The following is a 55,868-nucleotide window of genomic DNA, read 5'->3' on the forward strand; positions in this document are numbered from 1 at the left end:
CGGTCCGGTCTCATCACGCGGGTGGGCGACGAACATATGGGCCGCTTCATCCGCGAACAGCTTGTGCGCGAGGGCGTGGACGTGCGGGGCGTCAGGACCGATCCCGACCGGCTGACGGCCCTGGTGATCCTGGGGATCCGCGACCAGGAACAGTTTCCGCTGATCTTCTATCGCAGCGACTGCGCCGACATGGCGCTGTGCGAGGACGATATCGACGAAGCCCTGATCGCGGACGCCCGCGCGGTGCTGGCGACCGGCACGCATCTGTCGCATCCGCGCACGGAAGCCGCCGTCGTCAAGGCGCTGCGGCTGGCCCGCAAGCATGGGGCGCGGACGGCACTGGACATCGACTATCGCCCGAACCTCTGGGGCTTGGCGGGGCACGACGCGGGCGAAAGCCGCTTCGTGGAAAGCGCGGCGGTGACGGCCCGGCTTCAAGCCACGCTGCCCCTGTTCGACCTGATCGTGGGCACCGAGGAGGAGTTTCATATCGCTGGCGGCACCACCGACACGGTGGCCGCGCTGCGGGCGGTGCGCGGCGTCACCGATGCGACCCTGGTCTGCAAGCGCGGGGCTGCGGGCGCGGTGGCCTTTACCGGCGCCATCCCCGACAGCCTGGATCAGGGCGAAGCCGGTCCGGGCTTCCCGATCGAGGTCTTCAATGTGCTGGGCGCGGGCGACGGCTTCTTTTCCGGGCTGATGAAGGGCTGGCTGGATGGCGAGCCTTGGCCCAAGGCCCTGGAATACGCCAATGCCTGCGGCGCGCTTGCGGTCAGCCGGCACGGCTGCACGCCCGCCTATCCATCGCTGGCCGAGTTGGAGTTCTTCCTGAAACGCGGCGTGATCCGGCCCGACCTGCGCAACGACCCCGAACTGGAACAGGTCCACTGGGCCACCAACCGCCACCGGCGCACGGGGGGCGATTGGTCCACCATGCGGGTCTTTGCCTTCGACCACCGGATGCAGCTGGAACAGATGCCCGGATACACGCCCGAAAAGGGCGGCGCCTTCAAGGAACTGTGCCTGCGGGCCGCGTTGCAGGTCCAGGGCGGCAAGCCGGGATACGGGATCCTGTGCGACAACCGCATCGGGCGCGACGCGCTGCACGCCGCGTCGGGCACGGGCCTGTGGATCGGGCGGCCCACCGAATGGCCGGGATCGCGCCCGCTGGAACTGGAACCCGACCTGGGCCTCGACTGCGGCGGGCTGGAGGCTTGGGCGCGCGAGAACGTGGTCAAGGTCCTGTGCTTCTGCCATCCCAAGGACGATCCCGCGACCCGCGCCGCGCAAGAGGAAACCGTCAGGCGCCTGTTCCAGGCCGCGCGCCGCAACGACCTGGAATTCCTGCTGGAGATCATCCCGTCCAAGGTCGGACCCATGGACAACGAAACGACGGCAACGCTGATCCGGCAATTCTATGCGGCGGGCGTCTATCCCGACTGGTGGAAGCTGGAGCCGATGACAGAAGGGGTGGCCTGGCGCAAGGCCATCGCCGCGATCGAGGATAACGACTCCAACACCCGCGGCATCGTGGTCCTTGGTCTCGACGCGCCCGAGGCGGCACTGGCCGACAGCTTTGCCGTCGCCGCAAGCTTCCCGTTGGTCAAGGGCTTCGCGGTGGGACGCACGATCTTCGGCGCGGTGGCGCGGGCCTGGCTGGACGGCGACCTGACCGACGGCGAGGCGGTCGAGGAGATGGCCCGGCGATACAGTCGGCTTTGCGGCATCTGGGACAAGGCGCGGGCAAGCGCGAAGGTGGCGGCATGAACCGGCATCTGGACAAGGGGGACGGACGGCCTGTCCCGGCAGATCACGCAAGAGGAGCCAAGATGAGCGGAACGATCAGGCTGACGGCCGCGCAGGCCATGGTCCGCTGGCTGTCGGTGCAGATGACCGAAGACGGCGAACGCTTCGTCGAAGGCTGCTGGGCGATCTTCGGCCATGGCAATGTCGCGGGCATCGGAGAGGCGCTGCAGGGCATCGGCGATGCCTTCCCCACCTGGCGCGGCCAGAACGAACAGACCATGGCCCATGCCGCCATCGCCTATGCCAAGGCCAAGGCGCGCCGGCGCGCCCATGCGGTGACCAGTTCCATCGGTCCGGGGGCCACCAACATGGTCACGGCCGCCGCGCTTGCGCATGTGAACCGCCTGCCGGTCCTGCTGATCGCGGGGGATGTCTTCGCCAGCCGGCGCCCCGACCCGGTGCTGCAGCAGGTCGAGGATTTCGACGACGGCACCGTATCGGCCAATGACTGCTTCCGTCCGGTGGTGCGATACTTCGACCGCATCCAACGGCCCGAGCAGTTGCTGACCGCCCTGCCCCGCGCGCTGCGGGTGATGACCGATCCGGCCAATTGCGGCCCGGTCTGCCTGGCCTTCTGCCAGGACACACAGGCGGAAGCCCATGACTGGCCCGAGGCCTTCTTCGAACCCCGCGTCTGGCGCATCCGCCGCCCGGAACCCGACAGGCAGGAACTGGAGGAGGTGGCGAGCCTGATCCGCGCCGCGAAACGCCCCGCCATCGTCGCGGGCGGGGGCGTGATCTATTCCGGGGCCGAAGCGGCGCTGTCGGATTTTGCCGCCCGCCACGGCATCCCTGTGGCGGAAACGCAGGCGGGCAAGTCGGCCCTTGCCCAAGCGGATCCGATGAACTTCGGCGCGGCGGGCGTGGACGGATCGGCCGCAGCCAACGCGGTGCTGCGGGACGCGGATCTGGTGATCGGCGTCGGCACGCGGTTGCAGGATTTCACGACCGGATCGCGGACCATGTTCGCGCCGGATGCGACGCTGGTGTCGATCAATGTCCACGGCTACGACGCCGCCAAGCACGGAGCGGTGCCGCTGGTGGCCGACGCGCGCGTTGCTTTGGAAAGGCTGACGGCGGCCCTGGGCGATCATCGCGCCGCCTTCGACGGCAGCGCGCGCACCGACTGGCTGGCCGCCGTCGATGCCCATTGCGCGGCCCCCGCGCCCGGCAACGACCTGCCCACCGACGCGCAGGTGATTGGTGCGGTCCAACGCGCCGCGCCCGACGCCATCGCCATGTGCGCCGCCGGCACCATGCCCGGCGCGCTGAAGCTTTTGTGGCAGCCCGCGCAGGGCGGATACCACATGGAATACGGCTATTCCTGCATGGGCTACGAGATCGCGGGCGCGATGGGCATCAAGCTGGCGCAGCCTGACCGAGAGGTGATCTGCTTCGTGGGCGACGGCAGCTACATGATGGCCAACAGCGAACTGGCCACGGCGGTGATGCGGCGGGTGCCCTTCACGGTCGTGCTGACCGACAACCGGGGATACGGCTGCATCAACCGGTTGCAACAGGTCTCGGGCGGCGTTCCGTTCAACAACATGTATGTGGACTGCAACGTCGAGGACCAGCCCCGCATCGACTATGTCGCCCATGCCGGGTCCATGGGCGCGCATGCGGTCAAGGCCGGCGGCATCGCCGAGCTGGAAGCGCAGATCGCCGCCGCGCGGGGGCGCGACATCCCCACCGTGATCGTGATCGACACCACCGCCAAGGATGGCCCCGCCCAGGGCCTGACGGTTGATGCCGGTCACTGGTGGGACGTGGCCGTTCCCGAAGTGGGCGCGACGGACAGGCTGCGCGACGCCTATCAAACCTATCTGGAAAATGCCGCCCGCGCGCGGCTGGTGAACTGAGGAAAGCACCCATGATCCGCTATGGCACCAATCCCATCGCCTGGGCCAATGACGACGACCAGACCATCGGCGCCCATATCCCGACCGAGCAGATCCTGAACGAGGCAGGCCGTATCATCGGCTTCGACGGGATCGAGAACGGCCACCGCTGGCCGGACGATCCGCAGGCGCTGAAGGATCTGCTGGGGCGTCATGGGTTGAAGTTCATCTCGGGCTGGTATTCGACCAACCTGCTGGTGAACTCGGTCGAGGACGAGATCGCGGCGGTCCAGCCGCATCTGGCCAAGCTGAAGGCGAACGACTGCCGCGTCTGCATCGTCTGCGAATGTTCCAACACCGTGCATGGCAATCCCCGCGTCGCGGTGAACGACCGGCCCCGCCTGACGGCCGCCGAGATGACCGATTTCGGCCGCAAGATCGAGGAATTCGCCGCCTATCTGGCATCGCAGGGGATCACGCTGGCCTATCACCACCACATGGGCACGGTGGTCGAATCGCCCGAGGAGATCGACGCCTTCATGGCCGCGACCGGACCCGCCACGCACCTGCTGTTCGACGCGGGCCATTGCACCTTCGGCGGCGGCGACCCCCAGGCGGTGCTGCGCAAGCACGCCCCCCGCGTGGCCCATTTCCACGCCAAGAACATCCGCCGGGACGTGACCCAGCGGGTGCGGGCGGAAAACCTGCCCTTCATCCAGGGCGTGCTGGCCGGGGCCTTCACCGTGCCGGGCGACCCCGAGGGGGCGATCGACTTCGTGCCGCTGCTGCGCATCCTGGCCGAGGCGGGCTATGACGGCTGGCTGGTGATCGAGGCCGAGCAGGACCCGGAAAAGCGCAATCCGCTGGAGTATCAGTCCCTGGGGCTGAAGTCGCTGAAGGCGGCGGCAGCCGAGGCGGGACTGGACCGCGCGGCGGCGGCGTGAGCGCGGTGGGGGCTGTCTGCCCCCACACCCCCGAGGATATTTCCACACAGAAGACAAGGCCCGTCATGAGCACCCTTCTTCGCAGACCCTTCGGCACCCATGGCGAAGTGCATCGCATCACGCCCCAGTCGGCCGGCTGGCGCTATGTGGGATTTTCGCTGCACCGCCTGCGCGCGGGCGAAAGCGTGACGGAAGCCACCGGCACAACCGAGGCGATCCTGGTCCTGGTCGAGGGTAAGGCCCAGTTCCGCGCGGCGGGCCAAGACTGGGGTGTTCTGGGCGATCGCATGGATGTCTTCGAAAAAACCCCGCCCCATTGCCTGTATGTGCCACCCGGCCAGGACTGGCAGGCGCAGGCCACGACCGATTGCACGCTGGCCGTTTGCACGGCGCCGGGCCAGGGCAACCATCCTGCCCGCCGCATCGGCCCGGACGGGATCACGCTGACCCGGCGCGGCCAGGGCACCAACACCCGCTGGATCAACAACATCGCCATGGAGGACCAGGATTTCTGCGACAGCCTGCTGGTCACCGAGGTCTTCACCCCCGCAGGCCACTGGTCATCCTATCCCAGCCACCGCCATGACGAGGACGACTTTCCCCGGATCACCTATCTCGAGGAAACCTATTACCACCGTCTGAACCCCAGGGACGGCTGGGCCGTTCAGCGGGTCTATACGGACGACGGCGGCCTGGACGAATGCATGGCGGTGCGCGACGGCGATGTGGTCCTGGTCCCCCGTGGCCACCATCCCTGCGCGGCGCCGCACGGGTTCGAGCTTTACTACCTCAACGTCATGGCGGGTCCGCGCCGGAACTGGCGCTTCGTCGCCGCCCCCGAGGTCATGGGCGTCATCGAGAAGGATGCGCGCCAGGCTCAGGCGAGTTGATAAAGTATTAACGGCACAATCACCGGGGAACATCTGGACGGTCGATCTGTTGGTGGTCGGTCGTCCGCCCAGTGCGGGCGTGTGATTCGCGGTCCGAATGCGGACCTTCAATCCACGATCAGCCAAGGCTCTCCGATGTTCTACACCGACAACAAGCTGCAATACCCCGTTCGCGTCGATTCCCCAAACCCCGTCTTCGCCCGCGCCCTCCAGCAGGCCATCGGCGGGGTCGAGGGCGAGATCCGCGTGGCCATGCAGTACTTCTTCCAGGCCTGCGGCGCGCGTGGCAATCCCAAGTTCCGCGACCTTCTGATGAACACCGCCGCCGAGGAACTGGGCCATATCGAGATGCTGGCCACGGCCGTCGCCATGAACCTTGAAGGCGCGCCCTTGTCGATGAAAGAGGAAATGGCTTCCACCGATCGCGCCGTGGGCGCGATCATGGGGGGCATGAACCTCAAGAACCTGCTGTCCTCGGGGCTGTCGGCCATGCCGGTGGACAGCGACGGCGTGCCCTTCGACATGTCCCACATCTATGCCAGCGGCAACATCGCCGCCGACATGACCGCCAATGTCGCCGCCGAAACGACCGGCCGCACGCTGGCCGTCCGGCTTTACAACATGACCGACGACACCGGCATGAAGGACATGCTGTCCTATCTGATCGCGCGCGACACGATGCACCAGAACCAGTGGCTTGCCGCGCTCGAGGAACTGGGCGGCATGACCGGCGCCTTCCCGATCCCCAACAGCTTCCCGCAGTCCCAGGAAAAGACCGAGTTCAGCTATACCTATCTGGGATTCCAGGCCGATGGCAGCGCACCGGTTCCGGGCCGCTGGGGCGAAGGGCCGTCCATCGACGGCAAGGGCACCTTCACCACCGGCAAGCTGCACCCGTCCGACCAGAAGCCCGACCTGGGCATGGCCCGGCCGGGCAGCGGCGCGCAGGCCGAACAGATCGGGTGATCCCGCAGCCCGCCGGCCGGTGCCGGCGGGCTTTTCATTGTGGATGGAACGATCATGACCCCAAGGCCCTGGATCCGCTGGACGATCGCGCTGGGTTTCGCCCTGGGCGGCTTTTTCGACGGCATCCTGCTGCACCAGATCCTGCAATGGCATCACCTGCTGAGCCTGGTGCCGGGGATGGAGGATCTGCGGCTGCAAATCCTGTGGGATGGCTGGTTCCATGCCCTGATGTACGGGCTGGCAGCCTTGTCCCTGATCGGGCTTTGGCGGGCGCGGGGCGCCGCCGCGGGGTTGAACGGCACGCTGGGGGCTCTGCTGGTGGGTTTCGGGGCCTGGCATGTTCTGGACGGGATCCTGTCGCATTGGCTGCTGGGCATCCACCGCATCAAGCTGGACAGCGCCTTTCCGCTGGCCTGGGATCTGGGATGGTTCCTGGGGCTGGGTGTGCTGCCCATCCTGCTGGGGCGTGCCATCACGCGCAGGCCCACCGACCGCGGCGGCCCTCCGCCCGGCCTGACGGTGTCCGTCCTGGCGGCCGTCAGCCTGGGGGCGGGGACCTGGGCGGCGCTGCCTCCGGCGGATCAGCCCTTTTCCACCATCGTCTTCGCGCCGGGCGTCGATCCAGGAACCGCCCTGTCGCGCGCGGGTTTCGGGGAAGGCGACGTGATCTGGTCCGACCCCCTGTCCCAGGTCACGGTCGCGCGGCTGGAAGGCGGCGACCCCTGGCGGCTTTACCTGTCGGGCGCGCTGCTGGTCAGCGGAACAGGGGTGCCCGCCGGATGTTTCAACTGGGCGCGCGTGTGATGCGGCCCGAACAGGAGAAGACCATGACCCTTGCCATCGTCACCGGCGCCTCGACCGGGATCGGGCTAGAACTGGCCCGGATCGCCCGCGCCGACGGCCACCAGACCATCATGATCGCGAACGAACCCGCCATCCACGAAGCGGCCGCCGCCTTGGGCGGCGAGGCGGTGGAAGCCGACCTGGCCACGCCCGACGGGATTGTCGCCGTTCTGAACACGGTGGCCGGGCGCGATGTGGATCTTCTGATGCTGAATGCGGGCACGGGGATGGGACATGCCTTCCTGGATCAGGACCCTGCCGGGATCGACCATGTGGTGATGACGAACGTGCTGGGCGTGCTGCGGCTGGCCCATCCCCTGGGACGGCGCATGCGCGACAGGGGCGAAGGGCGGATCCTGATCACCGGGTCCATCGCGGGCTTCATGCCGGGAACGTTCCAGGCGATCTACAACGCCTCGAAGGCGTTTCTGAACAACTTCGCCCTGGGCTGGAACGAGGAACTGAAGGACACCGGCCTGACCGTGACCTGCCTAATGCCGGGGATCACCGAGACGGCCTTCTTCGAACGCGCGGGGCTTTTGGACACGAACCTGGGCCAGATGAAGAAGGACGACCCCGCCATGGTCGCCCGCGCCGGCTATGACGCGATGCTGGCGGGCCAGACGCAGATGACGCCGGGGTTGAAGAACAAGATCCAGGCCACGGCTGCCGAAATCCTGCCCGCGGGCGTGGTGGCCAAGATGCACCGGCAGATGGCCAAGCCCAAGGGCGAATGATTTTTCCCGCCCGGCCGACAGGCCCGGCGAACCACCAGTCCGGCACGCCGGGCCACCTTCCCACCGACAGGAGAACCACGATGAAACGCAGAACCCTTTTCGCCGCAGGCGCCGCAGCCGCCGTCATGCCGGTCGCCCGGATGGCCTTTGCCCAGGCCGCCGCCCCCGATGCGCGCATGCAGGAAATCCTGCTGGGCGGCAATTTCGCGTTGCTCAGCAGCCGGCTTGCCGCCGAGAAGGCGACCGACCCCGCCGTCCAGGCCTTCGCCGCGCTGGAAATATCCGAGCAGGAGGCCGTGGCCCGCGCCTTTGGCGCCGCCCCGTCCGACCAGGTCGCGCCCGAACATGCGTCCATGCTGGAACAGATGAACGCCATGGAGGCAGGCGCGGAATTCGACCGGCAGTATCTGACGGCGCAGATGCAGGGGCACGAGCAGCTGCGCGTGCTGCACGCGGCCTATGCCGAGAATGGCGAAAACCCGATGGCGCGCGGCGCGTCCATTGTCGGTGTCCCCAGCATCGATACCCACATGTCCATGCTGCGGGCGATCAGCAACCGTCTGGGCTGACGCATGGAGGCCTGGCTTTGCTTTGCCGGCGGGAACGCGCTTGGCGCGTTCCATGTCGGCGCCTGGCAGGCGGTCGAGGCATCCGGCCTGCGCGTCACGCGCGCGTCGGGCGCCTCGATCGGGGCGGTGGTGGCTGCGGTGATCGCAGGCAATCCGCCCGACCGGCGGACCGAGGCGCTGCACGCATTCCTGGACAAGGTCGCGCAGCATCGTTCGGTCAGCGGACGCCGGGCATCCATCACCGCCATGCTGCTGCGCGGCCATCCGCCACTGTTCGTGCCATCCTGGCCGGGCCTGTGGGAGATCGTGCCGGGAATGCCCGCCGATCGTTCCCAATTCCGGCGCGGGCCGATGCGGCGGCTTCTGGAACGCAGCATCGACTTCGACCGCCTGAACGATTCCGATATCGAGGTCACGATCACCGCGCTGGATGCCGAAACCGGCCAGATCGTGGATTTCCGCAATCGCGGCACGACCCTGACGGTGGACCACCTGATGGCCAGCACCGCCCTGCCCATCCTGTTCCGGCCCGTCCATATCGACGGCCGCGCCTTCCTGGATCCGGGCCTGTGCGAGAACCTGCCCCTGCGCCCCCTGCTGGACCGGCCGGGCGATGCGGCGATCATCGCGCTTGACCTGTTCACGCAGCAGGGAACGATGCTGGAAACCATGGACGGCATCGGCACCCGCGCGCAGGAACTGTTCTTTGCCGGGCAATCGGCCCGCATCATCCAATGCGCCGACCTGAAGGGGCGCGATTTCCATCATGTCGTGCTGACCGATCCCGACGATGTCTTCGTGGGCAAGGCCTTCGATTTCGGCAGATCCAACCTGGCGCGGCGGGTCGAACTGGGCGCGGCCCTGACGGCCCGGGCGCTTGGCGACCTTCGCGCGTCCTTGCCCCCCGCTGCACCGGCACCCGCCCCCTTGGAGAATGTGTCCGATGATTCCGATCCGTCTTCACGCCCGGCTTGACGCCGCATCCGCCGCCGCGCTGCTGTTGGTGCCCCGCGCCTTGGGATGGCCCGGCCGCCTGACGCGCCCGCTGGCCCTGGCCGGGCTGGGGGTCGCGGCCTATTCCCTGGCCACCCGGTATCGCGACGGCCCGGGCGGCGGGATCGGCCTGGACCAGCACCGGATGCTGGACGCGGCCCAAGGGGCGGCCTGCCTGGCGGCGGGCCTGGGCGAACGCGCGCCCGGACCGCGCGCCCTTCTGACAGGCTACGGCGTTTTTTCCCTGGCCGCCGCCGCCCTGACCCAGCCGCCGGGGCCGGACGGGGTGCCGCTTCCCCGGGAAGCAGTGATCGGGGACGAGATTGGCCCGGATCTGCTCCGGCTGCGCTGCGGCATCGTCAACGTGGCCTTCATCGGCAGGCCGGATGCGGGGGACCGGGGTTGGTTCCTGGTCGATGCCGGTCTGGCCGGGTCCGGCCCCGCCATTCGCGCGGCGGCGCGGGGGCGGTTCGGCGATGCCCGGCCCGCCGCGATCCTCATGACCCACGGGCATTTCGATCATGTCGGCGCCTTGGCCGAACTGGCGCGCGACTGGGACGCGCCGATCCTGGCCCACCCTGTGGAACGTCCCTATCTGGACGGCACGCGGTCCTATCCACCCCCCGCCCCCGAGGTCGGCGGCGGTTCCATGGCCGAACTGTCCCCGCTGTTCTCGCGCGGGCCGATCGATGTGTCCGACCGGTTGCAGGACCTGCCCCGCGACGGCACGATCCCGGGCCTGGACGGTTGGCAATGGATCCATACGCCGGGCCATGCGCCGGGGCATGTGTCCTTCTGGAACGCGGCCACGGGCGACCTGATCGCAGGCGACGCTATCAGCGCCACGCGCCAGGAATCGCTTGGCAGCGCGGTGTTGCAGATCCCGCATCTGCAAGGTCCGCCCGCCTATTTCACGCCTGACTGGGACGCCGCCGGAAAGTCCCTGCGCAGGCTTGCGGCGCTGCGTCCCGAACGGATGATCCCGGGCCACGGCCCTGCCGTGGCGGGACCGGATTTCCTGGCCGCGCTTGATCGGCTTGGCCGGGATTTCGACAGTCGCGGGCTGCCCGCCCACAGCCGCTATCTGCCCCGGTCGCCCGACCGGCCCTGACATGGACGGGGGCCGATGCCCCCACCAGCAACTGGCGCTTCATGAAGGCCGGAATGATGCCGACCGCCATCCGCGCAAGATCCGCCGGTTGGAACCGCCGGCTCAGGACGCGGCCTGGTCCATCAGGTGCCGCGCCCACAGCCCCGATGCCCAGGCGGCGGGAATGCCCAGGGGGATCGACACCAGCACCGTCGTCACCGGCGACAGCGCGGGCAGCCCGACGGCCTGGCCCAGCAGCCCCAGCATGAACAGGTTGATCGCCACCGCCCCTGCCGCGAAGACATAAAGCATCAGCGCCAGTTTCCAGACCGGCCAGCGATCGTCCATGAGCTTTCCCCTTTTCTGCCCCATCCCTGCATTCTGCACGAATTTAATGCGGCTTCTTTGACTTTGGACAAGGATCGCCCCCGGCCGTCCGGCGATGGTGCAACCCATCGCAACTGTATCGGGAGATCCTCGCCATGCGCGAAGTCCTGACAAAGAGCATGGCCCGGAACATCTTCTATGGCGGGTCGCTGTTCTTTATCCTCATCTTCATCGGCCTGTCGGTGCACAGCCACTGGTATATCGTGAACGTGTCCACGAATGACGCCCCGCTGACCGCCAGCGTGGCAAGCGGCAAGCACGTCTGGGAAAAGCACGCCTGCGTCAACTGCCACTCGATCCTGGGCGAAGGCGCTTATTTCGCGCCCGAACTGGGCAACGTGATGACCCGCTGGGGCGTCCAGGACGACCCCGAGGCCGCCTTCGAGGTCATGAAGGCCTGGATGGAGGCGCAGCCTTCCGGGATCGAGGGGCGGCGCCAGATGCCGCAGTTCAACCTGTCCGACGACGAAATCCGCGAAGTCACCGACTTCCTGCTGTGGACCAACAAGATCCGCACCCAGGACTGGCCCCCTAACGACGCCGGTTGATTGGAAAACACCATGAAATATCAATCACAAAAGATCGCCCTGGCCTATATCGCCGTGGCCCTGGCCCTGTTCGCCACGCAGGTGACGATGGGGCTGATCATCGGCTATATCTATGTCCAGCCGAATTTCCTGTCCGAGATCCTGCCCTTCAGCGTGGGCCGGATGGTCCATACCAACGCCCTGGTGGTCTGGCTGCTGTGCGGATTCTTCGGCGCCGCCTATTTCCTGATCCCCGAGGAAGCGGAACGCGAGATCCATTCGCCCTTTTTGGCCTATCTGCAGCTGTTCATCCTGGTGGTGGGCACGGCGGGGGCGGTGCTGACCTATCTGTGGAATCCCTGGGCGGGCAATTACTTCGTGGGCACGCAGGGGCGCGAGTTCCTGGAACAGCCCACCTGGGTCAAGGTCGGCATCGTCGTGGCCGCGCTGATCTTTCTGTACAACGTGTCGATGACGGTGCTGAAGGGCCGCAAGACCACGATCAGCACCATCCTTCTGATCGGGCTGTGGGGACTGGCGCTGCTGTTCCTGTTCGCCTTCTACAACCCCGCCAACCTGGGCCTGGACAAGCAATACTGGTGGTATGTGATCCACCTGTGGGTCGAAGGCGTCTGGGAACTGATCATGGCCTCGATCCTGGGCTTCCTGATGCTGAAGCTGACCGGCGTGGACCGCGAGGTCGTCGAGAAATGGCTTTATGTCATCGTCGCCACCGCGCTGTTTTCGGGCATCCTGGGGACCGGGCACCATTACTTCTGGATCGGGATGCCCGCATACTGGCAGTGGATCGGCTCGATCTTCTCCTCCTTCGAGGTGGTGCCGTTCTTCGCGATGATGGCCTTCGCCTTTGTGATGGTCTGGAAGGGCCGGCGCGACCACCCCAACAAGGCCGCCCTGCTGTGGTCGCTGGGCTGCGCCGTGCTGGCCTTCTTCGGCGCGGGGATCTGGGGCTTCCTGCATACGCTGCACGGGGTGAACTATTACACCCACGGCACGCAGGTCACCGCCGCCCACGGGCACCTGGCCTTCTATGGCGCTTATGTCTGCCTTAACCTGGCGCTGTTCTCCTATGCCATGCCGATCCTGCGCAGGCGCGACCCCTATAACCAGGTGCTGAACATGGCGTCCTTCTGGCTGATGTCGGGGGGCATGCTGTTCATGACCTTCGCCCTGACCTTCGCGGGCACGGTGCAGACCCATCTGCAGCGCGTCCTGGGCATGGGCTACATGGAGGTGCAGGACCAGATGGCACTGTTCTACTGGATGCGCTTCGGGTCGGGCGTCGCCGTGGTGCTGGGTGCGATCCTGTTCATCTATGCCCTGTCCTTCCCGCGCCGGGAAGTGGTCCGCCCCGGCCCGGTCGAGCGTGAGCGCCTGGCCAACAACCCCGACTACATCGCTGCGGAGTGACGACGATGGATGGAACCTTCAACATCGGGGGGCTTGATGCCCCCTTCTACCTGCCCCAGGCCGACGAATGCGACATCTTCGCGGCGGCCTTTGCGAAGAACCTGCCCCTGCTGCTGAAAGGCCCCACGGGCTGCGGCAAGACCCGCTTCGTGGCCCATATGGCGGCGCGTCTGGGGCGGCCGCTCTACACGGTGGCCTGCCATGACGACCTGTCGGCGGCCGACCTGATCGGGCGATACCTGCTGAAGGGGGGCGAAACCGTCTGGGTGGACGGCCCCCTGACGCGGGCCGTGCGCGAAGGCGCGATCTGCTATCTGGACGAGGTGGTCGAGGCCCGCAAGGACGTGGCCGTAGTCCTGCACCCCCTGACCGACGACCGCCGCATCCTGCCCATCGACCGCACCGGAGAGGAGTTGCAGGCGGCCCCCGGCTTCATGCTGGTGGCATCCTACAACCCCGGCTACCAGAACATCATGAAGACGCTGAAACCCTCGACCCGGCAGCGCTTCCTGTCGGTCGAATTCACCTTTCCCAAGCCCGAACACGAAATCCCGGTGGTGGTGCGCGAAAGCGGGCTGGATGCCGACCGCGTGTCCCTGCTGGTGCGGCTGGCGAACAAGCTGCGCGGGCTGAAGGGCCAGGATCTGGAGGAAGGCGTGTCCACCCGCCTGGTCGTCTATGCCGCCACCCTGATCGCGGGCGGCATGTCGATGGACCGCGCCATCCGCGCCGCCATGATCGAACCCCTGACCGACGATGCCGACATCCGCGCGGGATTGATGGACCTGGTTGTCGCGGTGATGGGCTGACGCCATGGGCCATATCGAGATCGCCCCCTGGGAGCCCGAGGAAAGCGTCGGCAAGATCTGGCACTTCCTGGCCTCGCGCATGGATCCGCCGCGCCGCTATCCCGATGCGGCGGTGCGCTTCGACGACATGCGCGGCCGCATCGCCGTGCTGTTCCGCGGGCTTGGCGGGGCGGCCGATGTGGAACTGAAGCCGGTGGCCGACCAGGCCAGCCGGCACCGCATATCCCTGCGCCGCAAGCTGGCGTTCGAGACCGAACACCTGGCCCGCGCCAGCTTCGACGGCGGATCGCTGCGCCTGCCGGTGGAACTGGCGGTCTTTCCCGCCAAGGCCGACAACGAGGCGCTGTTCCTGTGGCTGGCCGCCGCATCGGCCCATGCGCCGGATTTCGTGGCCCAGAACGATCCCTTCCTGGCCGACTTGGCCGCGATCCGCGCGGGCCGGGCCATGACCCGCGCCACGCTGCAATCCGCCCCCGGCCTGCGCGCCACATGGGCGCGGCTTTGCGCAGCCCATCTGGCCGATCGCATCCGCCCGAACCTGTCGGGGGCCGAGGCCGGCGTGGAATCCTTGATCCGGCACCTGCTGGGCGATCCGACCCGGGTCCATGCCGAGCTGCTGGCGGGCCTGGACAGCCCCCCCGTCCATTGGCGCGCCCCGCGCGGATACCGGCCCATGCTGCCCATGCCGATGTGGCCCGACCTGCGCGGGTTGACCAGCGGCATCGCCTCCGACGTGGCAAGCCTGCCCACCGACGGCACGCCCGAGGAATCCGGCGACGGCACCGCCCGCAAGACGCGGCGGATCAAGGCCGACCAGGCCGAACGCAAGGACAGCCTGATCCTTTACAAGTTCGAGGCCATGCTGACCTGGGCCGAGATGCTGAACATCAACCGCCGGGTGGAAGACGACGACCTGGACAATGCCAAGAAGGCCGCCGACGACCACGAGGAGATCGTGCTGGGCCAGATCAGCAAGGCGCCTGCAACCAAGCTGAAGCTGCACCTGGATCTTGCGCCCGAGGATGTGGACCGCGAACGCGTGGCGGGCCGCTTCACCTATCCCGAATGGGACGCGCGGGCGGGCGTCTGGATGCCCGATCATTGCCGCGTGCTGGCAGCCCCCGTCGAACCCGCGCCCGATTACGCGGGCATCGCCGACGCCGCCGCCCGCCGCCGGATCGAGGCGGTGCGCCGCCAGTTCCAGGCCCTGCGCCCGGCCCGGCTGATCCGTCATGCCCAGCCCGACGGCGACGACCTGGATCTGGACGCCACGCTGCGGTCGGTCACCGACCTGCGCGCATCGGGTCGCGGCAGCGACCGCATCTGGCGCCAGGCCCGGCCGGAAAACCGCGACCTCGCCGTGTCGATCCTGCTGGACGTGTCGCGTTCGACCGAAAGCGCCGTGACCGGCCGTCCCGTCATCGACATCGAACGAGAGGCGCTGACCGCGCTTGCCTGGGGCCTGGACGCCTGCGGCGACCGCTTCGCGATCCAGGGGTTCTCCTCGCTCAAGCGCGACCGGGTCTGGATCCACGACTGCAAGTCCTTTGACGAGCCCATGGCCCAGCGGATCGAGGCGCGCATCCATGCCCTGCGCCCCGGCTTCTATACAAGGCTGGGCGCGGCGATCCGCCATGCCTCGGCAGGTCTTGCCAGGGAAGGCCGGTCGCGGCGGCTGATGATCGTCATCACCGACGGCAAGCCCAACGACCTGGACCATTACGAAGGCCGCCACGGGATCGAGGACAGCGCCATGGCCGTGCGCGAGGCGCGGCGGGCGGGCCATTCGGTCTTCGGCATCACCATCGACAAGGGCGCGCAAAGCTGGTTCCCGCGCATCTTCGGCCAGGGCGGCTTTTCCGTGATCCGCGACCCCGACCGGCTGATCGGCACCCTGCCCCAGATCTATCGCCAACTGGTGATGTGATGGACCTGGAGGACCTGCCGGGCGAGCTGATCATGTGGATCCTGATCGGATCCGAGATCCTGGTCTTCGCGGCGGGCATCACAGCGATGGCGGCCATGCGCCTGACCGATCCGGCGGGCTTTGCGGATGCGCAGGCCATGCTGGACGGGCGGATGGCGGCGCTGAACACGGTCGTGCTGGTCACGTCCGGGCTGTTCGCCGCCCGCGCCGAACGCGCGGCGGCAGGGGGCGACGGGCGCGGGGCGCGTCGGGGGCTGATGCTGGCGGCGCTTGGCGGTGCGGTCTTTCTGGCCGTGAAGGGCGCGGAATACGCCCATGACCTGTCGGCAGGGATCGGCATCGACACCCATCCCTTCTTCACCTTCTATTTCCTGCTGACGGGCTTTCACGCGGCCCATGTAGCGGCGGGCGTGGTCTTGCTGGCGATGGTCGCCATCCGCGCCAGGCCCGATGCGGTGCAGGCGGGCGCGATGTTCTGGCACATGGTCGATCTGGTCTGGGTGCTGATCCTGCCGCCCATCTATCTGCTGGGGTGACGATGATGGACCGGCTGACCCGCAACTGGCTGGTGCTGATCGCGCTGATCCTGGCGACCACCGGGCTTGCGGCCCTTGACGGGCGCATCGCCGCAGCCGGGCTGCTGGTCTTGGCTTGGGCCAAGTCGCGCGCGATCCTGGGCGGGTTCCTGCACCTGGACCGCGTGCCGGGATGGCTGTCGGCCTTCCTGGTGCCGCTGGGATTGTGGCTGTGCCTGATCTGGGCGCTGGCTGCGGTCAGATGACCTTGCTCATGGCCCCGAACGCGTCGGCCTGGGCCAAGTCCTGAAGGCGCGACACGGACGAGATCGCCGCGCTCGACTGGTTCACCTTGACACCCAGTTCGCGCAGCTTGGCAAAGGCGCGGGACAGGCTTTCGGGCTTCATGCCCAGGCGGCCCGCGATCAGCGCCTTGTCATAGGGCAGGACCACCGTGGCGCTTTCCGCGCCCTCGGGGCAGAGTTCCAGCAGGAATTCCGCCACCCGCTGCGCGCCGGACCGGGCCTTCAGCTGCTCGATCTGCTCGACCAGACCCTGCAGGTGCATGAAGGTCGCCGACAGGATGGAAATCGCCGCCTCGGGGCGGGTCTGCAGCATGTCGAGGAAGGCCCGCGCAGGCACCGCGACCAGGTCGCAGGCCGTCGTCGCCTCGGCCGATACCGGATAGGCGGCGCGGCGCAGTGCGATCGGCTCGCCAAAGCTTTGCCCGCGCGTCATCACGCCCACCACCGCCTCGGCACCATTGGGGGCGATGCGGTAAAGCTTCATCCAGCCATCCGCGACGATATGGATCGCCTGGGCATCGTCGCCATGCTGGAACAGGACCTGCCCGCGCCGCAACTGCACCAGATGGGCCGCGTCCAGCAGCCCGTCGCGCAGTTCCGGCGGCAGGGTTGCGAAAAGCCGCGACTGGCAGGCGATCTGGCGCTGTGCGGCGGACAGTTTCAGGCTCATCGGAACGGTCCTTCCTGAAAAAGGGAAACCGGGGTGCGGTGGCAGCCGCCGCCCCGGATCGGCCATGGGGCGACAAGCGCCGCCCCATCGGGATAAACGGTCACTGGACCTGGGCGATTTCCGCGTCCATGCGCTCGCGCGCCTTTTTCGACATCTTGGCGGTCTTGGCGGCGTCCAGGTTCGCGGGCGCATCGCCCACCTGGATCAGTCCCACCATGCCCATCGCGTAATGCGGGGTGCATTTGACGCCGTAAAGGCCGGGCTCGGTCACGGTCAGCGCATATTCCTCGTTGATCTTGCTTTTGAAGGTCTCGACGCCCTCGGGCAGGATCTCCTTGATCGCTTCGACGTTGTGGCTCTTGTCGGTGGGCACGAAGCGGATCACGTCGCCCGGCTCGGCCTTCACATAGGCGGGTTCGAACACCATCATTCCGGCCTCGCCCTTGTTCAGCATGTGGACCTCGTGTTCGGCCGCGAAGGCGGTGCCTGCGAGGGTCAGGACAAGGGCGGGGGCTGCAAGGAAGAATGCGCGTTTCATCTGTTATCTCCTGAGTCTGCGGATCGATTGTTGAACCCGCTGGTCAGGAATTAGCCCCCCGGCCCCCTTTCTACTTTGACATAACGCAAAGAGCAGGGCGTTTAATCCGAAGGATCGGCGATGCGCGCCAAACCCTCGGCATCGACGACGGTCAGCTTCTGTCGCCCCCCCTCCACCAGGCCCTGCGCCTCCCATGAGGACAGCAGGCGCGACACGGTGTGCAGCGTTGTGCCCGTCATCTCGGCGATGTCCTGACGGGTGATGGGAAAGTCGATGCGGGTGCCCGCGGCCTCGATCCGGCCGGCCTTTTCGGCCAGGCGCAGGACGGCATGCGCCACGCGGCGCTCGACCTCCTGGGTGGACATCTCGCGCAGGCGGGTATGGGCCTCGTCCAGGCGCTGCCCGATGGTCTGCATGGCGTTGATGGCCAGGCGGGGGTTGTTTTCCACCACCGCGTCCCAGTCGGCCATGGGCCAGCCGACCACGATGGATTCGACGGCGGCGCGCGCGGTGCCCGGATAGTCGGGCCGGGCCAGGGCGCGGGCAAAGCCGAACAGGTCGCCCGGATGGACGACGCGGACCATGACCTGCTGGCCGTCGGGCGTGACCTGCGTCACCTTCAGTCGCCCGTGCAGCAGCAGATAGAAGGCCACCGCCTGCGCGCCCTGTTCGAAGACAAGGCCGCCCGGCAGAACCCGGCGCGGCGTGGCGCGGGCCATCAGCCGCGACAGGGCGGCGGGCTCCATCTGCCGGAACAAGGGCAGGTTGCGGACCTGGGATATGTCAACGGCCACGTCTTGCGCCTTCACCATGGGTTTCTCCGTGTGTGCCGCAAAACGACAAGGGACGCAAAGCTTTCGGGAATATCGGTCAGCCTGCCACCTCTCGGACAAGGCGGAAGCCCAGGTTGGCGGGCGGCACGCCCACGGAACAGCCGCCCGATTTCGGATCGCGGACGAAATCGGCCACGGCGGCGCGGTGCAGCCCCTCGACGATGAAGATGCCGCAGGTCTCGTCCTGCCGCTGGATCCGGCCTTCGGCGTCCAGATCGACCCGGCGCAGGCAGGTCGAGGTCCATTCCCAGACCGCGCCCCCGATGTCGCGGATGCCGCGCGAATTGACGTTCAGGCTGCCCACCTGACGGATTTCGCCATCCAGGTCGCGGCTGCGGGCCGCGTCGGCGGCATATTCCGCCAGCCACAGGACGGCCGGGTTGTCGGGATCGGCTTCCACGCCAAGCGCGTCGTCGCGAAACATCTCGGCCGCGGCAAAGGCCCATTCGGCGTCGGAAGGCAGCCGCCAGGTCTGCCCGGTCCGTTCAGACAGCCATCCGGCAAAGGCCACCGCGTCCAGCCAGCTGATCCCCGTCACCGGCAGGTCGGGCCGACCGGTGGGACCGCCGGGGGGCAGGCAGGCGCCTGCCGCAACGCAATCCAGCCACTGCCCGGTGCTGACGGGGGTTTCCATGATCTCGACAGGGGCGGGAAGCTGCGTGGTTTGGACGGGGGCGTCGGTGGAACGGCCCGCCCGCCGCCAGTCGCCGTCCAGGCGGTGTTCGAAAGGCTGGGGATCAAGGCGCACCACCCGGGGCAGGTCGGGCAGGTCGCGACGGTCCTGCGGCCACAGGGTCAGGCCCAAGGCGCCGGCAACGGCCCCGGCCAGCATGAAGGCGGTCGCGTGCATGGTCTTCGCCCTGCGTCAGGAAAAGGTGCCGCCTGCGCGGGATGCGCGGGCGGCGGTGTCGCGGTCAGGCGCCGGCGGCGGTGGGGGCCACGACCTGCTTCATCAGGTCGTCGTTCCAGTCGCCTTTGACGACCACATGGGCGGCCGCGCCAAGCTCGAAGGCCTCGATCAGGTTGTGGTTCACATAGGCGTAAACGCCCGGCTGTTCGAAGGTATAGACCATCAGGCCCGCCGTGCCGCCCGGGATGAACCAGGTTTCAAGGCCGGTTTCGGGCGGGTTGTTGAACTTGCCGGTGGCCCAGACGTAGTCGCCATGCCCGCCGATCAGGTGGGGCCGGGTGTCGCGATTGGCCTGGCTGTGGACGAAGGCCACCGTTTCCCCGACATTCGCTGTCATCGCATTGTCGCCGGTCAGCGCGCCCACGCCGCCGTTGAAGACCACATGGGTCGGCGTCAGGGTCTTCATGACGGTCACGACATCCTCGTAGCTTTCGCCGGGGCTGTCATAGGTCTTCCAGTTGCCCGCCTCGTCGCGCGGCACATAGAAGTCCTGCTCGCCGATGTAATAGACCTTGTCATAGCTGACCAGCTTGCCGTCGCGGTCCTTCAGCCCGTCGCGCGGCAGCACCATGATGGCGCCGTTCATGCCCGACACGACGTGCCAGGCCACCATGCCCGGAGGAGCGCAGTGATAGACGAAGACGCCCGGCTTGGTGGCCTTGAAGCGCAGCACGCAGCGTTCGCCGGGGTTCACCTGGGTCAGCGCGCCCCCGCCCAGGGCGCCGGTCGCGCTGTGGAAGTCGATGTTGTGCATCAGCTCGTTCGAGGGCGGGTTGATCAGGGTCAGTTCGACATAATCGCCTTCGTGGACCACCATCAGCGGGCCGGGAACGGTACCGTTGAAGGTGGATGCCCAGTATTCGGCGCCATTGTCGTCCAGGGCGATCTTCTTCTCGATGATGTTCATCGTGAACTCGACCACCTTCGGGCCGCCGGTCGCGACCTGGTCATGGGCGTGGACAAAGGGCGGATCGACCAGGTCCACCTTGACGCGCGGCAGGCTGTCCACGTCCAGGGCGGTGGCGGGGGTCAGCACCTTGGCGGCCTCGGCGGTTTCGGCGGCGGCGACGCGCACCTGGCTCAGCGCGCCAGCGATGGCGGCGCCTGCAAGGATCGTGCGGCGGCTGACGGACAGGTTGGTCATGGCTGGTTTCCCTTGTACTCGATGACTGATCGAACCCGGTTCATCCCGGTTGAGTGAAGATTGCCACGCCACGTCCCGCCAAACGTTGTGCTGGATCAACCAAGTGCCGCCCATTCGTCCCGATGCTTGCGGCAACGCAAAGATCGGGCGTTTTTCCGGCCTATCGGTCAGGTGAGAGCGACGAAAGGAATGCGCCATGACCGATGCTAAACGTCCCCGAATCCCCCGCGGCCTGCGGCCCGACGGCGCCGCGCTGTGGTCATACGGGTTCCGGCCCTTCTTCCTGGGCGGCGCCGTCTGGGCGGTCGTCGCCATGGTGCTGTGGATCGCGGCCCTGATCCACGGCTTGCCCCTGGGCGGGGATTACGGCGCCCCCCTGTGGCACGCGCATGAGATGGTCTTCGGCTTTGCCCCCGCGGTGCTGGCGGGCTTCCTGCTGACCGCGATCCCGAACTGGACCGGCAGCCTGCCGGTGTCGGGCCGGGCGCTGATCGGGCTGTTCTCGGTCTGGGCGGCGGGCCGCGTGGCGATGGCTGCGGCGGCGCTGACCGGGACTTGGGTCGCGGCGCTGATCGACGCCGCCTTCCTGCCCCTGCTGCTGGCCATCGCCGCCCGAGAGATCGTCGCGGGCCGCAAGTGGAACGACCTCAAGGTCCTGGGCGGTGTCGCGGCGATCATGGCGGGCAACCTGGGCTTTCACGCGGCGGCGCTTCTGGGCGGCGATCCGGCGCTGTGGATGCGCGCGGCGGTGGCGGGATATGTGATGCTGGTGCTGATCATCGGCGGACGCATCATCCCCAGCTTCACCCGCAACTGGCTGAACCGGCAGGGGGCCAAGGCGATGCCCGTGCCCCATGACCGCTTCGACATGGGGGTGATCATCGCATCCGCCCTGGCGCTTGGCACCTGGACGGTTGCCCCCGAATCCTCGCCCGCTGCCCTGGGCTGCGCCCTGGCCGCCGGGCTGAACGCCGCCCGGCTGGCCCGGTGGCGGGGGCTTGCCACCCGCCCGGAGCCGCTGCTGTGGGTGCTGCACCTGTCCTATGGCTTCGTGCCGCTGGGCTTCCTGGCCGTCACGGCGGCGGCCCTGGGGACCGTGCAAGCGGCATCGGCGCTGCATGTGCTGACGGTGGGGGTGATCGGCACGATGATGCTGGCGGTGATGACGCGCGCCACGCGCGGGCATACCGGGCGCGACCTGACCGCCTCGCGCGTGACCACGCTGTCCTATCTGTGCCTGTTCGCGGCCGCCTTGGCCCGCCCCCTGGCCGACCTGACCGGATCGGCCGGGCTGATGGAGGCTGCGGGCCTGTTGTGGATCCTGTCCTTCGGGCTGTTCGTCGCGGAACATGGCGCGATGCTGGTCCTGCAACGCCGCCAGGCCGGACGGTTGCAGGCGGCGCGGGCCTGACGGGGCCTCAGGCCCCTGCCCGGACCGGCTCCATCCGGTCCGGCGTCCAGGCCGGTTCCCAGACCAGCCGCACATCCACGGATGCCACGCCTTCCAGCGATTGCAACGCCGTCTCGACCCCCAGGCGCAGGAAATCCGCCAGGGGGCAGCCGCGCGTGGTGGTCGTCATCTGCACCCGGACATGGCCCTCATCCGCGTCGATGGCATAGATCATTCCCATGGCCACCAGATCGCGGCCGGTTTCCGGGTCCAGCACGGTCCGCAGCCTGTCGCGGACACGATCATGCAAGTCGGCCATGTCCGTCCCCCCTTTCAGATCCCGCGCCGCACCAGCAGCCGATAGGTCGCGCCGTCCGTCGCGAAGTTTCCCGCCCATTCGTGGTGGCGCATCGCCAGTTCCGGGAACAGGAACATCGGTTCGCGGTCAAGCGTGGCGAACAGCACCTCGCCCGGCGCCATGCGGTCGATGGTTTCCAGGATGCGCACCATCGGCTCGGGCGGCATCAGGCCCGACAGGTCCAGCGTCCGGGCCGGATCGGGCCACAGCGCCGCGCCCGGCGCCGATCCGGGGGCCAGACCTTCCTCGACCGTCTCGCCCGCGACGGGGGTGAATTCCACCTGCCAGCCGCCATCGGGCAATTGCCGGTCGCGCGCCGAAAAGCCCCGGTTGGCCATCACGTTGAACAAGGGCACCGGCCGGAAGGGCGCGATCAGCAGCAGGGGCTGGCCCGGCTGAAGGCCGTCCACGGCCTGCATGATCAGCGCAAAGGGATCCTGGCCCTGGGCCAGCGAGGGGCGCACGTCAAGCCGATGCGGGGCGGGGGATGTCATGGTGGGATCTCCGGTCGGACGGGGGAAGGATCATCGGCGGCAATCCTGCGGGACGCGCCGTTTCGGAAAGGTGACGCAGGCGGCGGATAGCGATCAGTTCGCGCCCATGCAGCAGCGCCGCAAGCAAAAGCGCAAGGGCCGCCATGTCGAACAGCGCCGGAACCTGCAGGGCCAGGGCCAGCGTGCCGGCAAGGACGCCCGCGACCCACAGCGCCAGGCTGCGCCCGGCGGCGCGGGGGTCGGTCAGGTCATGGACCATCGGCACCTTCGCGCGCCCGATCATGGGGGCGAAGACCTGGATCCAGGTCAGGAAGCTGGTGATCTTGACCATCTGGGCCAGCGTCAGCGTGGACAGCCACCCCGCAAGGGCCAAGAAGATCGCCGCCTCGGCCCAAGGCCCGCCCAGGATCAGCCCGGGGGCGGTCAGCAGGGCGGCCAGGGCCAGGAAGCCCAGGGCCGCCCGGCTCCATTGCATGTTCGTCTCGGGCGCGGGGACGCGGCGGCTTTGCCAGATGCGGCGGATTTCGGCCAGATACAGCCCCGTCGCAAGCGTGCAGGCCAGGCCGCAACCCGCGGTCAAAGGCAAGGGATCGCCGCCCGCCAGCAGCACGCCAAGCGCGCCAAGCAACAGCACCAGGGCAAGAACGGCCGCAATCAGCGCCGCGCGGCGCAGGGGACCGCTTCTGTCCGGGGCGATCAGGAACATCGGAAACAGGCGATAGCTGACCCCCATACCCGCCAGCGTCAGCCATAAGCCCGCGCCCAGCAGCACATGCAGGGACAGCCCGTCGGGCAGCAGGGCCGCGCCCCAGGCAATGCCGCCGAAGGCCCAGCCCATGCCCGCACCCGTCGCCCACAGCAGCGGCAGCGCCAGAAGCGCAAGCAGCACCGTGGATCCGTCCCCCGTGCGCCAGGCCCGCGCGGCGATCAGCGTGCCCCCCAGCATCAGCATCGCCAGCCCGAAGGCCAGCCCCAGCAGCACCGGCCCCATCGCCAGCAGCGCGCCCGTGGGCCAGCCATTCAGCGCCAGAAAGCCCCCTGCCAGCGACAGCGTGCCCGCGCCGCACAGAACCAGCGCGGGCAGCGCCAGCCGGGGCAGGATCAGGGGCCGGGCGGTCAGGACCGGAACGAACTGGATCAGCGATCCCAGCATCATATGGCACAGCCAGCCCAGGGCGAACAGATGGACCGCCGCCAGGGCCCAACCCCCGGACCAGCGGCCCGGTCCGGCAAGACCGAACGCAGCCATCGCCAGGGCCGCCAGCAGAAACGCCAGGCCCGAGGCGAACCAGGCCAATGTCCATCGTGAAAGCGCCTTGCCCAGCATGTCGGACCCCCGAAACCGTGACGGACAGCATCCTGCACCCTGGGCACGACGTCGTTGATCGAACGCAAAGAGGCCACGCATTTGCGATCCGCCGCGTGGACGCCGTTGCCCGGATCGTGTGGGAACCTTGGCCCGCCCCGCCTGTTGTCTGAACAGCCGGCCCATGCCGGACACCGAAAATGCAAACAAGAACCGGAGATTGACCATGACCAAGCTGCTTGCCTCGACCGCCCTTGTCGCCATGCTTGCCGCACCCGCCATGGCGCAAACGGCAACCGATGCCACGACCGCACCCGCGACCGATGCCACCACCGCGCCCGCCACGACGGATGCGCCGATGACGACCGAGGACACCGCCGCCGCACCTGCCGACGCAACCGCGACCACCACGATGCCGGCCGGCGGCGCCGCGGGCGAGATGGGCTTTGGCTATACCGCGATGGCGGGCGACATGTCGGCCGAAACCTTCATCGGCAAGCGTCTTTATGCGTCGGAAGCCGATGTGGACACCAACGCCACCATCAACGAGGCGGACGAGAACTGGGACGACATCGGCGAAATCAGCGACCTGGTGCTGAGCCAGGACGGCCAGGTCAAGGCGGTGCTGACCGATATCGGCGGCTTCCTGGGCCTGGGCGAACGGACCGTGGCCGTGTCGATGGACCAGTTGCAGGTCATCCGCGACGGGGATTCGGAAGACGAATACTTCATCGTCTTCACCGCCAACCAGGAAGCGTTGGAAAACGCGCCGGAATTCGAATGGATGGACGAATAAGACCCGATCCCGTTCCGGCAAGGGGCGCGCGACAGCGCGCCCTTTTTCGTGTCAGCCGCCCAGGGCGATCCCTTCCCGCCGCGGGTCGGCGCCGCCCGTCAGCCCGTCAGGCCCGATCACGATGCCCTGCAGGCCCGATGTCAGGTCCGTTTCGTTCAACTCGAACCCCATTTCCGCCAGGCCCTGCGTCAGGGCCGCAGGCAGCCCGGCCTCGACATCCATGGGGCCGAAGCGGTTCACGATGTTGGGCGCGGCCAGGGCGGCTTGGATGTCCATGCCCCAGTCCAGATGGGCGATGATGGCGCGGGCGACATAGCCGATGATCCGGCTGCCGCCCGGCGATCCGATCACCATGACCGGCGACCCCTCCTTCAGCACGATGGTGGGCGCCATCGAGGACCGGGGCCGCTTGCCCGGCGCCACCGCATTGGCGATGGGCCAGCCATCCGCGTCATAAGTCTCGAAGCTGAAATCGGTCAATTCGTTGTTCAGAAGGAAGCCCCCGGTCATGACGCGGGATCCGAAGCCGTTCTCGATCGTGGTGGTCATCGACAAGGCGTTGCCATAGCTGTCCACGATCGAGATATGCGTGGTCGAGGGCAGTTCCGGCGATGCGTCCTGTCCCCACAGCATGGCATGGGACCAGCCGGGCTGGCCTGCGCTGACCTCGGGCAGGCTGTCGTCGCCCGCCAGCAGCTTGCCCCGTTCCGCCAGATAGGCCGGGTCGATCAGGCCCTGCGTGGGCATCGGCACATGGTCGCTGTCGGCCATGAACCGGCCACGGTCGGCAAAGGCCAGGCGAGACGCATCGCCGATCAGCCGCCAGCTTTCGGGGCTTTCCGCCCCCAGCGCGGCCAGGTCGTATCCGCCCAGCATCCCCAGGATCTGCCCCACGGTCAGCCCGCCCGATGACGGCGGCCCCATGCCGCAGACATCATGGCTGCGATATTCGACGCAGACGGCCGGACGTTCGACCACCCGGTAACCCGCCAGATCCTGCATGGACAGCAGGCCGGGATTGTCGGCATCGCGCACGGCCGCGACGATGCCTTCCGCGATGCCGCCTTGGTAAAAGCCCGCCGCGCCCTCGGATGCCAGGCGGCGCAGGGTTTCGGCATAGGCCGGGTTGGTCAGCCTTGCCCCCGCCGCGACCGGCTGGCCATCTGGAAAGAAATAGGCCGTCGTCGCGGGATCGCCCTGCAACGCCTCGCCTTCCTCGGCCACCAGCGTCGCCAGGCGCGGAGAGACGGTGAAGCCTTCCTCGGCCAGGCCTATGCCGTCGTCGAACAGGCCCGCCCAATTCGCGCGGCCCCATTTGCGATGCGCGGCCTCCAGCAGGGCGGGCGTGCCGGGGGTGCCGACCGACAGGCCGCCCACCACCGCCTCCATGAAGTCCAGCGGCTGGCCTTCCCCGTCCAGAAACAGCCTGGGCGTGGCCGCCATGGGGGCGGTCTCGCGGCCGTCCAGCGTGGTCAGCTCGCCCGTTTCGGCGTCGTGCCAGACCAGAAAGGCACCGCCCCCCAGGCCCGAGCTTTGCGGCTCGACTAGGCCCAGCACCACCTGCACCGCGACCATGGCGTCGGCCGCGCTGCCGCCGGCGGCCAGGACCTTGGCCCCCGCCTGGGACGCCAGGGGATGGGCCGCGCTGATCATCCAGTCCTGCCCGGCAACGGATTCGCCCCGCGCCTTGGCGTCAAGCGCATCGCGCGAGGCCTGGGTCAGCGGGCCGAAACCGTCGGCCTGGACGTCGGAACCCGACGCCCCCTCGGGCGCCACCGCGTCGGTGGCCTGCTGGGCAAAGGCCATGGCGGACCCGCCCAGGAACAGCGCGACCGCAACTGCCGATTGTTTCATACCCGCCTCCCTGTGTTTCGATGACCCACTGTGCGCCCCTGGGGCGAATGGCGCAAGCCGCGGGGTTTTCCCGCTGGACGCTCGCCCCCGACGCCGCTAGGGTTCCCCCGACACTATCCGTTGGGGCGTCCCGTCGCGGGGCTGAGAGGTGCAATGCGCACCGACCCATCGAACCTGATCCGGGTCATGCCGGCGGAGGGAACGGATAGGCAGACATGCGTCGTCCGCCGGACCGATCCGCCTGTCTGCCGCCCCCTCCCCCCTCGCATGTCCCGGATGCGACAGAAAAGGGGAAGGGACATGACCAGGACCGTTCTGACCATTGCCGGATCCGACAGCGGCGGCGGCGCGGGATTGCAGGCGGATATCAAGACCCTGTCGGCGCTTGGCGTTTATTCCGCCAGCGTGGTCACGGCCGTGACCGCCCAGAACACCCGGCGCGTGACGGCGATCCATCCCGTCCCCCCGGCCTTGATCCGTGCCCAGATCGACGCGGTCCTGGACGATATCGCCGTTCATGCCATCAAGATCGGCATGATCGGGTCGCCGGAGGCAGTCGCCGCGGTCGCGGCATCGTTGCGCGATTGCGCCATCCCCGTCGTGCTGGACCCGGTGATGATCGCGAAGTCGGGCGATGTCCTGGCATCGGACGACGCCGTGGCCGCGCTGATCCACGATTTGCTGCCCCTCGCCCATGTGCTGACCCCCAACCTGCCCGAGGCCGCGCGCCTGCTGGGCCAGGCCCCTGCCGGTTCCGACGCCCAGGCGATCGCGCAGGGCCGTGCGCTTTGCGCGCTTGGCCCGCGCCATGTGCTGATGAAGGGCGGTCATGCAGGGGGAAGCCACTGCACCGATCTTCTGGTCGGGCCGGACGAGGTGGCGCGCTTCGCATCGGCGCGGATCGACACCCGGCACACGCATGGCACGGGATGTTCGCTGGCCTCGGCCATCGCGGCGGGACTGGCGCAGGGGCTTTCGGTCGCGGATGCGGCGGGCCGGGCGCATGACTGGCTGCACCGCGCGATCCAGGCGGCGGACGATCTGTCCATCGGCGGTGGGCATGGGCCGGTGCATCACTTCCACGCGCTGTGGCCGCAACCCGTCGAGGCCGCCCTGTGAGCGTGACCGTGATCGGCGGGGGCGTGATGGGCCTGTGCGTCGCCACGGAACTGACCCGGCGCGGCATCCCGGCGGCTGTCCGCGACGGCGCCCCCGGCCCGCAGGCCTGTTCCTGGTGGGCAGGCGGGATGCTGGCCCCCCATTGTGAAGGCGAAAGCGCCGAGGAAGCGGTGACCCGGCACGGCCTTGCCTCGGCCGACTGGTGGCAGGGCCAGGGCGTGCCGGTGTCCCGGAACGGCACCTTGGTCGTCAGCGCCGCACGGGACGCGGCGTCGCTGGACCGCTTCGCGCGGCGCAGCACTGGGCACCGGATGCTGGACGCCCAGGGCCTGGCCGCCCTGGAGCCGGATCTGGCCGGGCGGTTCGGGCGCGCCCTGTTCTTCGCGGACGAGGCGCATCTGGATCCCCGGCAGGCGCTGTCCATCCTGTCGGCCCGCCTGCCCCGGACCGAGGTCCTGTCGGGCAGGATCATCGACTGCCGGGGCCTTGCCGCCCGCGACGTCTTGCCAGACCTGCGCGGCGTGCGCGGAGAGATGGTGGTGATCCGCTGCCGCGAAGTCACGCTGTCGCGTCCCGTGCGGCTGCTGCATCCGCGCATTCCGCTTTACCTCGTACCGCGCGGGGACGGGGTCTTCATGCTGGGCGCGACGATGCTGGAAAGCGACCGGCGCGGCCCGCCGACCGTGCGCGCGGTCCTGGAACTGCTGGGCGCGGCCTTCGCGCTGCATCCCGCCTTGGCCGAGGCCGAGGTTCTGGAACTGGGCGCGGATGCCCGCCCAGCATTCCCCGACAACCTGCCCCGCATCCGCCGGATCGGCGGCACGCTTCATGCGAACGGGCTTTACCGCCACGGCTTCCTGCTGGCCCCCGCCGTCGCCCGCATGGTCGCCGATCACCTTCAACACGGAACCAGACCGGAGTTCATGGATGCAGATCATTCTTAACGGCAGTCCCTGCCACACCAATGCCGCCACCCTGGCCGATGCCCTGGCCCAGGCAGGCGTCACGGGCCATATCGCCACCGCCCTGAACGGCAGCTTCGTCCCCGCCGCGCTGCGCGACCAGACCCCGATCCGCGACGGCGACCGGATCGAGGCCCTGGCACCCATGCAGGGGGGCTGAGATGCCGGTCCTTTACGGCACCCATGTCGAAAGCGCCCTGATGCTGGGCACCGCCGGCTATCCCTCGCCCCGGATCCTGGCGGATGCCTTTGCCCGGTCGGGCGCGGGCATCGCCACCGTGTCCCTGCGGCGGGAAACCGGTGGCGGGCAGGATTTCTGGGCCTTGGTCCAGTCCCTGGGCGCGCGCCTGCTGCCCAACACCGCCGGTTGCCACAGCGCGCGGGAAGCCGTCACCACCGCCCATATGGCGCGCGAGGTCTTCGCCACCGACTGGATCAAGCTGGAGGTGATCGGCCACGCCGACACGCTGCAACCCGATGCCTTCGAACTGGTCCAGGCGGCGCGCATCCTGGCGGCCGAGGGGTTCAAGGTCTTTCCCTATTGCACCGAGGATCTGACCGTCTGCGAACGCCTGCTGGACACGGGCTGCCAGGTGCTGATGCCCTGGGGCGCGCCCATCGGGTCGGGGCTGGGGCTGAACAACCCCCACGGCCTGCGGGCGTTGCGGGCGGCCTTTCCCGATGTGCCGCTGATCGTGGATGCGGGCATCGGCCTGCCCAGCCATGCAGTCGCCGCGATGGAAATGGGCTATGACGCGGTTCTGCTGAACAGCGCCGTGGCCCGCGCGGGCGACCCGGCCCAGATGGCCGGGGCGATGGCGGATGCGGTCCGGGCCGGACGCGCCGCCTATCTGGCCGACCCGATGGAACGGACGGACATGGCCGTGCCCTCGACCCCGGTTCTGGGAAAGGCGTTCCTGTGATCTGGCCACGCTTTTATCCGATCCTGGACAGTGCCGACTGGATCGCGCGCGTCCTGCCGCTGGGGGTGCGTCTGGTGCAGTTGCGCATCAAGGACCGTCCCCCCGCCGAACTGCGCGGACAGGTCACCCGCGCCCGCGACCTGTGCCGCCGCCACGGCGCCATCCTTGTCGTCAACGACCACTGGCAACTGGCGATCGAGGAAGGCTGCGGGGCGGTGCATCTGGGCCAGGAAGACCTGGACGGGGCCGACCTGGCGGCGATCCGCAGGGCGGGCCTGTGCCTGGGCATTTCCACCCATGACGGGGCCGAACTGGACCGCGCCCTGGCCTGCGACCCCGACTATGTGGCGCTTGGCCCGGTCTGGCCCACGATCCTGAAGGCGATGCCCTGGGCGCCGCAGGGTACGGACAGGCTGGCCGAATGGAAGGCGCAGATAGGGGATATCCCGCTTTGCGCCATCGGCGGTCTGACCCCGGAACGCGCCCGGCTTGCCATGGCTGCGGGCGCCGACATGGTGGCGGCCGTCACCGACATCACCCTGGCCGCCGATCCCGACCGGCGCATCCGCGAATGGCTGGAGGTCGCGCCATGAGATATGCGCGCCAGTCCATCCTGCCCGGCTTTGGCGCGGCGGGCCAGGCCCGCCTTGCCGAGGCGCAGCTTCTGGTCGTCGGCGCGGGGGGCTTGGGCGTTCCCGTCCTGCAATACCTGGCCGGGGCCGGGATCGGCCGGATCACCCTGGTCGATCCCGACCGGGCCGAGGTTTCGAACCTGCACCGCCAGCCCATCTTTGGCCGCCATATCGGCAAACCCAAGGCCGAAGCCGCCGCCGTTGAAATGGCCGCGCTGAACCCCGATTGTCGCATAAGCCCCCTGGTGACGCGGCTGGATCCCGCCAACGCGCCCGATCTGGTGACGCGCGCGGATCTGGTGCTGGATTGCGCCGACAGCTTCGCGGTCACCTATACGCTGTCCGATGCCTGCCTTGCCGCGGGGCGCCCGCTGATCGCCGGTTCCGTCCTGGGCAGCCAGGGCTTTGCAGGGGGCTTCTGCGCGGGCGCGCCTTCGGTCAGGGCAGTATTCCCGGATCTTCCGGCGCAGGCGGGCAATTGCGCGACAACGGGCGTGATGGGGCCGATGGCAGGCCTGATCGGCGCCATCCAGGCGCAGATGGCGCTGACCGTTCTGCTGGGGATGACGCCGTCGCCCCTGGGCCAGATGATCCGTTTCGACGGATTGCGCCCGGCCAGCCTCCGCTTCGACGACGCCCCCGACCCCCCGACGGGTCATCGCTTCATCGCCCCCGGCCAGATGCGGCCGGACGATGTCGCGGTGGACCTGCGCGGGATGGACGAGGCCCCCCTGCCCTTCGTGCCCCATGCCCTGCGCGGCCCCGACCTGCCGCGCCCCCAGGACGGGCGGCGGGTCGTCCTTGCCTGCCGTTCCGGACTTCGGGCCTGGGCGGCCGCCGAACGCCTGCGCCGCGACTGGCCGGGCGAGATTGCCCTGATCGCCACCGGAGACTGACATGAAACTGCTGCCGGCACCAACTGCATCTTCAGGTTCACGAGGGGCTGCCCTTGATGCGCATCGCCACGCCGGTCGCGACGCCGCTGAACTGCCTGACGGCTCTGGCGGACGGCTGGTCCAGGACATTGCCGATCTGCGGGACCGGAAGGTCGGTTATTCCGTGCCGGCAAGGCCCGCGGCCAAGGGCAGCAGGGCGCAGGCCGTGGCATCATCGCGACCAGTGGGCAGGGTGGCAGGGGCGGCGAGCCGTCACGTTCGACGGGAGGTCGCACCCCGCCGCACGGTCAGGCAGGATTCCAGCGGCGCTTCAGCGCGATCAGGTGCAGCGCCGCCGCCGCCGCGCCGCCGCCCTTGTTCTGGCCCTGCGGATCGGCGCGGACCTCGGCCTGGTGGATGTTTTCCACCGTCAGGATGCCGTTGCCGATGCAATGGCCCTGCAGGCCCAGCAGGGTCAGCCCGCGGGAACTGTCGTTGCAGACCGTGTCGTAATGCGTCGTCTCGCCCCGGACCACGCAGCCAAGCGCCACATAGCCGTCGTAAAGACCGCTGCCGGCGGCAAGCGCGATGGCGGTGGGGATTTCCAGGGCACCCGGCACCTCGACCAGTTCGACGCTGGCACCGGCCTGTGCCGCCACGGCCTGCGCCCCGGCGACCAGTCCCTCGGCGATCTGGCGGTAATAGGGCGCGACCACGATCAGCAGGCGGGCGCCTTCGATGCGGGGCAGCGGCAGTTGGTGATGTTCGATGCTGGCGGCCATGGCGTCATTCCCTGATCGGACGGGTCGAGTGGATGGACAGGCCATAGGCGTCGAGACCGATCACCCGGACCGGCGCCGAATTCGTCAGCAGCACCAGTTCCGACAAGCCCAGCGCGGACAGGATCTGCGCCCCCAGCCCGTAATGGCGGATGACATGGGACGACACCTCGTCCTGGCGCGGCAGGCGCGGCTCGATGTCGCGGAACAGCACCACGACGCCTCTGCCCTCGTCCGCGATCATCCGCATCGCCTGGCCCAGCGTGCCCGCGTTCTTGCGCCCGATGCCCAGCACGTCGTGCAGCGGGTCCAGCACATGCATCCGCACCATAACCGGGCCGGGCGCCGTCAGGTCGCCCTTGGTCAGCACGATATGTTCCGCGCCCGAGGTGTCGTCGGCAAAGACCCGCATCATCCAGTCGCCGCCGTGTTCGGAATGCACGGCCATCTGCCCGCGTTCGGCGATCAGGTTGTCGTGGCGGCGGCGATAGGCGATCAGCTGGCTGATGGTGCCGATCTTCAGCCCGTGTTTCTGGGCGAAGGCCACCAGGTCGGGCAGCCGGGCCATGGTGCCGTCGTCGTTCATGATCTCGCAGATCACGCCCGAGGGGTTCAGCCCCGCCAGCCGCGCGACATCGACCGCGGCCTCGGTATGGCCGGCGCGGACCAGCACGCCGCCCTCGCGGGCGCGCAGCGGAAAGATGTGGCCGGGGGTGGCGATGTCTGCCGGTCCCTTGGTGGGATCGATGGCGACGGCGACGGTCAGCGCGCGGTCTTGGGCGGAAATCCCGGTGGTCACGCCCTCGCGCGCCTCGATCGACATGGTGAAGGCGGTCTCGTGGCGGCTGGAGTTCTTGGCGCTCAGCAGGGGCAGGCCCAGCGCGTCGATGCGCGCACCGGTCATCGACAGGCAGATCAGGCCCCGGCCGTGGGTGGCCATGAAGTTGATGACCTCGGGCGTGGCCATCTGCGCGGGGATGACCAGATCGCCTTCGTTTTCCCGATCCTCGTGATCGACCAGGATGAACATGCGGCCGTTGCGGGCCTCGTTGATGATCTCCTCGATGGGAGAGATCGCGTCGGACCAGTTGCGCTCGACCGGGCCGGGCTTGTCATCGGGCATCCGCTGCTCCTGCACCAAAAGGCGGCCGCGGCACATCCCCGGCCTGCCGTGATCATTTCACGCCCAAGGCCCGGAATGGCCGGTCATGGGCGCCCTGTCCCGCACCTGATGCGACATCCTCGACGGGGACATCCCCGGATTTGCACCGCGCGCAGGCCCGATACAAGCCCCGGCACGCATCCCGATTGCCGCAGGCCGCGCGCGACATGCCCGCCCGGCTGCCCGGCCTTGCGGTCTTGCGCATCGGCGCGGCGCCCGGCACCATCCCGCCGCCACGCATGGCGCCGACAATCAGCACCGCCCCGGAAAGGACAGGATCATGACCACCAGCACTTCTTTCAGGACCGGGGCCGGGCATCTGGTCGATGGCCTTGTGGCGCAGGGGGTGGACCGGGTCTGGTGCGTGCCGGGCGAAAGCTATCTGGCGGTGCTTGACGCGCTGGCGGACGTGTCGGACCGGGTGCAGACGGTGACCTGCCGCCACGAAGGCGCCGCCGCCATGATGGCCGAGGCCGACGGCAAGATGACCGGGCGGCCGGGCATCTGCATGGTCACGCGCGGCCCCGGCGCCACCAATGCCAGCGCCGGGCTGCATGTGGCCTTCCAGGATTCGACGCCGATGATCCTGTTCATCGGCCAGATCGCCCGCGACGCGGCCGAGCGCGAGGCATTCCAGGAAATCGACTATCGCCGGATGTTCGGACAGGTGGCGAAATGGGTGGCCCAGATCGACGATCCGGCGCGGGTTCCCGAATTCCTGTCCCGCGCCTTTTCGGTCGCCATGGCCGGGCGGCCCGGCCCGGTGGTGCTGGCCCTGCCCGAGGACATGCTGGTCGAGGAAGCCGCCGCCGCCCTGCCCCGCCGGGTCGAACCGGTCGGCACTGGCCCGGCTGCGGGCGCCATGCAGGATTTCGCCCGGCGGCTTGCGGCTGCGGAACGCCCCGTCCTGATCCTCGGCGGCAGCCGCTGGGACAGGGGTGCGAAAACGGCGGTCGAACGCTTCGCCGGCCGCACCCATCTTCCCGTGGCAGCCGTCTTCCGTCGCCAGGACCGCTTCGACAACGACCATCCCTGCTATGTGGGCGAACTGGGCCTTGGAGCCAATCCGGCCTTGCGGGCGATGATCGGCGATGCCGATCTGGTGATCCTGCTGGGCACCCGGATGGGCGACATCGCCTCGGACGGCTATGAGACCCTAGAGATCCCCTGTCCCCGGCAGTCGCTGATCCACATCCATGCCGATCCGCAGGAACTGGGCCGCCTTTACCAGCCCGACCTGGCGATCAATGCCACGCCGGGGGATTTCGCCGCCCTGCTGGACGATGTCGCTGTTCCCGCCGTTCCCGCCTGGGCCGAACGCACCCGCGCCGCCCGTGCGTCCTATGAGAACTGGCAACAACCCCGCCCGGCCCCCGGCCATGTGAACATGTCCGAGATCATCCTGTGGCTGCGCGATCACCTGCCCCAAGACGCCGTCCTGACCAACGGCGCGGGCAATTTCGCGGCCTGGCTGCACCGCTTTCACCGCCACCGGGAACTGGGCACCCAGCTTGCGCCGACCTCGGGGTCGATGGGCTATGGCGTGCCTGCCGCGGTGGCCGCGTCAATGCGCCATCCCGGCAGGCGGGTCGTCTGCATCGCAGGGGATGGCGACTTCATGATGACCATCCAGGAAATGGCGACGGCGGCGCAATATGGCGCGACACCGATCTTCGTGGTCGTTGACAACGGAATGCTGGGAACGATCCGAATGCACCAGGAAACCCGCTATCCGGCGCGCGTTTCTGCCACGGACCTGGTCAACCCGGATTTCTGCCTGATCGGCACGGCCTGCGGCGCGCATGTCGAATTCGTGGACCGAACCACGGATTTCGCGCTCGCCTTCCAGCGCGCCGAGGCAAGCGGCCGGATGGCGCTGATCCACGTGAAGGTCGATCCAGAGGCCTTGACGGCGAACCGTTCGCTTTCGCAGATCCGGGAGGCTGCCGAACTGTCGGGGCAATGAAGTACCGGCCGATGGCAAGGGAATGACCGGCACGACGGGTCTCGCCTGCCGATGGCAGGAATGGCAGCCCCATGGCCGCGCGAGAGGAACGATCCTATCCACGCCCGACTGTTCGCCGACAGGCTTTCCGTTACCCCCTGAATGCGCCGGCCCCCACCTGCTGGATGCCGAAACCTCCCTCATCTGGCAAGCGGGACCAGAACCCCTGGTCCTGCCTGCGGAACGCCGCAGCCTGGCTTGAGCAAGGCGGCTGCAAGCACGCCGCCCCCGTCGGGTCACGGCCTGCCATATCGGTCTGCCGGACGACCTTGCGGCAAAGGCAGCTGTCCGCCTGGACCATGTCCGCCTGCACGGCTCTTCGCAGCCTGCGTCAAGGATCCGCCGTGACAGGCCCTTCACCCAAGTGGCGGGGGCATGCAGGACATCAGGAGGGATGCAGCCTGTCCCGACCACCTGCGCCTTGCGACGTGCCGGATTGGCGGATGCAGCAACAGTCCCAGATCGGCATCGGACCGATGAAATGCTTCGGCGGCAACAAGGGGTGATGCTCCGGTCAAGGCGATGCTGCACATGCCCGCGGTGCCGTGTCGGCCACCTTTCCCCTGCGGCCGCAACGCCGTTGGGCAGGCCGTCACGAACCGCCACGGACCGACCGGTGCCCGATAATGGCCTTGGGATCCTAGGCCACGCACATGATTTCCATGCTGCCACCCACCCTTGATGCTGGGCGATCCAAGCCGGAACTGGCTGACCTGCGCCATGGCTCCGCAGCCGGTCATCGTGGAATGAGCCCAATCACCCTGACCTGCCGAAAGCTGCCTCCCAAAGGCAGACATGGGCCAACCAGGTGCCGCCGCCTGCCTGCGGAACTCCGAGGCCGAAAATGCAGGTCCGGCCTGTTGCAACCATCCTGCCGGCATGACGGCACCCAAGGCCCGGAGCCTGCCTTGAACTGTCCGATCAACTGGCCTGGGCCATCGGCGGCGTGAAGTGGGCTGCAAGCCGCGCGGCCAGAGCCTGCGGATCCCGAAGGTCTTCGGCCGTTACGACCGGACCCTCATAGGGGGAAACCATGCCGGACCCGACCATCTCCTCGATCCGGTCCAAGGCCGCCTCGATGTCGTCCATGGGCGCCGAGAACAGGTCAAAGATCGAATACCGCCACCATTGCAGCGCAAGAAGCCGTTCCACCGCCTTGTCGGAGAAACGCGACCGCACGACCCGTCCGGGCGTTCCGACGACAATGGAATAGGGCGGAACATCGCGCAGCACGATCGCGCGCGCACCGATGATCGACCCGGTGCCGATCCTGACGCCCGACTTGATGAAGGCCCCCTGTCCAATCCAGACATCGTCGCCGATTTCGGTGATCGGACAACTGTCCCTGAACGGGCGCAGACCGCGGCGGATCTCGTCCTTCCGATCCGGTGCGACAAGCTCTCTCCAACCGTTGACCTGGGGGAAATAGGCGGTGCGAGAGGTCGTCAGCCAGTCGGTGGGATGTTCGTGCATCCCGATGACCGCACCTGCCGCCAATGAACAGTATCGCCCGAAGCGGACATTGTTCACCGTGCCGCCGCTGAGGTTGCAGAACGCGCCGATTTCCAGGAACGCCCCCGGCGTGACCGTGCAGATGATCGAGGTCGGCGCCTCAATCCGCGACCCGGCGGCCAGCCTGCCCGTCTGGACAAGGCCCGGCAGGCGCAGCCCCGTGCGGTCAAGCGCCGGAAGGTCGGCATGTTTCAACGTGAACTGTCCATTGCTCATTTCTGATCCACCCTGTTTCCCCCGGCAGTCTTGCGCGAAAGGATTAATATTTCACTCATCCCGCATCGCCTTGCGCAGATGCCGCAAGATCGGCTCCAGCAGATAGTCGCCGGCGCGGCGTTCCCCGGTCTGGATCGCCAGTTCCACGGGCATCCCCGCCGTCAGGGCCACCTCCGGGTGCATCTCCAGTTCGGTCGCGTTCAGCCTCGCGCGGACTTCGAAGTAACGGCTGCCATCGCGCGGCTCCTCCAGCAGGTCGGCGGAGACATAGGTCACTTCGCCGTCGATGGTCGGGGCCGTGGCGCGACGATAGGCGGTCAGCCTGACCCGTGCCTTGCGGCCCACATGAACCGTGTCGATGGCCTCGGGCGGAAGGCGAGCCTGGATCACCAAGGCATCGGCATCGGGCAGGATCTCCATCACGACGGCGCCCGAGCCGATCACGGCACCGGGCGTCACGACGGGAATATCGACAACAAGGCCGTCCTGCGGCGCGCGCAGCGTGCGGCGGTCAAGGACATCCTCGGCCGCGCTGATCTGCGCCTCGAGCGCGGGAAGGCTGCGCCGGGCCTGGGCCAGCAGCTCGTTCGCCTCGGCCACGCGCTGCCGCCGAAGGGTGACGATATCGGCGGCGATGCGCGCGCCATCCTGTTCGTTCGCCCGGGCCAGGGCGGCATATTCGTCACGCTCGCCTTCCAGCACAGACAGGTTGCGGCTGATTTCACGCACCTTCTGCCGGGTCGCCGCCCCACGTTCGACCAGGGCTTCGGTATTGTCCAGTTCCTGCGTCCAGCTTTCGATCTGGCGCTGCGAGGCGCGGGCCTGGGCATGATTGGCCACGGCCTGCGCAGCAAGGTGATCCGCCTGACGCATCATCGATGCGATCTGACCCTGATGCAGGGCAAGGCGCGCCTCATAGAGTTCGGCCTGTGCCGCGGTCAGCACGGGATCGTCCTGGGGGGCCTGCGCCATGTCCAGCGGAAGCCCCCGCGCCTCAGCCCCAAGCCGCCATATGTCCAGGACCAGTGCGCGGCGTTCGGCCTGCATCTGCGCCAGACGCGCCCGGTCCTGGGTGATGTCCAGTTGTGCGACCGGCTGGCCCGCCCGAACACGGTCCCCCGGCGCCACCAGAAGATCGGACAGGATCCCACCCTCCAGATTCTCGACCGTCTTGCGCTTGCTTTCCGCAAGGACGACGCCCTGCGTCACCACCGCGCCGTCCAGCCGGGCATAGATCCCCCATCCACCCAGGGTGCAGGTCATGAACAGGATCATCGCGACGGCGGTCAGAAAGACAGGCCGATAGGCAGGCAAGGCTTCGTCGGCAATCGTCATCGTCATGACAGGTACGCCTTTTCTGCAATCGCGGCCTTGCGCCGCCGAGGCCCAAGCGCCGACAGGACCTCGGCCTTGTCGCCATATTGGGCGGGCGCCCCGTCGCGCAGCAAAAGCAGGCGGTCGGCCTTGTTCAGAATCGACATGCGCTGGGCCACGATCAGAACCGCCGCGCCGGAAGCACGGGCGGTTTCCACCGCCTCGATCAGCGCCGCCTCGCCATCGGCGTCCAGCGAGGAATTGGGTTCGTCCAGGACCAGAAGCTTCGGCATCCCGAAGACCGCGCGCGCCAGGGCGATCCGCTGCCGCTGCCCGCCGGACAGGCGTGCGCCGCCATCGACCAAGGGGGTTTCATAACCCTTGGGCAGACGGCCGATCATGTCGTGAACCCCTGCCTGACGCGCGGCGGCGACGACATCTTCAATAGGGGCGTCGCGGAAGCGGGCGATGTTTTCCCGAACCGTCCCGTCCAGAAGCAGCGGTTCCTGTGGAAGATAGCCGACAGCCTCGCCGAAGCTGGCCCTTTCATGCTGGAAGGTGGATTGCCCATCCAGGAAAATCCCGCCCGCCGTCGGCGCCCAAAGCCCCACCACCAACCGTGCCAGGGTCGATTTCCCGGCGCCTGAAGGGCCGATCACGCCCACCATCTCGCCAGGGGCAATCGAAAAGCTGACATTGCGCAGAAGCGGCGCGTCCTGGCCCGGCGGCACATAGCTGAGCCTGTCCACCACGATCATGGCCTGTCCGACGGGCACCCCGGCAGCCGACCGGATGCGTGCCCCGTCGCGCAACAGATCGCGCAGCCGCCGCGCGATGGCGAAGGCGTTGACCCATTGACGCCACCCGTCGATCAGATGCTCGAAAGGTGCCAGCATCCGCGAGGTGATCACCGCTGCCGCAAGGATGGTGCCGGGGCTTGCCTCTTGCCGGATGACCAGGGCAGCACCCAGGCAGATCACCGCGATCTGAAGCCCGACCCGCGAGGCACGCGCGAAGGATGCCAGGAACTTGGCCGTGGTCCCCCCCGCCTCGATGCTGTCCAGGGACATGGCCTGGCCGCGCCGCCATCGCCGCGACAGTTCTGGCAGCATGCCCATGGCCGCGATCACTTCGGAATTGCGGATGGCATTGGCGGTATCGGCCTGCAGCAGGACGTTCTTGCGAATGGCATCGGCGGCCGGGCGCCGTGCCAGAACTTCGGTCGTCACGGCGATCATCGTCAGCAGGGCCGCGCCGCACAGCCCGGCCACCCCATAATATGGATGCAGCAGGGTCAGCACGACCAGCAGGATGGGCGTGAAGGCCATGTCCATCGGCAGGGTGATCGCGCCCCCGGCGACAAAGCTGCGGAACCCGTTCAGGTCGCGCATTGCCGTGGCCGCAGAAGCCGCGCCGGATCGCAGCGCGGTTTCGACCGCGGCTTCGAAGACCGGCCCGCCAAGCGCCATCGAAAGGCGCGCCGCAATGACCAGAAGCAGCCGCGAGCGCAGGAAGTCCAGTGCGGCCTGGAACACGAAAATCAGGCCCACGATCAGGGTCAGGGCGGCCAGTGTATCGAAGTTTCCGGACGAAATCACCCGGTCGAAGATCTGCGCCTGGTACAGGGGAAGCGACAGGTAAAGAAGGTTGACGAAGAAGCCGATAAAGGCTGCCGCCGCCACCCCCTTTGCCAGGTCGGCAAAGGCGGCGCGCCAAGGCGTATGATCGACCGCGGCGTCAGCCATGGCGAAGCGCCAGGGCAGGCGCCGATTTCCGGGCCAGAAGCTTGTCGAACAGGTCGGAATGCAGGCGGGCGGATTCCGCTGCCGTGGTGGGCGGCCGGATGCCGGCGTTCAGGCGGTCCCAAAGGGCGGGATCCATCGCACGCGTCATCGCCTCGGCCAGGCTTTCGGGGTTCGAGACCCGGAAATGCAGCCCGTCGATGCCATCGCGCACCTTTTCCGCCATTCCGCCAATGTCGGATGCGATGATCGGGCGGCGGTGGTGGAAGGCTTCCTGGATGACAACAGGGGCGTTTTCCCACCAGGTCGAGGGGACGATGGTCCAGTCCACCTCTCGCATCAGATGGGGCAGGTCGGCGCTTTTGTAGGATCCCATGAAGCGCAGCCTTCGGCCCGACAGGCGGAACAGTTCCTTGACCTGGGCCTGGAAATCCTCTGGCTGGTGTTCCAGGTTGCCGCCGAAGACATAAAGGATCCCGTCGCCCCAGGTCTTTTCCGGGATGCGCGTCACGGCCTCGACCAGGACCTTGATTCCCTTGAAGGGGTTCAACTGGCCGAAATAGGCAAAGCGGTTGCGACGTCCACCCCCAGGCAAAGGGCGGATCGGCGCGACAGGACCGCCGTCGAGGCCGTTTTCGATCATCACCAGCTTCTCGCGCGGCAGGCCCCAGTCCTGGAACCGCCGCAGCAGGAAGCGCGAGGGCGAGACGAAGGCATCCACCTGGTCGAAGAAGGACTTTATGAACAGTTCGCGCCGCAGCATGTTCGCGGCGCCGATATCGGGAAAGCACATCCCGCAATCGGATGCCGAGGCCTTCATGCACAGCGCGCCGGACTTGGCCTTGATCATCTGGCCGTGATGGGCGCAGATCGGCAGGTATTCGTGAAGGGTATAGACGATCGGCACATCGCCCAGGGCGCGCCTTGCCGCGCGGATCGCCTGGATGCCGAAGCCCATGACGTGATGGAAGTTCACGACATCGGGCCGCAGGTCGGCAAGGAAGCGTTCGAAATGCCCCACAAGGGCATCGGTGTCGTTCAGCCCCAGGTGAAACCAGTCATAGTCGTTGGTCCAGAACAGGGTTTCATCCGGTGCCTGGCCCAGCGACATCAGCGGGGTTGCGGCATGGCGCGCAACCGGGGGCCCGACACCCGCCATGTAATGCGCGGTCCAGCCCTGCTGCTGCTTCAAGCCCTGGAACAGGTTGTATGAGGCGACCTGTGCCCCGCCGATGGAAAAGGCGGGATGGGCATGGCTGAGAACAAGGGCTTTCATGAGAATCGGCCTGTGCTGAATAGACCCGCAGTCTTACCGATCAATGCTGAATCAATCCTTTCCAGCAGCGCCGCCATGGCATCGGTGGCGCGCGGCACATCCTCGAGCATCCAGAAATCCACGCTGCGCGACGACCAGGTTCCGAAACCCTGTTCATTCAGGCGGCGGGCCAGATCCCTGTGCACCAATCCGTCGGAATAAAGGCGGCCCGCAAATCCCCCCGCCTGGGCCATCGCCTGACGGTCGATCAGCGCAAGCTGTGCCGCGCCGGCGGCCATGGCACGCGGCGCCCCGCCGGTCAGCCATCCGCGCGGATAGCCCAGCATCGGAGCGCTGTCCCCGACAACCCCATCGCCGCCATAGAAGACCGACCCGTCTTCATAGACCAGCGTGGGAGAGATCAGACCCGGCCTGCCAAGGCCATCAAGCTCCGCCTCCAGCAGGTCCAGCCATCCAGGGGCCATGGGAAGGGCAGAGGGCTGCCAGATCAGCGCCCGTTCCCCCGTGGCCAAGGCAAGCCCCGACTCGATCCGGGCGCAGAGGTCAGCGTGATCGACAACCAGCAGCCGACCCCGGATGCCATAGAAGGGGAACAGGTCCCGCAGACGCCTTGCAGCCTCGCCCGCCGCGGCCCGCGTCATGACGATCGCCAGATCAAGCCGTTCCGCCTCGGGCGTGCCGGACAGCAGCGCCATCATGGGCTGAAGATGGTCCAGCCGGTCGAGGGGGACCACGGCGGTCATGTCCCCGGCAGTTCCGGAAAGCGGAACGGGCCGCTGCGTCCCGCGGGTTTTCCGTGCCGAGGCGGGCAGTTGCGCCAGGAACGGCGCCACCATCTCATCAACGATCCGGTCCAGGGAGGGATCGTGCAACGGCAGGGCGGAGAGGATCTGGGGCAGCATCTCGCGGCCGTCGACAGCGGTGATCTGCAAGGGGTGGAACAGGCAGCTTTTATCGGCAAGCACCAGTTCCAGATAGAATTCCTCATCCCCTCGGCGGGGGGTGCCGTCGGCGAAGGCCACAAAGCCATGCAAGGTATCGGCCGGATCCAGCAGCCGGGCAAAGCGCGGATCGCCCCCAAACCCCTGGTTCAGGTCCCCACGCGGCAGGGGGGTCCAGCAATCCTGCAGGGGCGCGTAAAGCCCGGCCGTGCTCTTGACGATCACGCGCTCTACCTGCCGCAGCGGATCGAGCAGCCATCCCGTCGCCAGAAGCCCGCCCGAGGGCGCCTGGAACACCGAATCGAAGGCGGCGGCGATGGGCAGGGCGGTCAGGGAAAGCGTATCCATTCCCTGATACCGGGGGCGGCAGATGCGGCGATAGATGCCGATGCCCCCTTCGTCGCCAGCCAGTCGGGGCAGCATGTGACGAACATGGTCGATGGCCGCCTCGCCCGACAGCCGCAGGACGCTGCCCCGCACGACCTCGAGCCGCTTGAGGGTGCCGTCCTGTTCGTAGAACAGGCAATCGAGGCCCCTGAGATCGGTTTCCCAGTCCAGGCTGAACAGGCAGAAGCCCATACCGGGTGGCGGGATGTCGTCACGCGCGAACAATGCCACATCGGCGTCGCACTGGGTCAGCGTGCCGTCCAGCCGCATCAGGCGGTGACGGCCCGCGCCAAGCGACATCGCCCAGCCTTGCGCGAAAAGCCCTTTGGTGCCGGGGCAGGCAAGGATTTCGACAAAGCCGCCCGCCTCGGCCGCAAGCGACAGGAAGCGGGCCGCGAAGTCGCCGTCGCCGGACGGGGTCCCCGACGGGGCATCGTCGGCCAGGGTGGCGGCAAGGAAATCAAAGACCTCGCGGCTGTTCAGGCCATGACGCCTGACGAATTCGGCCAGTGGCGCGGGGGCGACGTCCAGGGCGCGCGGGGCGGCGATCTCGCGTTCCTCGCCATTGGGCGCGCGCAACCAGTAGGTGCCGACCAGTGGCGCCCGGACCAGGGCCAGGCCGGCGCGGCCGTTCTGGACGGGCCAGCAGACCGCCTCCCAGGGCGCATCGCCGCATGAGCCCTGCGGGGGCAAGGCATCGGCCAGGCCGGAAATCGCCAGCAGCGTCCGCCCACAGGGCAGGATGATCGCCAGATCCGGCACCAGGGCCGCAGGGGCTTCCGCGGCAAGTCCGAAGAATGCGCCGTCGGCGGGACTCATGCGCTGATCCTTCCCGTCAGGGTTCGATAAAGGTCCAGATGACTGTGGACAAAGCTGCGATAGGCGTCCTGTCCATGCCGGGCGCGCTGCGCGGCGGCCATGCGTGCCTGCCCGGCGCGATCGCCGGCGGCTGCGCGCATCGTTTCCGCCAAGGCACGGGGATCGCCGGGGGGAACATGCAGGCCGGTGACGCCGTGTTCCACCATCTCGGCCATGCCGCCGATCCCTGAACAGATCACCGGCAGGCCTGCCGCCCTTGCCTCGAGCAGGACAAGGGGGGCGTTTTCCCACCAGATCGACGGCATGACGACCCAGTCGGCACGCGCCATCAGCGCAGGCAGATCCGCGCGTGCATAGGGTCCGTGATGATGGGCATTGGGCGCGGCCGCCAGCGCATCGGCAAAGGCGCGGCGGAACCCGTCCTCGGCATGGCCCAGCCCGCCGTGCAGGTCCAGCGTCACCCTTTCCCCTGCGAGACGCGCCGCCGCCAGCAACGGCAGGACGCCCTTGTGCGGGGCGATGTTGCCGAAGAAGGCAAGGCGGTTCGGGCGCGGGCGCGACCCGCGCGGCGGCTGCGCGACGGCCTGAACCTGATTGGGCAGAACCGTGATCCGGTCCGCCTCAAGGCCCCATTCGATGAATCGTTCGGCAAGGAAGCGCGAAGGCGCAACAAAGGCATCGACCAGCGACAGAAGTGCCGCCAGATGGGCCTTGCGCAACAGATGCGCCGCCGCCGGCATCGCCGGATAGCAACCCCGGCAGCGGTCGGGCCCGGCCGTCCGGCACCGCGCCCCGTCCGGCACCGTCAGCATCAGCCCGTCATTGGGGCACAGGATCTGGTAGTCATGCAGCGTCAGGACCATCCGCGCCCTTGGGGCCAGGCGGCGGATGACCGCCAGAACCTCGGCCCCGATGCGGTCCAGACCATGCAGATGCACGACGTCGGGGCGGAAGCTGTCCAGAAGCCGCCCCATCGAGGCGACCCAGTCGGTGCCGTCCTGCCGCAGCATCGAGAACCGGTCATAGCGTCCGGTGCGCAGCAGGTGGTCCCCACCCTCGATGCCCAGCGATCCCGGCGCGTCGTCGGGGCGTTGCAGCGACGTCGTGGCGGCCAGGAACCTGGCGCGGACCCCGCCTGCGGCGTTCAATGCCGCAGTCAGGTCATGGGCCAGAAGCTCGGTCCCGCCGCTGGTATGGGCGGGGTGGTCGTGGGCAATCTGCAAGACCTGAAGGGTCATTCGCGAACCTTTTCGATCAGGGAAAACTCGGCTTCGGACAGGGCGGCCGCGAAACCGTCCGACACGGGTGCGGGGCCAAAGCGGCGGAACGGGTGGCGCGTCTCGGACCGGGCGCAGCCTTGCAGGGCCCGGGCGATCCAGATCGCCGGATCGGGATGCGGCACGCTGTCCAGAAGACGCGCGATTCCTTGCGGGGCAAGCGCCAGGCATGTGGGCAATGGCCGGCCGATCCCCTGCCCCGTCTGGGGCAGATGTTCGGCAGGCAATCCCCGGCAGGGATCGAAGCCTTCCCGCGTCGCAGCGATGGATCCATCCTGCGCCAGCAGCACCGGAGCCAAGGCCGCAGGCCTGCGCAGCCGTTGCTGCCAGAACCTGATCCAGCCCGGCATCTCAGGCAGGACATCACCGCCCAGCAGCAGGGCGGGGGCATCCTTCGCATCCGAAAGGGCAGCGTGCATCCGTTCGGCAGGGGTGGCAAAAGCAGGCAACAGCACCAGGCGATGCGGGACGCCATAGATCGCGGCAGTCTGGGCCAGGGCCTGGCGCGCGCCGATGGCCAGCGGCCCCTCCGTCATGGTGCAGACCACCTCGACCGGGACACCCTGGCCTTCAGCCAGGATCATGGCGGCACGCGCCCGGATCATGTCCGCCGAATCACCCACCGCAGTGACGATCCTGAGCCGCGGCTTCTGCGAAGGTCCGAAATGCTGCACGGTGCAGGGCGGCATCATCCGCCGAAAGCCCGCGCGGGCCCGTGCCAGGGACCGCCGGGCATCGTTCCCCGCCATCCAGGCATCCCGGAAGCCCTCGGGAATGCCACCGTCATAGGCCGGGACCGCCGGTTCGGCCAACAGGTGCGACTGGCCGGAACGATCGACGATGCGGATCCGGCACGTGTCGCCACCCCCCGCATCTGGGGGCAGGTCGGCCAGCCCCACCAGGATCGCGGTTCCGTCCGCCCTGTGAAGCGTCTGAAGTTCCGCTTGCCGACCCTGCCATTCCAGAACGATCTTGCCCGCCATGCGCGAGGGGTCCGTCAGCGTCAGGGCATAAAGGATGCCCTCGGCAGTCGAGGAAAGATGCCTGATCGCGATATTCGGCTTCTCCATCCTTGCAGAAGGGGCAGGCGCAGCATCGGCGATCGTTCCGGCAAGGCCGGACAACCAGTCCCTGCAAGCCTGGCTGCGGGCGCGCATCCAGGTCGCGACAGGCAGGCGGCGCAGCAGGGCATCCCCCACCGCCAGCCGCAGCGGCGTATCGGACAATGCCAGGATCTGCGAACGGCCCATACCGGCGGGCAGCAGCACATGCAGCAGTTCCCCTTCGGCAAGGCAGTCGAAATCCTTCAGGCGGACCAGCCGCCCGTCCAGGAACGCGGCAGCTTCGGCCGGATGGCCCATGCCGGGAAGGCCGGGCACGGCATAGCTGACAAGCAGCCGCCCCGCGATTCGGGTTTCCGCCACCGGCATGCAGGACGGGATGGCGCAGACGTCCAACAGACAGGCGATCGCGTCGGCAAGGCCCGCTTGGGCTGGCGCGGCAAACAGCGACGCCCCCGTCATCATTGCCCGCAGAAGCTTGCACAGACCGGGGGCCGAGAGTTGCGCGGTCAGGGCCGGCAACTCCCCCTCGGGCGGCTGCAGCCATCTTGGGTCCGATTCGGCCACCGCGATGCCGTCCAGCCGCACCACAAGATGGCGCGCCTGCAAGGCCTCGATCCCTTGGGGAACAAGCAGGACATGCCGCGTGCCGCCGGTCCGAAGGGCAAGCTGGGCCCCGATCAGCGGGCGCGGAATGGGCAGACCGTCCTGTTCCGCCTGCATCCGGGTCCGTGCGCCCGCGGGGCGATCGAAGAAGACCGCGCTGAGTATGGGGCCCATGGAGATCACCGTCGCCTCGACAGGCGGGGCAGCAAGGGGATGCGGGCCGGGACGGCAAAGCTTTCGATCGACGGGGATGTTCATGCCGTTTGGAACCTGGGGCAGGATGACAGGAAGGTCTCGATACGGTCCGGGCGCGCCAGGGCGCCCGGATCATCAGAATCAGACGACGGTGAAGAACCGGCCCGGATCCGAGGTCACTTCGTCAAAGGCCACGCCGTGCAGCAGGACGCTGTCGCCCTGGCCAAAGTCGATCAGCGTGCCGGCATCGCCAAGATCGATGGCGAAGTCGGCCACTTCCTCGGCCGATGCCAGGCTGACGCCTTCCAGGCGCGAGGAAATCTGCAGGATGTCGCCATCGGTGAAATCCATGATGACATCCCCGCCCCCCGAAAAGATGAACAGGTCGTCCCCGGCGCCGCCATAAAGGTTGTCGTCGCCCGCGCCGCCATCCAGCGTGTCTTCGCCGCTGTCGCCTTGCAGGAAATCGTCGCCCGCACCGCCCAGCAGCAGGTCGTCCCCTGCGGCACCATAAAGCCGGTCATCCCCGGCGCCGCCTTCCATCGTGTCGCGACCGGCGCCGCCCGACAGGGTGTCGTCGCCCGCGCCGCCCAGCAGCAGATCGTCGCCTGCATCGCCGGTCAGGGCATCGTCGCCCGAGCCGCCCGACAACGTGTCGTCGCCCGCGCCGCCGGACAGAAGGTCGTCGCCCGAACCGCCCAACATCAGATCGTCGCCCGCGCCGCCGGACAGGGTGTCGTTCCCCTCGCCGCCGTCGAGCGTATCATCGCCCGATCCGCCCAGCAGTTGATCCGCCCCCGCCTCTCCCAGCAGGCGGTCGTCGCCCGAGCCGCCGTTCAGAAGATCGTTGCCCGTGCCGCCATAGACGATGTCGTCGCCTGAATTGGCCATGACGGTGTCATTGCCGCCGCCCGCCGTGATGAAGTCCGAGAGCGACGTCCCGAACAGGAAATCGCTGAATGCGCCCCCTGGTATCGTGGCCATGATGAACACTTCCTTGCTGTTGATCTTATGGCGCACAACCTATGCGAAAGCCCGTTAACGGCCGACCGCTAATTACTTAAAATTGCATCCATTTCGGGGGTCGCAGGAAGACGGCCGCTGGATAACATGCAGCCGATGGCCCGGCATGGGCCGGTTCCGGGCAGAAGGCATCGGGTTATTTCAAACTGGAAAAGCACCCATGACGACCTATTCAGACCCCAGTCCCCCCCTTCTGACCGATGGCCCGGCGCAAGTGCCGCCGATCACCGCGAACCTGGCAGAGGCCTTGGCCGCACGGCAGGATCTCCTGGAAGCCGCCATCGCCATCTTCGCCGAAAGCCTGGCCTCGGGCCTGTGGCTGGGCGGGGCTGGCGACGATGCGATCAAAACCGGCATCGGCAACCACATCCTTGCCGGCTTTGCGGGCAATGATTCCCTTCATGGCGGCGCGGGATGGAACCTGCTCATCGGCGGCGCGGGCGACGATGTGCTGGATGTCCGCTGGGCCAGCGATCCGGCACGCGGGGGACTGTCCTATGCCGACTGGTCGGCGGCCAAGCGCGTCTCGTCGGACTGGCTGTTCGGCGGGGCAGGAAACGACGCGCTGTTCGGTTCCTTCGGATCGGACCTGATGCATGGCGGGACCGGGAACGACACGCTTGACGGTCAGGACGGGGACGACATCCTGTTCGGGGGGGCGGGCAACGACCTTCTGGAAGGGGATGCGGGGCGTGATGTCCTGTCGGGCGGCGACGGCCGCGACACGCTGGACGGCGGGCTGGGCAACGACCTGATGTCGGGCGGGGACGGAAACGACCGCCTGAACGGCGGCAACGGCAACGACACCATGGACGGCGGCACGGGGAACGACACCATCCATGGCGGCTTTGGCGACGACAGCATCCAGGGCGGAAGCGGCAACGACTGGGTGGACACCGGCGGGGGCGACGACATCGTGGACCTGGGCGACGGGAACGACTTCGTCGCCGCCGTGGAGGATTTCGGCCGCGGCGACGATGTGCTGCTGGGCCGGGCAGGCAACGACACGCTGCACGGTGGCCGCGGCAATGACATGCTGGATGGCGGCACCGGGGACGACGTGCTGAACGGCGGGGCGGGCGACGACTTCCTGACAGGCGGCAGCGGGGCGGATGTGTTCCAGTTCCGCAGCAGCCACGGAACCGACATTATCGCCGATTTCGGCCTGGACGACCGCCTTGTCCTGACCAGCAGCATCAATGGCCAGACAATCGACCTTGCATCCCTTGCGGACCGGATGCTGGATCTTGGCGATGCGACCCTGCTTGACCTTGGGAAGGGAAATGGCGCCATCTTCCTGAACCAGGATCCCGACACGCTGGCCCAACTTTTGCAGACGAGAGTCGATTTCTGGTAGCCGCGCCCCCGATCCCCGCCTGCCGAAACATGGTCGGATGCGCTTGTCGAAGGCGCATCCGGCCATGAACCGCTCAGAGGCCTGCCAGGATGTCGATCGTCCCCGTGGGTTCACGCTGCCGGCCAGACTTGTGGGCCGGCAGGGAAACAAGGCGGCGACCGCAAGGATCGGGCAGGATCGGCCGCAAAAGGCAGTTCTTGAAAGGCCCTGCCAAAATCCCGTGATTTCAACTTCATCCATCATCACGGGGCTTGACCTGCAGCAGGACTGAGGCAAGATTTTCCTGTGCGATGGACGTTTGGTGGTCTGGATACCAGGGGATGTCGTGATGGATACCTATCTTTCCGCAGCGCGGGATCTGGTGGTCGAGGGGATGCGCGAAAGCCGGGTCGCGCTTTCTGCGGATCTCGAATACCACCTCGCCTCGACCCTGGCACGCTACATGCATCGCCCCCTTGCGCCCGACCGGCTGACAGTCAGGCTGATGGACGCCGCCAGCCGCCGCGCCCGACAGGGTCAATCGCGCCAGATCGGCGACGAATGCCTGATTTCCTGTGCCTTCTTTTCGGCCCGGCTGGTGCGGCAAGGGGGAACCATCGTCCACTATGCCGGCCTGGGGCAAGCCGCCTATGCGGTGGCCGGGATGCCGGACATCGCCAGCGGCTTTCCCGACATGCTGGATGTCCTGCAAGCAAGCCGCCCGCAGGTCGAGGAACGGCGCCTCTCCCGGGTCGATGGCACCGGCGCCACGCCGGAAGCCGACGGGGACGACCGCAAGATCCTGATCATCTCGTCAAGGTTCAGGCACTGACATCCCAGGCCCCCGACCAACCGCCGATCCTTCCTGCAAGGACGGTCCTGCCATCACAGGGCAGAAGAACTTCCCGTGACGCGGTTCCGACCGGCATTCTTGCTGCGGTAAAGCATCAGGTCGGCGTCCCGGAGCCAGCGTTCGGACAAGGCACCCCGCGCCGGACGACCGGCCGCGACGCCCAGGCTGATCGTCACCGATCCCGCGACACGCGATCCTGCATGGGGGATCGCCAGGGCTTCAACGCCGGCGCGAATTGATTCCGCCACGGCCATGCCCCCGGCCAGATCCGGGCCGTTCAGGATGCAGGCGAATTCCTCGCCGCCATAGCGGGCGGCAAGATCGCGTCCGCGGCGCATGTGCCGGTCAAGCACATCGGCGACGCGCTGGAGGCAACGGTCGCCCTCGGGATGGCCGTAAAGATCGTTGAACTGCTTGAAATGGTCGATATCCAGCAGGATCAGCGCCAGATTGCCGCCATCCCGGCCCGTCTGGCGCAATTCCTGTTGCAGGCGCTGTTCCAGCAGGCGGCGGTTGCCGAGACCCGTCAGATGGTCCTGCATCGCCAATCCGGCAAGCTGGTCGCGCATCCGCTTCATCTGGACATGGTTACCCACGCGCTGCCGCAGGGCGCCGGGCTGAAAGGGCTTGGTCACATAGTCGATGGCCCCGGCGGACAGGCCCAGCAACTCGGCCTCGGGGGTCTGGAGACTGGTGGTGAAGATGACCGGAACATCCGAAAGGGCCGGATCCTGCTTGAGCAGCCTGCACAGATCATAGCCGTTCAGGCCCGGCATCATGACATCCAGCAGGATCAGGTCCGGTCCGGCGGCCTGGGCCACCTCCAGCGCCTGGTGGCCTGACAGGGCAAAGCTGATTTCGTATCCGTCCTCAAGCGCGGCGCTTGCGATCTCGATGTTGAGGATCTCGTCATCGACGATCAGGACAACGGGCTTGGCGGTCATACGGCGATCCCCCGCGCGGGGACGGCGAATTCGGCCTCGATCAGGGCCGAGGCTGCGGCATAGTCCAGCCTTTGCAGGGCCATGTGCAGCGGGTGGGCCTGCCGGGCCGCGTCATCCAGCCGCAATAGATCGGCCAGCCGTCCAAAGCCCTGGCGGGCGGACAGGCTGCGGCGCCGGATCTGATCGCGCAGGGTGTCCAGGGCTTCGGCCAGCATGATCGGATCGGCAGCGGGTTGGATGGAGGCAGGGCGGATCGGGATCGCAGCAGGGCCCGCCGGCCGCAACTGCGCCGCAGCGGCAATCGCATCGGCCAAGGGCGGTCCCAACAGGGCCAGCAGGGCCGCGACATCCCCTTGTCCACCGGGTGACAGGGCCTGTTCCAACCGTCCCGCCGCAGCAGCGACCAAGGGCAGTTCCAGCGAGGCGGCCACGCCCCTGAGGGTATGGGCCAGCCGATGCGCATCCTCGGCCCTGCCCCCGTCCAGCAAGGCGGACAGGTCGTCGCAGGTGCGGGCATGGCTGTCGGCGAAGGACAGGATCAGCCGCAGCAAAAGGTCGCGGTTTCCGTTGACCCGCGCCAGGGCTGCGGGAATGCCGAAGGGCGGCAAGTCGTCGGGCAGGCTGGGCATGGCGGGAACCGCCTGGCGGCCCAGGACCAGCCAGCGTTGCAGCGTGGCGATCAGATGCGCGGGATCGACGGGCTTTGTCAGGTGATCGTCCATCCCTGCGGCCAGGCAGCCCTGCCGTTCCTCGGCAAAGGCATGGGCGGTCATGGCGATGATGGGAAGCTGTGCCGACGACCAGGTCTTGCGGATCTGCCGGGTGGCGGCCATGCCGTCCATTTCTGGCATCTGGATGTCCATCAGGACGGCGCAATAGGCCCCGCCCGCCTGATCCACCATGCGGCAGGCGATGCTGCCGTCGGCGGCGCAATCGACCACCAGCCCGGCATCGGACAGGATCTGGGCGGCGATTTCGCGGTTGATCTCGTTATCCTCGACCAGCAGGACACGCAGCCCTCGCAGGGCAGGCGACAGGCCGGGTCCGTGTGCGGGGGCGTTCCGGATGGGCTGATCCGCGCGCATCAGGGACAACTGGTTCAGCGCCTGCAGCAGGCTTGCTGCATCGATCGGCTTGGCAAGGAACAGATCGACGCCCTTGCCGCTGGCATCCTGCCGCACCTCGTCGATGTCGTAGGAGGTCATCATCAGCACGAAGGGGGCAAAATCCGTGCCCATCACCGCCCGCATGGCATGAAGGGTCTGAAGCCCGTCCATGCCGGGCATCTTCCAGTCCATGATCACAAGATCATGGCGCCGGCCGGCCTGAAGTTCGCGCCTGGCCATCGCCAAGGCGACGCTGCCGCCATCGGCAATGTCGATGGTCATGCCCCATTGCAGGAAGATTTCCTGGATGATCCGGCAGGTGATGGGATTGTCGTCCACCAGCAGGACATGCAGCCGCCTTATCGCTTCCGAAGGCAGGGCATCGGGCAGCACCTGCTGTTCGGGGATCCGCAAGGGCGTCATGACCGTGAAGGTGCTGCCGCGGCCCGGTTCGCTTTCCGCCCGGATCCAGCCGCCCATCTGTTCGACGATCTGGCGACAGATCGCCAGACCCAGGCCGGTGCCGCCGAAGCGGCGCGTGGTCGAGCTGTCGGCCTGCATGAAGGGCGTGAACATCCGGGACAGCTGTTCGGCCGTCATGCCGATGCCATTGTCGCTGATCGACGATTCGATCACCGCGATGTCGCCTTTCCGTTCGACCAGCCGCGCCGCGATGGTGATCGTCCCCTCGCTTGTGAACTTGATGGCATTGCCAAGCAGATTGGTCAGAACCTGGTTCAACCGCGTGATGTCGCCCGACAGCAGCGAAGGGATGCGCGGATCGATGTCGATCTTGATGTCGAGGTTCTTCCTGTGCAGCGGCTCGGACAGAAACTGGACCTGGCGCGACAGCTCGGCACGGGGGTCGAAAACCTCGTCCTCCAGTGTCAGATGCCCGGCCTCGCCTTTCGACAGATCCAGGATGTCGTTCACCAGCCGCAGCAACGTGGTCCCGGCGCTGCTGATCTTGCCGATCTGATCGCGCTGCCGCGCATCCAGCGGCGTGCGCTGGATCAGGTGGCAAAAGCCGATGATCGCGTTGATCGGGGTGCGGATCTCGTGGCTCATGTTGGCAAGGAACATGCCCTTTGCGCGGCTGGCCTGCTCGGCCTCGTGGCTGCGCAGCTTCAGCGTCTCGCTTTGCGCCACAAGCCTTGTGCCCATCCGTTCGATGCGGCGGAAGGATTCGACGACCTTGTCGCTGACCCAGATCAGCACGACCGTCTGGAACAGCACGATCACCGCGTGCAGGGCGACGCGCAGAAGATCGCCCTCGGACGAGAAGACGGCAATCGGCAGGAAATACAGAAGCACCAGGTGATGCAGCGCCGTAACCGTCGCCGCGACGACCAGGGCCGTGCGGTCGAACCAGGCTATGTTCAGCGCGATCATTGCAAAGAAATACATGTGCATGTCCATCTGCCACATGTGACCTTGCAGAAGCAGCAAAAGCAGAGACGGCTGCCCGATCAGCAGCACGGCGGCGACATAGCGCGTCATGGGCGCGGTGCCGGTGCGATACCATGTCACCTGATAGATCGCCGCCATGAACGCGCCGATCAGCATGGCACCCGCCACCGGCATGGCCCCGGTCAGCAACGCGACGATGCCCAGAAGCGGAACATGGCACCAGAAGACCAGCACCAGCAGTTGGCCGAAACGCTGCCGCAGGTGGTTCAACTGGTCGGTCATCGCCCGCGCCCCCCGCCCGCCGACCCGCAGCCCGCAAAGCCCGCGGTCGGCAGCACAAGCCAGGCGCCCTGCGCCCGCGCAGCGACGGGGAAATCCACATCCTCGGACCAGGCGACGGCGATGTTGGGCAGGAAGCCCGACGCGACCAGCCCGGCCCCGGCGCGGTGAATCCCATCCGCGACGCCCGCCCTGTCCGTCCAGGGGGCGGCGATCACCACATATTGCCCCCTGCCCTCGCCCAAGGTCAGGGCAAGCAGCACCAGGACCGGAAGCCCCAGAAGGGCCACGGCCGCGGCTGGCCAAAGGCTGGCAAGCGTCGGCCGTTCAGGGGCCTTGTTCCCCGTCTGGAAGCCGGCCGAGGGATGCGGAAGGTCGGACACGTCGTTACCCTGACAAGAAGCGGTTTTCTTGAACATAGGGAACCATAGCTGCCGTTACGTTTATCAACGCGCCAAAAGCAGCTTAATTTTTAAACAATGAAAAGACAGTTGGTTGCAAAGTGCCTGGCAGGAAGGAAATGCGCTGCCATCTTCATGCCCGGCGCGACCCCGGGACATGACCGGCCGCAGATGGTGCTGCGGCCGGCCGATCATCATTCCCCCGCGGCCCGCGTGTTGCGGTTCCAGCGGATCGAGGACCACAGCGACACGCCGATCAGCGCGGCGCCGCCCAGGCCGGTGATGACCTCGGGGATGTGGACGAAGGATTGCAGGAACATGATCACCGACAGGGCGATGATCGCATAGAAGGCGCCATGTTCCAGATAGCGGTACTGCGCCAGCGTGCCCTTTTCGACCAGCATGATGGTCATGGAGCGCACATACATGGCGCCGATCCCCAGGCCGATGGCGATGATGAACAGGTTCTGGGTCAGCGCGAAGGCCCCGATCACGCCGTCGAAGCTGAAGGACGCGTCCAGAACCTCGAGGTAAAGGAACGCCCCCAGGCCGCCCTTGGCCCCGGCCGCCAGGGCTTCCTGGCTGCTGTCCAGCAGGCCGCCCAGAACCTCGACCAGAAGAAAGGTCAGAAGGCCCCAGATCGCGGCCCTGAAGAAGATCTGCGATTCGACCGGATCCAGGAAGCGCGAGAAGATCAGGATCAGCGACAGCACCACCGCAACCTCGATCCCGCGGATCGTGGCGTATTTCTGCATCTTGGCTTCCAGCCAGCGGACCCAGTGGACGTCCTTTTCATGGTCGAAGAAGAAGGACAGACCCACCATCATCAGGAAGGTGCCCCCGAAGGCCGCGATGGGCAGGTGGGCGTCGTGCATGATCCTGGCGTATTCCTCGGGCCGCGCGGCGGCCAGCACCATGGCATCCCACGGCCCGATCTTGGCGGCGATCACCACGATCAGCAGCGGAAAGACGATCCGCATCCCGAAGACGGCGATCAGGATGCCCCAGGTCAGGAAACGCCGCTGCCATTCCGGCGTCATTTCCTTCAACTTGTTCGCGTTTACGATCGCGTTGTCGAAGGACAACGAGATTTCCAGGACGGCCAGCACCGCGCAGATGAAGAAGATGGTCAGCATTCCGCCAACCGTGCCGGTCATCTGCCAGCCCAGAAAGGCGCCCAGGATCAGGCCCAGGGCAGTGACGATGAAGGCCCAGGTGAAATAGTGAAGGGTCGGCCGCGTATCTGCGCCGAGGCCAGAGGAAGGGAGTCCGTTTTCCATGAGAAAAGGTCCAGGCGGCTGGTTCAGGATCAGTGCCGACATCACGAATGTGCCGCCACATCCGCCAGAGGGACCCGGTCACCCAGTCTGCATCCGCCCGGCGGATAACGCGCATTTGAAGGATGTTGGGCCTTCACGCAAGTGTCTTATGCCCGCAAGCGGCAGAAACGGCCCGATCCTGCCGGGCCGTTGCCTTGTTCCAAAGCGGTTCGCCAGCCGCAGGCCATGCGGCACGCCTTTGGCCCGCAGCCCTTCTTATCGGATGCGGCGCGAGGGCCGCGCATGGCTGCGGCGGTCGTTCCGGCCCAGCAGCGCCACCGCGACCACGGCGACGGCCGCGCCGATGGCGACCTTTCGGGCAAGACCGCCCCTGTTGTACTGCCATTCGGCCCCCAGGCCCATTTCGGCGGGAACGTTGGGGACACGGCCCCGGCCAAGATCCTGGGCCAAGCCCTCGATCATGTTGATGCGGTCGGCACCCAGCAGCATCAGCCAATGCCGCCAATCCGATTCGCTGAAGCCGAAGGCCGCCCGGCGGACCATGCCGCTGATCCCCGACG

53 protein-coding genes, 1 pseudogene and 1 riboswitch (2 of these 55 cut by a window edge) are annotated in these 55,868 nt (G+C 67.7%); of the genes and pseudogenes, 28 read left to right on the forward strand and 26 right to left on the reverse strand.

Annotated elements, in window-relative coordinates:
* From iolC to CK944_RS07475, 10 genes are all read left to right on the forward strand, one after another.
* On the forward strand, positions 1 to 1,767 hold the 3' portion of the coding sequence (gene iolC / locus CK944_RS07430; protein WP_103172417.1) for a 5-dehydro-2-deoxygluconokinase. 156 nt of this gene lie to the left of the window's left edge; only the last 1,767 of its 1,923 coding nucleotides appear in the window; its start codon lies off the left edge, out of view; it ends in the stop codon at positions 1,765 to 1,767.
* A 62-nt stretch (positions 1,768 to 1,829) separates the two neighbouring features.
* Positions 1,830 to 3,668: a 3D-(3,5/4)-trihydroxycyclohexane-1,2-dione acylhydrolase (decyclizing) gene (gene iolD, locus CK944_RS07435; RefSeq protein ID WP_103172418.1), complete on the forward strand. Its 1,839-nt coding sequence runs from the start codon at positions 1,830 to 1,832 to the stop codon at positions 3,666 to 3,668.
* An 11-nt stretch (positions 3,669 to 3,679) separates the two neighbouring features.
* Complete coding sequence (gene iolE / locus CK944_RS07440) at positions 3,680 to 4,591, forward strand: myo-inosose-2 dehydratase (protein WP_103172419.1); 912 nt, start codon at positions 3,680 to 3,682, stop codon at positions 4,589 to 4,591.
* A 65-nt stretch (positions 4,592 to 4,656) separates the two neighbouring features.
* A complete protein-coding gene (gene iolB, locus CK944_RS07445; protein WP_103172420.1) occupies positions 4,657 to 5,481 on the forward strand; it encodes a 5-deoxy-glucuronate isomerase in 825 nt (274 codons plus the stop codon).
* Positions 5,482 to 5,616: 135 nt separating this feature from the next.
* Positions 5,617 to 6,447, forward strand: a complete 831-nt coding sequence (locus tag CK944_RS07450; RefSeq protein WP_103172421.1) for a manganese catalase family protein — start codon at positions 5,617 to 5,619, stop codon at positions 6,445 to 6,447.
* Between the two features lie 54 nt (positions 6,448 to 6,501).
* On the forward strand, positions 6,502 to 7,251 hold the full coding sequence (locus tag CK944_RS07455; protein ID WP_103172422.1) for a DUF2243 domain-containing protein: 750 nt from the start codon (positions 6,502 to 6,504) through the stop codon (positions 7,249 to 7,251).
* Between the two features lie 23 nt (positions 7,252 to 7,274).
* Positions 7,275 to 8,027 carry an SDR family oxidoreductase gene (locus CK944_RS07460; RefSeq protein ID WP_103172487.1) on the forward strand — a complete coding sequence of 251 codons (753 nt, stop codon included), beginning with the start codon at positions 7,275 to 7,277 and terminating at the stop codon, positions 8,025 to 8,027.
* Between the two features lie 80 nt (positions 8,028 to 8,107).
* A complete protein-coding gene (locus tag CK944_RS07465; RefSeq protein ID WP_158247971.1) occupies positions 8,108 to 8,596 on the forward strand; it encodes a DUF4142 domain-containing protein in 489 nt (162 codons plus the stop codon).
* Positions 8,597 to 8,599: 3 nt separating this feature from the next.
* The gene (locus tag CK944_RS07470; protein WP_103172424.1) at positions 8,600 to 9,571 is read left to right on the forward strand and encodes a patatin-like phospholipase family protein; all 972 of its coding nucleotides are present in this window, start codon (positions 8,600 to 8,602) and stop codon (positions 9,569 to 9,571) included.
* Positions 9,540 to 10,700: an MBL fold metallo-hydrolase gene (locus CK944_RS07475; protein WP_103172425.1), complete on the forward strand. Its 1,161-nt coding sequence runs from the start codon at positions 9,540 to 9,542 to the stop codon at positions 10,698 to 10,700. Before CK944_RS07470 ends, CK944_RS07475 begins: the two co-directional genes overlap by 32 nt.
* A 102-nt stretch (positions 10,701 to 10,802) precedes the next feature.
* Here the strand turns inward: CK944_RS07475 and CK944_RS07480 are convergent, their stop codons facing one another.
* Positions 10,803 to 11,027 (reverse strand): hypothetical protein, encoded by a 225-nt coding sequence (locus tag CK944_RS07480; RefSeq protein ID WP_103172426.1) that lies wholly within the window; start codon positions 11,025 to 11,027, stop codon positions 10,803 to 10,805.
* Between the two features lie 134 nt (positions 11,028 to 11,161).
* Here CK944_RS07480 and CK944_RS07485 point away from each other — a divergent pair, with 134 nt between their 5' ends.
* From CK944_RS07485 to CK944_RS07510, 6 genes are read left to right on the forward strand one after another with little or no spacing between them, the layout of a single operon-like run.
* Complete coding sequence (locus CK944_RS07485; protein WP_103172427.1) at positions 11,162 to 11,614, forward strand: cytochrome c; 453 nt, start codon at positions 11,162 to 11,164, stop codon at positions 11,612 to 11,614.
* A 12-nt stretch (positions 11,615 to 11,626) separates the two neighbouring features.
* Positions 11,627 to 13,024 carry a cbb3-type cytochrome c oxidase subunit I gene (locus CK944_RS07490; RefSeq protein ID WP_103172488.1) on the forward strand — a complete coding sequence of 466 codons (1,398 nt, stop codon included), beginning with the start codon at positions 11,627 to 11,629 and terminating at the stop codon, positions 13,022 to 13,024.
* 5 nt (positions 13,025 to 13,029) lie between these two features.
* Positions 13,030 to 13,833 carry a CbbQ/NirQ/NorQ/GpvN family protein gene (locus CK944_RS07495; protein ID WP_103172428.1) on the forward strand — a complete coding sequence of 268 codons (804 nt, stop codon included), beginning with the start codon at positions 13,030 to 13,032 and terminating at the stop codon, positions 13,831 to 13,833.
* A 4-nt stretch (positions 13,834 to 13,837) separates the two neighbouring features.
* The gene (locus CK944_RS07500; RefSeq protein ID WP_103172429.1) at positions 13,838 to 15,760 is read left to right on the forward strand and encodes a nitric oxide reductase activation protein NorD; all 1,923 of its coding nucleotides are present in this window, start codon (positions 13,838 to 13,840) and stop codon (positions 15,758 to 15,760) included.
* Positions 15,760 to 16,296, forward strand: coding sequence for a cytochrome c oxidase subunit 3 (locus tag CK944_RS07505; RefSeq protein ID WP_103172430.1), 537 nt, complete (start codon positions 15,760 to 15,762; stop codon positions 16,294 to 16,296). Before CK944_RS07500 ends, CK944_RS07505 begins: the two co-directional genes overlap by 1 nt.
* A gap of 2 nt (positions 16,297 to 16,298) precedes the next feature.
* On the forward strand, positions 16,299 to 16,541 hold the full coding sequence (locus CK944_RS07510; protein ID WP_239985993.1) for a cytochrome C oxidase subunit IV family protein: 243 nt from the start codon (positions 16,299 to 16,301) through the stop codon (positions 16,539 to 16,541).
* On the opposite strand, the gene CK944_RS07515 is transcribed toward CK944_RS07510, so the two are convergent.
* The 5 genes from CK944_RS07515 to nirK all read right to left on the reverse strand — a co-directional run bounded on the left by CK944_RS07515 (position 16,534) and on the right by nirK (position 20,675).
* Complete coding sequence (locus CK944_RS07515; RefSeq protein WP_103172431.1) at positions 16,534 to 17,250, reverse strand: Crp/Fnr family transcriptional regulator; 717 nt, start codon at positions 17,248 to 17,250, stop codon at positions 16,534 to 16,536. The two genes, CK944_RS07510 and CK944_RS07515, sit on opposite strands and share 8 nt — an antisense overlap.
* A gap of 100 nt (positions 17,251 to 17,350) precedes the next feature.
* A complete protein-coding gene (locus CK944_RS07520) occupies positions 17,351 to 17,788 on the reverse strand; it encodes a pseudoazurin (protein ID WP_103172432.1) in 438 nt (145 codons plus the stop codon).
* 101 nt (positions 17,789 to 17,889) lie between these two features.
* The gene (locus tag CK944_RS07525; protein ID WP_103172490.1) at positions 17,890 to 18,582 is read right to left on the reverse strand and encodes a Crp/Fnr family transcriptional regulator; all 693 of its coding nucleotides are present in this window, start codon (positions 18,580 to 18,582) and stop codon (positions 17,890 to 17,892) included.
* 76 nt (positions 18,583 to 18,658) lie between these two features.
* Positions 18,659 to 19,471: an SUMF1/EgtB/PvdO family nonheme iron enzyme gene (locus CK944_RS07530; RefSeq protein ID WP_103172433.1), complete on the reverse strand. Its 813-nt coding sequence runs from the start codon at positions 19,469 to 19,471 to the stop codon at positions 18,659 to 18,661.
* 64 nt (positions 19,472 to 19,535) lie between these two features.
* Entirely contained in the window at positions 19,536 to 20,675 is a 1,140-nt protein-coding gene (gene nirK / locus CK944_RS07535) for a copper-containing nitrite reductase (RefSeq protein WP_103172434.1), read from the reverse strand.
* Positions 20,676 to 20,871: 196 nt separating this feature from the next.
* Between nirK and CK944_RS07540 the strand changes: the two genes are divergently transcribed.
* Entirely contained in the window at positions 20,872 to 22,086 is a 1,215-nt protein-coding gene (locus tag CK944_RS07540) for an NnrS family protein (RefSeq protein WP_103172435.1), read from the forward strand.
* Between the two features lie 7 nt (positions 22,087 to 22,093).
* On the opposite strand, the gene CK944_RS07545 is transcribed toward CK944_RS07540, so the two are convergent.
* The 3 genes from CK944_RS07545 to CK944_RS07555 are packed head-to-tail and all read right to left on the reverse strand — an operon-like array spanning position 22,094 to position 24,244.
* On the reverse strand, positions 22,094 to 22,384 hold the full coding sequence (locus CK944_RS07545) for a metal-sulfur cluster assembly factor (protein WP_103172436.1): 291 nt from the start codon (positions 22,382 to 22,384) through the stop codon (positions 22,094 to 22,096).
* A gap of 14 nt (positions 22,385 to 22,398) precedes the next feature.
* Positions 22,399 to 22,917, reverse strand: a complete 519-nt coding sequence (locus CK944_RS07550; protein ID WP_103172437.1) for a DUF2249 domain-containing protein — start codon at positions 22,915 to 22,917, stop codon at positions 22,399 to 22,401.
* Complete coding sequence (locus CK944_RS07555; protein ID WP_103172438.1) at positions 22,889 to 24,244, reverse strand: hypothetical protein; 1,356 nt, start codon at positions 24,242 to 24,244, stop codon at positions 22,889 to 22,891. Before CK944_RS07555 ends, CK944_RS07550 begins: the two co-directional genes overlap by 29 nt.
* 205 nt (positions 24,245 to 24,449) lie before the next feature.
* On the opposite strand from CK944_RS07555, the gene CK944_RS07560 reads away from it, so the two are divergent.
* Positions 24,450 to 25,019, forward strand: coding sequence for a PRC-barrel domain-containing protein (locus tag CK944_RS07560; protein WP_146038620.1), 570 nt, complete (start codon positions 24,450 to 24,452; stop codon positions 25,017 to 25,019).
* 51 nt (positions 25,020 to 25,070) lie between these two features.
* On the opposite strand, the gene ggt is transcribed toward CK944_RS07560, so the two are convergent.
* On the reverse strand, positions 25,071 to 26,873 hold the full coding sequence (gene ggt, locus CK944_RS07565; RefSeq protein ID WP_103172440.1) for a gamma-glutamyltransferase: 1,803 nt from the start codon (positions 26,871 to 26,873) through the stop codon (positions 25,071 to 25,073).
* 111 nt (positions 26,874 to 26,984) lie between these two features.
* Positions 26,985 to 27,091, forward strand: a riboswitch (TPP riboswitch).
* Positions 27,092 to 27,173: 82 nt separating this feature from the next.
* Between ggt and thiD the strand changes: the two genes are divergently transcribed.
* The 7 genes and pseudogenes from thiD to CK944_RS23970 all read left to right on the forward strand — a co-directional run.
* Complete coding sequence (gene thiD, locus CK944_RS07570; protein WP_103172441.1) at positions 27,174 to 27,992, forward strand: bifunctional hydroxymethylpyrimidine kinase/phosphomethylpyrimidine kinase; 819 nt, start codon at positions 27,174 to 27,176, stop codon at positions 27,990 to 27,992.
* Entirely contained in the window at positions 27,989 to 28,936 is a 948-nt protein-coding gene (locus CK944_RS07575) for an FAD-dependent oxidoreductase (RefSeq protein ID WP_103172442.1), read from the forward strand. Before thiD ends, CK944_RS07575 begins: the two co-directional genes overlap by 4 nt.
* Positions 28,920 to 29,114: a sulfur carrier protein ThiS gene (thiS, locus tag CK944_RS07580; protein WP_103172443.1), complete on the forward strand. Its 195-nt coding sequence runs from the start codon at positions 28,920 to 28,922 to the stop codon at positions 29,112 to 29,114. The genes CK944_RS07575 and thiS overlap by 17 nt, the downstream gene beginning before the upstream one ends.
* Before the next feature lies 1 nt (position 29,115).
* Positions 29,116 to 29,877: a thiazole synthase gene (locus CK944_RS07585; protein ID WP_103172444.1), complete on the forward strand. Its 762-nt coding sequence runs from the start codon at positions 29,116 to 29,118 to the stop codon at positions 29,875 to 29,877.
* Entirely contained in the window at positions 29,874 to 30,470 is a 597-nt protein-coding gene (locus CK944_RS07590) for a thiamine phosphate synthase (protein ID WP_103172445.1), read from the forward strand. The genes CK944_RS07585 and CK944_RS07590 overlap by 4 nt, the downstream gene beginning before the upstream one ends.
* Positions 30,467 to 31,405: a HesA/MoeB/ThiF family protein gene (locus CK944_RS07595; protein WP_239985994.1), complete on the forward strand. Its 939-nt coding sequence runs from the start codon at positions 30,467 to 30,469 to the stop codon at positions 31,403 to 31,405. The genes CK944_RS07590 and CK944_RS07595 overlap by 4 nt, the downstream gene beginning before the upstream one ends.
* Before the next feature lie 20 nt (positions 31,406 to 31,425).
* Positions 31,426 to 31,571 (forward strand): annotated as a pseudogene (locus CK944_RS23970) (ABC transporter substrate-binding protein); the annotation flags it as partial.
* Between the two features lie 121 nt (positions 31,572 to 31,692).
* Here CK944_RS23970 and CK944_RS07605 read toward each other — a convergent pair.
* Genes CK944_RS07605 through CK944_RS23180 form a run of 3 tightly spaced genes read right to left on the reverse strand, consistent with a single transcriptional unit; the run spans position 31,693 to position 33,584 of the window.
* Positions 31,693 to 32,166: a 6,7-dimethyl-8-ribityllumazine synthase gene (locus CK944_RS07605; protein ID WP_103172447.1), complete on the reverse strand. Its 474-nt coding sequence runs from the start codon at positions 32,164 to 32,166 to the stop codon at positions 31,693 to 31,695.
* A gap of 4 nt (positions 32,167 to 32,170) precedes the next feature.
* Positions 32,171 to 33,286, reverse strand: a complete 1,116-nt coding sequence (gene ribB, locus CK944_RS07610; protein ID WP_103172491.1) for a 3,4-dihydroxy-2-butanone-4-phosphate synthase — start codon at positions 33,284 to 33,286, stop codon at positions 32,171 to 32,173.
* A gap of 52 nt (positions 33,287 to 33,338) precedes the next feature.
* Positions 33,339 to 33,584 carry a hypothetical protein gene (locus CK944_RS23180; RefSeq protein WP_158247972.1) on the reverse strand — a complete coding sequence of 82 codons (246 nt, stop codon included), beginning with the start codon at positions 33,582 to 33,584 and terminating at the stop codon, positions 33,339 to 33,341.
* Positions 33,585 to 33,605: 21 nt separating this feature from the next.
* Between CK944_RS23180 and CK944_RS07615 the strand changes: the two genes are divergently transcribed.
* Positions 33,606 to 35,291 (forward strand): thiamine pyrophosphate-binding protein, encoded by a 1,686-nt coding sequence (locus CK944_RS07615; protein WP_103172448.1) that lies wholly within the window; start codon positions 33,606 to 33,608, stop codon positions 35,289 to 35,291.
* 960 nt (positions 35,292 to 36,251) lie between these two features.
* Here the strand turns inward: CK944_RS07615 and CK944_RS07625 are convergent.
* The 8 genes from CK944_RS07625 to CK944_RS07660 all read right to left on the reverse strand — a co-directional run bounded on the left by CK944_RS07625 (position 36,252) and on the right by CK944_RS07660 (position 47,660).
* Positions 36,252 to 37,058 carry a CatB-related O-acetyltransferase gene (locus tag CK944_RS07625; protein ID WP_103172450.1) on the reverse strand — a complete coding sequence of 269 codons (807 nt, stop codon included), beginning with the start codon at positions 37,056 to 37,058 and terminating at the stop codon, positions 36,252 to 36,254.
* A 51-nt stretch (positions 37,059 to 37,109) separates the two neighbouring features.
* A complete protein-coding gene (locus CK944_RS07630) occupies positions 37,110 to 38,399 on the reverse strand; it encodes an HlyD family type I secretion periplasmic adaptor subunit (RefSeq protein ID WP_239985995.1) in 1,290 nt (429 codons plus the stop codon).
* The gene (locus CK944_RS07635) at positions 38,396 to 40,117 is read right to left on the reverse strand and encodes a type I secretion system permease/ATPase (protein ID WP_103172451.1); all 1,722 of its coding nucleotides are present in this window, start codon (positions 40,115 to 40,117) and stop codon (positions 38,396 to 38,398) included. The genes CK944_RS07630 and CK944_RS07635 overlap by 4 nt, the downstream gene beginning before the upstream one ends.
* A complete protein-coding gene (locus CK944_RS07640) occupies positions 40,110 to 41,390 on the reverse strand; it encodes a glycosyltransferase family 4 protein (RefSeq protein WP_103172452.1) in 1,281 nt (426 codons plus the stop codon). The genes CK944_RS07635 and CK944_RS07640 overlap by 8 nt, the downstream gene beginning before the upstream one ends.
* Complete coding sequence (locus tag CK944_RS07645; protein ID WP_103172453.1) at positions 41,387 to 43,537, reverse strand: hypothetical protein; 2,151 nt, start codon at positions 43,535 to 43,537, stop codon at positions 41,387 to 41,389. Before CK944_RS07645 ends, CK944_RS07640 begins: the two co-directional genes overlap by 4 nt.
* Positions 43,534 to 44,775, reverse strand: a complete 1,242-nt coding sequence (locus tag CK944_RS07650) for a glycosyltransferase (RefSeq protein ID WP_103172454.1) — start codon at positions 44,773 to 44,775, stop codon at positions 43,534 to 43,536. Before CK944_RS07650 ends, CK944_RS07645 begins: the two co-directional genes overlap by 4 nt.
* Positions 44,772 to 46,739, reverse strand: a complete 1,968-nt coding sequence (locus CK944_RS07655) for a hypothetical protein (protein ID WP_103172455.1) — start codon at positions 46,737 to 46,739, stop codon at positions 44,772 to 44,774. Before CK944_RS07655 ends, CK944_RS07650 begins: the two co-directional genes overlap by 4 nt.
* 78 nt (positions 46,740 to 46,817) lie before the next feature.
* The gene (locus CK944_RS07660) at positions 46,818 to 47,660 is read right to left on the reverse strand and encodes a calcium-binding protein (protein WP_103172493.1); all 843 of its coding nucleotides are present in this window, start codon (positions 47,658 to 47,660) and stop codon (positions 46,818 to 46,820) included.
* 199 nt (positions 47,661 to 47,859) lie between these two features.
* Between CK944_RS07660 and CK944_RS07665 the strand changes: the two genes are divergently transcribed.
* Positions 47,860 to 49,056: a calcium-binding protein gene (locus CK944_RS07665; protein ID WP_103172456.1), complete on the forward strand. Its 1,197-nt coding sequence runs from the start codon at positions 47,860 to 47,862 to the stop codon at positions 49,054 to 49,056.
* A gap of 328 nt (positions 49,057 to 49,384) precedes the next feature.
* Positions 49,385 to 49,867 (forward strand): hypothetical protein, encoded by a 483-nt coding sequence (locus tag CK944_RS07675; protein WP_239985996.1) that lies wholly within the window; start codon positions 49,385 to 49,387, stop codon positions 49,865 to 49,867.
* 53 nt (positions 49,868 to 49,920) lie between these two features.
* On the opposite strand, the gene CK944_RS07680 is transcribed toward CK944_RS07675, so the two are convergent.
* From CK944_RS07680 to CK944_RS07700, 5 genes are all read right to left on the reverse strand, one after another.
* Positions 49,921 to 50,832: a diguanylate cyclase gene (locus CK944_RS07680; RefSeq protein ID WP_103172459.1), complete on the reverse strand. Its 912-nt coding sequence runs from the start codon at positions 50,830 to 50,832 to the stop codon at positions 49,921 to 49,923.
* The gene (locus CK944_RS07685; protein ID WP_103172460.1) at positions 50,829 to 53,630 is read right to left on the reverse strand and encodes a response regulator; all 2,802 of its coding nucleotides are present in this window, start codon (positions 53,628 to 53,630) and stop codon (positions 50,829 to 50,831) included. The genes CK944_RS07680 and CK944_RS07685 overlap by 4 nt, the downstream gene beginning before the upstream one ends.
* Complete coding sequence (locus CK944_RS07690; protein WP_103172461.1) at positions 53,627 to 54,010, reverse strand: hypothetical protein; 384 nt, start codon at positions 54,008 to 54,010, stop codon at positions 53,627 to 53,629. The genes CK944_RS07685 and CK944_RS07690 overlap by 4 nt, the downstream gene beginning before the upstream one ends.
* Positions 54,011 to 54,222: 212 nt before the next feature.
* Positions 54,223 to 55,308, reverse strand: a complete 1,086-nt coding sequence (locus CK944_RS07695; protein WP_103172494.1) for a DUF475 domain-containing protein — start codon at positions 55,306 to 55,308, stop codon at positions 54,223 to 54,225.
* A 255-nt stretch (positions 55,309 to 55,563) separates the two neighbouring features.
* A protein-coding gene (locus CK944_RS07700; protein ID WP_103172462.1) for a hypothetical protein crosses the window boundary here: on the reverse strand, positions 55,564 to 55,868 show its 3' portion. 223 nt of this gene lie beyond the right edge of the window; the window shows 305 of its 528 coding nt (coding positions 224-528); its start codon lies off the right edge, out of view; its stop codon occupies positions 55,564 to 55,566.

This window comes from Paracoccus sp. SY (assembly GCF_002901215.1).
Lineage (GTDB): Bacteria > Pseudomonadota > Alphaproteobacteria > Rhodobacterales > Rhodobacteraceae > Paracoccus > Paracoccus acridae.

Bases quoted from the DNA above. Each gene is read 5' to 3' on its own strand.
- iolD (WP_103172418.1), top strand. From the start codon at position 1,830: ATGAGCGGAACGATCAGGCTGACGGCCGCGCAGGCCATGGTCCGCTGG.
- iolE (WP_103172419.1), top strand. From the start codon at position 3,680: ATGATCCGCTATGGCACCAATCCCATCGCCTGGGCCAATGACGACGAC.
- iolB (WP_103172420.1), top strand. From the start codon at position 4,657: ATGAGCACCCTTCTTCGCAGACCCTTCGGCACCCATGGCGAAGTGCAT.
- CK944_RS07450 (WP_103172421.1), top strand. From the start codon at position 5,617: ATGTTCTACACCGACAACAAGCTGCAATACCCCGTTCGCGTCGATTCC.
- CK944_RS07455 (WP_103172422.1), top strand. From the start codon at position 6,502: ATGACCCCAAGGCCCTGGATCCGCTGGACGATCGCGCTGGGTTTCGCC.
- CK944_RS07460 (WP_103172487.1), top strand. From the start codon at position 7,275: ATGACCCTTGCCATCGTCACCGGCGCCTCGACCGGGATCGGGCTAGAA.
- CK944_RS07465 (WP_158247971.1), top strand. From the start codon at position 8,108: ATGAAACGCAGAACCCTTTTCGCCGCAGGCGCCGCAGCCGCCGTCATG.
- CK944_RS07470 (WP_103172424.1), top strand. From the start codon at position 8,600: ATGGAGGCCTGGCTTTGCTTTGCCGGCGGGAACGCGCTTGGCGCGTTC.
- CK944_RS07475 (WP_103172425.1), top strand. From the start codon at position 9,540: ATGATTCCGATCCGTCTTCACGCCCGGCTTGACGCCGCATCCGCCGCC.
- CK944_RS07480 (WP_103172426.1), bottom strand. From the start codon at position 11,027: ATGGACGATCGCTGGCCGGTCTGGAAACTGGCGCTGATGCTTTATGTC.
- CK944_RS07485 (WP_103172427.1), top strand. From the start codon at position 11,162: ATGCGCGAAGTCCTGACAAAGAGCATGGCCCGGAACATCTTCTATGGC.
- CK944_RS07490 (WP_103172488.1), top strand. From the start codon at position 11,627: ATGAAATATCAATCACAAAAGATCGCCCTGGCCTATATCGCCGTGGCC.
- CK944_RS07495 (WP_103172428.1), top strand. From the start codon at position 13,030: ATGGATGGAACCTTCAACATCGGGGGGCTTGATGCCCCCTTCTACCTG.
- CK944_RS07500 (WP_103172429.1), top strand. From the start codon at position 13,838: ATGGGCCATATCGAGATCGCCCCCTGGGAGCCCGAGGAAAGCGTCGGC.
- CK944_RS07505 (WP_103172430.1), top strand. From the start codon at position 15,760: ATGGACCTGGAGGACCTGCCGGGCGAGCTGATCATGTGGATCCTGATC.
- CK944_RS07510 (WP_239985993.1), top strand. From the start codon at position 16,299: ATGATGGACCGGCTGACCCGCAACTGGCTGGTGCTGATCGCGCTGATC.
- CK944_RS07515 (WP_103172431.1), bottom strand. From the start codon at position 17,250: ATGAGCCTGAAACTGTCCGCCGCACAGCGCCAGATCGCCTGCCAGTCG.
- CK944_RS07520 (WP_103172432.1), bottom strand. From the start codon at position 17,788: ATGAAACGCGCATTCTTCCTTGCAGCCCCCGCCCTTGTCCTGACCCTC.
- CK944_RS07530 (WP_103172433.1), bottom strand. From the start codon at position 19,471: ATGCACGCGACCGCCTTCATGCTGGCCGGGGCCGTTGCCGGCGCCTTG.
- nirK (WP_103172434.1), bottom strand. From the start codon at position 20,675: ATGACCAACCTGTCCGTCAGCCGCCGCACGATCCTTGCAGGCGCCGCC.
- CK944_RS07540 (WP_103172435.1), top strand. From the start codon at position 20,872: ATGACCGATGCTAAACGTCCCCGAATCCCCCGCGGCCTGCGGCCCGAC.
- CK944_RS07545 (WP_103172436.1), bottom strand. From the start codon at position 22,384: ATGGCCGACTTGCATGATCGTGTCCGCGACAGGCTGCGGACCGTGCTG.
- CK944_RS07550 (WP_103172437.1), bottom strand. From the start codon at position 22,917: ATGACATCCCCCGCCCCGCATCGGCTTGACGTGCGCCCCTCGCTGGCC.
- CK944_RS07555 (WP_103172438.1), bottom strand. From the start codon at position 24,244: ATGCTGGGCAAGGCGCTTTCACGATGGACATTGGCCTGGTTCGCCTCG.
- CK944_RS07560 (WP_146038620.1), top strand. From the start codon at position 24,450: ATGACCAAGCTGCTTGCCTCGACCGCCCTTGTCGCCATGCTTGCCGCA.
- ggt (WP_103172440.1), bottom strand. From the start codon at position 26,873: ATGAAACAATCGGCAGTTGCGGTCGCGCTGTTCCTGGGCGGGTCCGCC.
- thiD (WP_103172441.1), top strand. From the start codon at position 27,174: ATGACCAGGACCGTTCTGACCATTGCCGGATCCGACAGCGGCGGCGGC.
- thiS (WP_103172443.1), top strand. From the start codon at position 28,920: ATGCAGATCATTCTTAACGGCAGTCCCTGCCACACCAATGCCGCCACC.
- CK944_RS07585 (WP_103172444.1), top strand. From the start codon at position 29,116: ATGCCGGTCCTTTACGGCACCCATGTCGAAAGCGCCCTGATGCTGGGC.
- CK944_RS07595 (WP_239985994.1), top strand. From the start codon at position 30,467: ATGAGATATGCGCGCCAGTCCATCCTGCCCGGCTTTGGCGCGGCGGGC.
- CK944_RS07605 (WP_103172447.1), bottom strand. From the start codon at position 32,166: ATGGCCGCCAGCATCGAACATCACCAACTGCCGCTGCCCCGCATCGAA.
- ribB (WP_103172491.1), bottom strand. From the start codon at position 33,286: ATGCCCGATGACAAGCCCGGCCCGGTCGAGCGCAACTGGTCCGACGCG.
- CK944_RS07615 (WP_103172448.1), top strand. From the start codon at position 33,606: ATGACCACCAGCACTTCTTTCAGGACCGGGGCCGGGCATCTGGTCGAT.
- CK944_RS07625 (WP_103172450.1), bottom strand. From the start codon at position 37,058: ATGAGCAATGGACAGTTCACGTTGAAACATGCCGACCTTCCGGCGCTT.
- CK944_RS07630 (WP_239985995.1), bottom strand. From the start codon at position 38,399: ATGACGATGACGATTGCCGACGAAGCCTTGCCTGCCTATCGGCCTGTC.
- CK944_RS07635 (WP_103172451.1), bottom strand. From the start codon at position 40,117: ATGGCTGACGCCGCGGTCGATCATACGCCTTGGCGCGCCGCCTTTGCC.
- CK944_RS07640 (WP_103172452.1), bottom strand. From the start codon at position 41,390: ATGAAAGCCCTTGTTCTCAGCCATGCCCATCCCGCCTTTTCCATCGGC.
- CK944_RS07645 (WP_103172453.1), bottom strand. From the start codon at position 43,537: ATGAGTCCCGCCGACGGCGCATTCTTCGGACTTGCCGCGGAAGCCCCT.
- CK944_RS07650 (WP_103172454.1), bottom strand. From the start codon at position 44,775: ATGACCCTTCAGGTCTTGCAGATTGCCCACGACCACCCCGCCCATACC.
- CK944_RS07655 (WP_103172455.1), bottom strand. From the start codon at position 46,739: ATGAACATCCCCGTCGATCGAAAGCTTTGCCGTCCCGGCCCGCATCCC.
- CK944_RS07660 (WP_103172493.1), bottom strand. From the start codon at position 47,660: ATGGCCACGATACCAGGGGGCGCATTCAGCGATTTCCTGTTCGGGACG.
- CK944_RS07665 (WP_103172456.1), top strand. From the start codon at position 47,860: ATGACGACCTATTCAGACCCCAGTCCCCCCCTTCTGACCGATGGCCCG.
- CK944_RS07675 (WP_239985996.1), top strand. From the start codon at position 49,385: ATGGATACCTATCTTTCCGCAGCGCGGGATCTGGTGGTCGAGGGGATG.
- CK944_RS07680 (WP_103172459.1), bottom strand. From the start codon at position 50,832: ATGACCGCCAAGCCCGTTGTCCTGATCGTCGATGACGAGATCCTCAAC.
- CK944_RS07685 (WP_103172460.1), bottom strand. From the start codon at position 53,630: ATGACCGACCAGTTGAACCACCTGCGGCAGCGTTTCGGCCAACTGCTG.
- CK944_RS07695 (WP_103172494.1), bottom strand. From the start codon at position 55,308: ATGGAAAACGGACTCCCTTCCTCTGGCCTCGGCGCAGATACGCGGCCG.